The organism is Herbidospora sp. NBRC 101105 (assembly GCF_030269205.1).
Lineage (GTDB): Bacteria > Actinomycetota > Actinomycetes > Streptosporangiales > Streptosporangiaceae > Herbidospora > Herbidospora solisilvae.
Genome location: NZ_BSSX01000002.1, coordinates 883,089 through 940,759, shown reverse-complemented (window position 1 = coordinate 940,759; position 57,671 = coordinate 883,089). Strand labels below are relative to the sequence as shown.

The 57,671-nt window shown below is 71.0% G+C and carries 46 protein-coding genes (1 of these 46 only partly in view); 26 read left to right on the top strand and 20 right to left on the bottom strand.

The genetic code is table 11. The features are described from left to right. Both QSK34_RS13105 and QSK34_RS13100 read left to right on the top strand, forming a co-directional pair. Positions 1 to 1,262, top strand: partial view of a GMC family oxidoreductase gene (locus QSK34_RS13105; RefSeq protein ID WP_285583636.1) — the 3' portion only. 280 nt of this gene lie to the left of the window's left edge; only the last 1,262 of its 1,542 coding nucleotides appear in the window; its start codon lies off the left edge, out of view; its stop codon occupies positions 1,260 to 1,262. Between the two features lie 43 nt (positions 1,263 to 1,305). After that, complete coding sequence (locus tag QSK34_RS13100) at positions 1,306 to 2,562, top strand: cytochrome P450 (RefSeq protein WP_502875451.1); 1,257 nt, start codon at positions 1,306 to 1,308, stop codon at positions 2,560 to 2,562. On the opposite strand, the gene QSK34_RS13095 is transcribed toward QSK34_RS13100, so the two are convergent. Next, positions 2,559 to 4,379 (bottom strand): hypothetical protein, encoded by a 1,821-nt coding sequence (locus QSK34_RS13095; RefSeq protein WP_285583634.1) that lies wholly within the window; start codon positions 4,377 to 4,379, stop codon positions 2,559 to 2,561. The genes QSK34_RS13100 and QSK34_RS13095 overlap by 4 nt on opposite strands. A 666-nt stretch (positions 4,380 to 5,045) precedes the next feature. Here QSK34_RS13095 and leuS point away from each other — a divergent pair. The 3 genes from leuS (at position 5,046) to QSK34_RS13080 (ending at position 9,721) form a co-directional block, all read left to right on the top strand. Then, a complete protein-coding gene (gene leuS, locus QSK34_RS13090) occupies positions 5,046 to 7,499 on the top strand; it encodes a leucine--tRNA ligase (protein WP_285583632.1) in 2,454 nt (817 codons plus the stop codon). A gap of 128 nt (positions 7,500 to 7,627) precedes the next feature. Then, complete coding sequence (locus tag QSK34_RS13085) at positions 7,628 to 9,262, top strand: cellulase family glycosylhydrolase (protein WP_285583630.1); 1,635 nt, start codon at positions 7,628 to 7,630, stop codon at positions 9,260 to 9,262. Positions 9,263 to 9,385: 123 nt separating this feature from the next. After that, on the top strand, positions 9,386 to 9,721 hold the full coding sequence (locus QSK34_RS13080; RefSeq protein WP_285583628.1) for a hypothetical protein: 336 nt from the start codon (positions 9,386 to 9,388) through the stop codon (positions 9,719 to 9,721). Here QSK34_RS13080 and QSK34_RS13075 read toward each other — a convergent pair. The 3 genes from QSK34_RS13075 to lexA form a co-directional block, all read right to left on the bottom strand. After that, positions 9,688 to 10,266, bottom strand: coding sequence for a DUF6461 domain-containing protein (locus tag QSK34_RS13075; protein ID WP_285583625.1), 579 nt, complete (start codon positions 10,264 to 10,266; stop codon positions 9,688 to 9,690). The two genes, QSK34_RS13080 and QSK34_RS13075, sit on opposite strands and share 34 nt — an antisense overlap. Beyond that, a complete protein-coding gene (locus QSK34_RS13070) occupies positions 10,263 to 11,366 on the bottom strand; it encodes a MalY/PatB family protein (protein WP_285583624.1) in 1,104 nt (367 codons plus the stop codon). Before QSK34_RS13070 ends, QSK34_RS13075 begins: the two co-directional genes overlap by 4 nt. Before the next feature lie 122 nt (positions 11,367 to 11,488). Continuing rightward, on the bottom strand, positions 11,489 to 12,193 hold the full coding sequence (gene lexA / locus QSK34_RS13065; RefSeq protein ID WP_235966260.1) for a transcriptional repressor LexA: 705 nt from the start codon (positions 12,191 to 12,193) through the stop codon (positions 11,489 to 11,491). Positions 12,194 to 12,936: 743 nt separating this feature from the next. Between lexA and QSK34_RS13060 the strand changes: the two genes are divergently transcribed. The 3 genes from QSK34_RS13060 to QSK34_RS13050 all read left to right on the top strand — a co-directional run bounded on the left by QSK34_RS13060 (position 12,937) and on the right by QSK34_RS13050 (position 16,825). Next, positions 12,937 to 13,371, top strand: a complete 435-nt coding sequence (locus QSK34_RS13060; protein ID WP_285583621.1) for a LysM peptidoglycan-binding domain-containing protein — start codon at positions 12,937 to 12,939, stop codon at positions 13,369 to 13,371. A gap of 176 nt (positions 13,372 to 13,547) precedes the next feature. Further along, complete coding sequence (nrdR, locus tag QSK34_RS13055; protein ID WP_030454682.1) at positions 13,548 to 14,006, top strand: transcriptional regulator NrdR; 459 nt, start codon at positions 13,548 to 13,550, stop codon at positions 14,004 to 14,006. After that, the gene (locus QSK34_RS13050) at positions 14,003 to 16,825 is read left to right on the top strand and encodes a vitamin B12-dependent ribonucleotide reductase (RefSeq protein ID WP_285583617.1); all 2,823 of its coding nucleotides are present in this window, start codon (positions 14,003 to 14,005) and stop codon (positions 16,823 to 16,825) included. The genes nrdR and QSK34_RS13050 overlap by 4 nt, the downstream gene beginning before the upstream one ends. Positions 16,826 to 17,095: 270 nt before the next feature. Here QSK34_RS13050 and QSK34_RS13045 read toward each other — a convergent pair whose 3' ends face one another. The 3 genes from QSK34_RS13045 to QSK34_RS13035 all read right to left on the bottom strand — a co-directional run bounded on the left by QSK34_RS13045 (position 17,096) and on the right by QSK34_RS13035 (position 20,091). Further along, entirely contained in the window at positions 17,096 to 18,304 is a 1,209-nt protein-coding gene (locus tag QSK34_RS13045; protein WP_285583615.1) for a Shedu anti-phage system protein SduA domain-containing protein, read from the bottom strand. Between the two features lie 268 nt (positions 18,305 to 18,572). Then, on the bottom strand, positions 18,573 to 19,691 hold the full coding sequence (locus tag QSK34_RS13040; RefSeq protein ID WP_285583613.1) for a serine hydrolase domain-containing protein: 1,119 nt from the start codon (positions 19,689 to 19,691) through the stop codon (positions 18,573 to 18,575). Positions 19,692 to 19,713: 22 nt separating this feature from the next. Further along, on the bottom strand, positions 19,714 to 20,091 hold the full coding sequence (locus tag QSK34_RS13035; RefSeq protein ID WP_161478815.1) for a hypothetical protein: 378 nt from the start codon (positions 20,089 to 20,091) through the stop codon (positions 19,714 to 19,716). A 161-nt stretch (positions 20,092 to 20,252) separates the two neighbouring features. Here QSK34_RS13035 and QSK34_RS13030 point away from each other — a divergent pair, with 161 nt between their 5' ends. Beyond that, a complete protein-coding gene (locus QSK34_RS13030) occupies positions 20,253 to 20,879 on the top strand; it encodes an NADPH-dependent F420 reductase (protein ID WP_285583609.1) in 627 nt (208 codons plus the stop codon). A gap of 104 nt (positions 20,880 to 20,983) precedes the next feature. Beyond that, positions 20,984 to 21,760 carry an MBL fold metallo-hydrolase gene (locus tag QSK34_RS13025; protein WP_285583607.1) on the top strand — a complete coding sequence of 259 codons (777 nt, stop codon included), beginning with the start codon at positions 20,984 to 20,986 and terminating at the stop codon, positions 21,758 to 21,760. Here the strand turns inward: QSK34_RS13025 and QSK34_RS13020 are convergent. Further along, complete coding sequence (locus QSK34_RS13020; RefSeq protein ID WP_062334923.1) at positions 21,720 to 22,163, bottom strand: YbjN domain-containing protein; 444 nt, start codon at positions 22,161 to 22,163, stop codon at positions 21,720 to 21,722. The two genes, QSK34_RS13025 and QSK34_RS13020, sit on opposite strands and share 41 nt — an antisense overlap. 114 nt (positions 22,164 to 22,277) lie before the next feature. Between QSK34_RS13020 and QSK34_RS13015 the strand changes: the two genes are divergently transcribed. The 3 genes from QSK34_RS13015 (at position 22,278) to QSK34_RS13005 (ending at position 25,296) form a co-directional block, all read left to right on the top strand. Next, positions 22,278 to 23,042: an SDR family oxidoreductase gene (locus QSK34_RS13015; RefSeq protein ID WP_285583601.1), complete on the top strand. Its 765-nt coding sequence runs from the start codon at positions 22,278 to 22,280 to the stop codon at positions 23,040 to 23,042. A 74-nt stretch (positions 23,043 to 23,116) separates the two neighbouring features. Beyond that, positions 23,117 to 24,091, top strand: a complete 975-nt coding sequence (locus QSK34_RS13010) for an MBL fold metallo-hydrolase (protein WP_285583599.1) — start codon at positions 23,117 to 23,119, stop codon at positions 24,089 to 24,091. Beyond that, positions 24,076 to 25,296, top strand: a complete 1,221-nt coding sequence (locus QSK34_RS13005) for a CaiB/BaiF CoA transferase family protein (protein ID WP_285583595.1) — start codon at positions 24,076 to 24,078, stop codon at positions 25,294 to 25,296. Before QSK34_RS13010 ends, QSK34_RS13005 begins: the two co-directional genes overlap by 16 nt. A gap of 83 nt (positions 25,297 to 25,379) precedes the next feature. Here the strand turns inward: QSK34_RS13005 and QSK34_RS13000 are convergent, their stop codons facing one another. Both QSK34_RS13000 and QSK34_RS12995 read right to left on the bottom strand, forming a co-directional pair. Further along, a complete protein-coding gene (locus QSK34_RS13000) occupies positions 25,380 to 26,057 on the bottom strand; it encodes a GntR family transcriptional regulator (protein WP_285583593.1) in 678 nt (225 codons plus the stop codon). Further along, on the bottom strand, positions 26,057 to 26,815 hold the full coding sequence (locus tag QSK34_RS12995) for an alpha/beta fold hydrolase (protein ID WP_285583590.1): 759 nt from the start codon (positions 26,813 to 26,815) through the stop codon (positions 26,057 to 26,059). The genes QSK34_RS13000 and QSK34_RS12995 overlap by 1 nt, the downstream gene beginning before the upstream one ends. 61 nt (positions 26,816 to 26,876) lie before the next feature. Between QSK34_RS12995 and QSK34_RS12990 the strand changes: the two genes are divergently transcribed. From QSK34_RS12990 to QSK34_RS12965, 6 genes are all read left to right on the top strand, one after another. Beyond that, on the top strand, positions 26,877 to 27,692 hold the full coding sequence (locus QSK34_RS12990) for an ABC transporter ATP-binding protein (RefSeq protein ID WP_285583588.1): 816 nt from the start codon (positions 26,877 to 26,879) through the stop codon (positions 27,690 to 27,692). A 40-nt stretch (positions 27,693 to 27,732) separates the two neighbouring features. Further along, on the top strand, positions 27,733 to 28,746 hold the full coding sequence (locus QSK34_RS12985; RefSeq protein WP_285583586.1) for an ABC transporter substrate-binding protein: 1,014 nt from the start codon (positions 27,733 to 27,735) through the stop codon (positions 28,744 to 28,746). After that, positions 28,727 to 29,500: an ABC transporter permease gene (locus tag QSK34_RS12980; protein WP_285583584.1), complete on the top strand. Its 774-nt coding sequence runs from the start codon at positions 28,727 to 28,729 to the stop codon at positions 29,498 to 29,500. Before QSK34_RS12985 ends, QSK34_RS12980 begins: the two co-directional genes overlap by 20 nt. Before the next feature lie 91 nt (positions 29,501 to 29,591). Next, the gene (locus QSK34_RS12975; RefSeq protein ID WP_285583582.1) at positions 29,592 to 30,380 is read left to right on the top strand and encodes an ABC transporter permease; all 789 of its coding nucleotides are present in this window, start codon (positions 29,592 to 29,594) and stop codon (positions 30,378 to 30,380) included. An 11-nt stretch (positions 30,381 to 30,391) separates the two neighbouring features. Further along, on the top strand, positions 30,392 to 32,092 hold the full coding sequence (locus QSK34_RS12970; protein ID WP_285583580.1) for a CocE/NonD family hydrolase: 1,701 nt from the start codon (positions 30,392 to 30,394) through the stop codon (positions 32,090 to 32,092). Further along, a complete protein-coding gene (locus QSK34_RS12965; protein ID WP_285583578.1) occupies positions 32,092 to 32,850 on the top strand; it encodes an HpcH/HpaI aldolase/citrate lyase family protein in 759 nt (252 codons plus the stop codon). Before QSK34_RS12970 ends, QSK34_RS12965 begins: the two co-directional genes overlap by 1 nt. Before the next feature lie 102 nt (positions 32,851 to 32,952). Here QSK34_RS12965 and QSK34_RS12960 read toward each other — a convergent pair whose 3' ends face one another. Both QSK34_RS12960 and QSK34_RS12955 read right to left on the bottom strand, forming a co-directional pair. Then, positions 32,953 to 33,126: a hypothetical protein gene (locus tag QSK34_RS12960; protein WP_169806299.1), complete on the bottom strand. Its 174-nt coding sequence runs from the start codon at positions 33,124 to 33,126 to the stop codon at positions 32,953 to 32,955. Between the two features lie 53 nt (positions 33,127 to 33,179). Continuing rightward, on the bottom strand, positions 33,180 to 34,862 hold the full coding sequence (locus QSK34_RS12955) for a beta-galactosidase (protein WP_285583575.1): 1,683 nt from the start codon (positions 34,860 to 34,862) through the stop codon (positions 33,180 to 33,182). An 82-nt stretch (positions 34,863 to 34,944) separates the two neighbouring features. Between QSK34_RS12955 and QSK34_RS12950 the strand changes: the two genes are divergently transcribed. The 5 genes from QSK34_RS12950 (at position 34,945) to QSK34_RS12930 (ending at position 43,717) form a co-directional block, all read left to right on the top strand. Next, positions 34,945 to 37,224 carry a TIM-barrel domain-containing protein gene (locus QSK34_RS12950; RefSeq protein WP_285583573.1) on the top strand — a complete coding sequence of 760 codons (2,280 nt, stop codon included), beginning with the start codon at positions 34,945 to 34,947 and terminating at the stop codon, positions 37,222 to 37,224. Between the two features lie 101 nt (positions 37,225 to 37,325). Next, positions 37,326 to 38,819 carry a serine/threonine-protein kinase gene (locus QSK34_RS12945; RefSeq protein WP_285583571.1) on the top strand — a complete coding sequence of 498 codons (1,494 nt, stop codon included), beginning with the start codon at positions 37,326 to 37,328 and terminating at the stop codon, positions 38,817 to 38,819. Next, entirely contained in the window at positions 38,816 to 40,087 is a 1,272-nt protein-coding gene (locus QSK34_RS12940; RefSeq protein ID WP_285583569.1) for a serine/threonine-protein kinase, read from the top strand. Before QSK34_RS12945 ends, QSK34_RS12940 begins: the two co-directional genes overlap by 4 nt. A gap of 15 nt (positions 40,088 to 40,102) precedes the next feature. After that, positions 40,103 to 43,426 carry a hypothetical protein gene (locus tag QSK34_RS12935; protein WP_285583567.1) on the top strand — a complete coding sequence of 1,108 codons (3,324 nt, stop codon included), beginning with the start codon at positions 40,103 to 40,105 and terminating at the stop codon, positions 43,424 to 43,426. A gap of 51 nt (positions 43,427 to 43,477) precedes the next feature. Then, positions 43,478 to 43,717 (top strand): metallothionein, encoded by a 240-nt coding sequence (locus QSK34_RS12930; RefSeq protein ID WP_030454659.1) that lies wholly within the window; start codon positions 43,478 to 43,480, stop codon positions 43,715 to 43,717. A gap of 142 nt (positions 43,718 to 43,859) precedes the next feature. Here the strand turns inward: QSK34_RS12930 and QSK34_RS12925 are convergent, their stop codons facing one another. The 4 genes from QSK34_RS12925 to QSK34_RS12910 all read right to left on the bottom strand — a co-directional run bounded on the left by QSK34_RS12925 (position 43,860) and on the right by QSK34_RS12910 (position 49,764). Continuing rightward, a complete protein-coding gene (locus QSK34_RS12925) occupies positions 43,860 to 45,521 on the bottom strand; it encodes a serine/threonine protein kinase (RefSeq protein WP_285583564.1) in 1,662 nt (553 codons plus the stop codon). Between the two features lie 5 nt (positions 45,522 to 45,526). Further along, entirely contained in the window at positions 45,527 to 47,440 is a 1,914-nt protein-coding gene (locus tag QSK34_RS12920; RefSeq protein ID WP_285583562.1) for a protein kinase family protein, read from the bottom strand. After that, the gene (locus tag QSK34_RS12915; protein ID WP_285584005.1) at positions 47,440 to 49,344 is read right to left on the bottom strand and encodes a protein kinase domain-containing protein; all 1,905 of its coding nucleotides are present in this window, start codon (positions 49,342 to 49,344) and stop codon (positions 47,440 to 47,442) included. The genes QSK34_RS12920 and QSK34_RS12915 overlap by 1 nt, the downstream gene beginning before the upstream one ends. A gap of 72 nt (positions 49,345 to 49,416) precedes the next feature. After that, positions 49,417 to 49,764, bottom strand: coding sequence for a hypothetical protein (locus QSK34_RS12910; protein ID WP_030454655.1), 348 nt, complete (start codon positions 49,762 to 49,764; stop codon positions 49,417 to 49,419). A 159-nt stretch (positions 49,765 to 49,923) separates the two neighbouring features. Here QSK34_RS12910 and sthA point away from each other — a divergent pair, with 159 nt between their 5' ends. Continuing rightward, a complete protein-coding gene (sthA, locus tag QSK34_RS12905) occupies positions 49,924 to 51,327 on the top strand; it encodes a Si-specific NAD(P)(+) transhydrogenase (RefSeq protein WP_285583559.1) in 1,404 nt (467 codons plus the stop codon). An 8-nt stretch (positions 51,328 to 51,335) separates the two neighbouring features. On the opposite strand, the gene QSK34_RS12900 is transcribed toward sthA, so the two are convergent. From QSK34_RS12900 to QSK34_RS12885, 4 genes are read right to left on the bottom strand one after another with little or no spacing between them, the layout of a single operon-like run. Then, positions 51,336 to 52,685, bottom strand: a complete 1,350-nt coding sequence (locus QSK34_RS12900; RefSeq protein WP_285583558.1) for a glucose/sorbosone family PQQ-dependent dehydrogenase — start codon at positions 52,683 to 52,685, stop codon at positions 51,336 to 51,338. A 34-nt stretch (positions 52,686 to 52,719) separates the two neighbouring features. Then, positions 52,720 to 53,619 carry a carbohydrate ABC transporter permease gene (locus tag QSK34_RS12895; protein WP_285583556.1) on the bottom strand — a complete coding sequence of 300 codons (900 nt, stop codon included), beginning with the start codon at positions 53,617 to 53,619 and terminating at the stop codon, positions 52,720 to 52,722. Beyond that, a complete protein-coding gene (locus tag QSK34_RS12890; protein ID WP_285583540.1) occupies positions 53,616 to 54,602 on the bottom strand; it encodes an ABC transporter permease in 987 nt (328 codons plus the stop codon). The genes QSK34_RS12895 and QSK34_RS12890 overlap by 4 nt, the downstream gene beginning before the upstream one ends. After that, a complete protein-coding gene (locus QSK34_RS12885; RefSeq protein ID WP_285583538.1) occupies positions 54,589 to 56,235 on the bottom strand; it encodes a type 2 periplasmic-binding domain-containing protein in 1,647 nt (548 codons plus the stop codon). The genes QSK34_RS12890 and QSK34_RS12885 overlap by 14 nt, the downstream gene beginning before the upstream one ends. Positions 56,236 to 56,358: 123 nt before the next feature. On the opposite strand from QSK34_RS12885, the gene QSK34_RS12880 reads away from it, so the two are divergent. Next, positions 56,359 to 57,591 (top strand): ROK family transcriptional regulator, encoded by a 1,233-nt coding sequence (locus QSK34_RS12880; RefSeq protein ID WP_235966169.1) that lies wholly within the window; start codon positions 56,359 to 56,361, stop codon positions 57,589 to 57,591. The last annotated feature ends 80 nt before the right edge of the window (positions 57,592 to 57,671 follow it).

The window sequence follows — 57,671 nt, the reverse complement described above, 5'->3', positions numbered from 1 at the left end:
TGCGCGGCAACCCCCTCGACTACGACCAGTGGAACGTCCCGGGGTGGTCGTACGACGAGGTCGAACCCTACTTCCGCCGCGCCGAGCACCGCGTCGGCTCCAACGCCGGCGGCGTCTACGGCACCAGCGGCCCGATCCACGTCTCGGAACTGCGCTCGCCCAACGAGGCGACCGACGCGTTCCTGCGGGCGTGCGCGGAACTCGGCATGAAGCGCCTCGACGAGCTCAACGGCCCGTCGAACGAGGGCTACGGCCCGACCCCGGTCACCCAGGACCGCGGCCACCGCTGGAGCTGCGCCGACGCCTACCTCCGCCCGGCCATGTCGCGCCCCAACCTCACCGTGCTGACCGCCGCGCAGGTGCGCCGCGTCGTGGTCGAGAACGGCCGCGCGGTCGCGGTGGAACACGGCGACGGGGAGCGGGTCGTGGCCAGGAAGGAGGTCATCCTGGCGGCCGGCGCGATCGGCTCGCCCCACTTACTGATGCTGTCGGGCATCGGCGACCCCGGCGTGCTCGCGGCGAGCGGCATCCCGGTGGTGCACGCCTCGCCCGGCGTCGGCGCGAACCTCATGGACCACCTCGCCACCGGCGCCTACTTCCGCTGCCCGAAGCCCATCACGATGAGCGGCGCCGAGAGCGTGCCCAACCTGCTCAGCTACCTGGTCGGCCGCAAGGGCATGCTGACCTCGAACGTCGCCGAGGCGGTCGCGTTCATCCGGACCTCCGACGCCGAACCGGCCCCCGACGTCGAGCTCATCTTCGCGCCCGCCGTGTTCGTCGACCACGGCCGCACCCCGCCCGCCGGGCACGGCCTGACCGTCGCGGCGGTGCTGCTCCAGCCCGAGTCGCGGGGCCGGGTGACGCTCGACGGCCGCGATCCCGTCATCGACCCCGGCTACCTGACCGAACCCGCCGACCTGCGCAGGCTCGTCGACGGGCTCAAGGCCTGCCTGCGCGTCGGCGCCGCCGAGGCGTTGCGGCCCTACGTCGACGGGCCGATCGAGCCGTACACCGACCCGAAGACCGACGACGAGATGGCCCAATGGGTGCGCGACAGGTCCGAGACGCTCTACCACCCGGTCGGGACCTGCCGCATGGGCGCCGACGAGGAGTCGGTCGTCGACCCGGAGTTGCGGGTGCGCGGCGTCGAGGGGCTGCGGGTGGTCGACGCGTCGGTCATGCCGACGCTGAACCGGGGGCACACCCACGCCCCCGTTGTGATGATCGCCGAGCGCGCGGCGGAGTTGGTATGGCAGCATTGATACCGAATGTCGTTCTGGTTTTCCTCCCCCGGAGGCTCCACTCATGACGATGCCGCCGATCACCTCGGCCGCCGATGTCGACCTGTCGGACTGGGAGTTCTGGAAGCGGCCGATGGCCGACCGGGAACACTCCTTCCAGTTGCTCCGCGACCTCGACAAGCCCCCCTTCTACGCGGAACCCACGGTCTCCTTCGCCAGCCAGGGCCTCGGCTACCACGCGCTGGTGAAGCACGCGGACATCCTGGAGGCCAGCCGGACCCCCGAGGTCTTCTGCTCCGGCGACGGCGGCGCGACCAACATCGTCGACATGCCACCGGAGTTCGTCGAGTACTTCGGCTCGATGATCAGCATGGACGACCCCCGGCACGCCCGCCTGCGCCGGATCGTGTCCCGGGCCTTCACCCCGAAGATGATCAAGCAGTTCGAGGACGACGTCGCGGTCGCCGCCACGAAGATCGTCGACGACCTGCTGGAGAAGGGCCCGGGGTGCGACTTCGTCGAGGAGGTCGCGGCCCGCCTGCCCCTGAAGATCATCTGCGACATGATGGGCATCCCGGAGAAGGACTACCGGTTCGTCTTCGACCGCTCGAACATGATCCTCGGCGCGCAGGACCCCGAATACGTCAGCGACCCCGAGGCCATCGCCACCGCCCTGCTCACCGCCGGGCTGGAGCTGCAGCAGCTCGTCCAGGACCTGGCCGCCCACCGGGAGCGCAACCCCACGGGCGACCTCATCTCGGCGCTGGTCAACGCCAACATCGACGGTGAACGCCTCACGCTGCAGGAGCTCGGCTCGTTCTTCATCCTGCTCGTGGTGGCCGGCAACGAGACCACCAGAAACGCCATCTCGTACGGCCTGCGCCTGCTGACCGTCAACCCCGACCAGAAGGCGCGCTGGCTCACCGACGTCGACGGCCTCGCGCCCGGCGCGGTCGAGGAGATCGTCCGGCTGGCCAGCCCGGTCAACTACATGCGCCGCAAGGTCACCCGCGACCACGTCATGAACGGCAACGAGTACAAGAAGGGCGAGAAGGTCGTCCTCTACTACTGGTCGGCCAACCGCGACGCCGCCGTCTTCGACGACCCGCTGCGGTTCGACATCGGCCGCAACCCCAACCCCCACGTCGGGTTCGGCGGCCCCGGGCCCCACTTCTGCCTCGGGGCCCACCTGGCCCGGCGCGAGATCACCGTCATGTTCCGGGAGCTGCTCACCCGGGTGCCCGCCATCGAGGGCGGCTCACCCGAGCGGTTGTTCTCCAGCTTCATCAACGGGACGAAGCACATGACCTGCGAGTTCTAGGCCTTCTTGATCGACTTGAGGATCGTGTTGACGTCGGGCAGCAGGTCGTCGCGCAGGTCCGGCACCATCATGTAGACGATCGACGGGACCTCGGCGCCGGTGTTGACCGCGGCCACCACGACCAGGGTCCCGCCGCCGTCGTCGGTCACCTTGTAGGCGGCGGCCTGGCCCAGACCGCCGGGCAGCTTCTGCGCGCCGACCTTGGCGACCTTGTTGGGCCTGGGGAAGATCGTCTGGCGGGCCTTGAACACCACGCCGTTCAGCACCGGCCGCAGGTCGGTCGGCGACTTGTACTGCGAGGCCAGGTCGGCCGGAAGCTTGCCCGTCATGACGGTGGCGAACCACGGCTTGCCCTTGGAGGTGAGCCCGGCGCTGACGAACTGGCGGGTCGAGTAGCCGTAGGTCGACATGACCGTCTGGGTGTCGGCGTCGGTCTTCCACTGGCCGCCGAGCTGCGAGATCGAGATCCCGGCCGTCTCGTCGGTGAGGGTGCCCTTGACGGCCGACTTCTCGCCGTCGTACTCGGGGATGCCGCCCGACGCGGCGGCGGCGGCCGGCTTGGTGGCCGACGGCTTGGCCGAGGGGGCGGGCTGGGCCGTGGTCTCGGCGGCCGAGCTGAGCGGCCCGGCCAGGAACGCCCACAACAGCGCCACGATCAGCGCGACCAGCACCGAGCCGACGAGCGCGAACAGCCAGACCGGCTTGCCCTTCTCGTCGTCGTCATCGTCGGTCGTGTGCTGACCGTCGCCCCAAACGGTCTCCCACAGCTCCTGCTGCCGGGCCGCCGGGGGCGTCTTCGGGCCGCTGATCTGGCCCGCCGTGACGAACGGCTTGTAGGGGTCGTCGCCGGGGAGCTGCTGCACGAGGTGCTCGCCCGTGGTCGGACCGCCGTAGTTCTGCGGCGGCGCGGGCGGCATCGGCGCACCCATCGGCTGGGCCGGCTGCTGCAGTGTCTGCTGGGCCGTCTGCTGCGCCGTGTGCTGTGTTGCCTGTTGGGCCTGCGGGGGCGCGGGCTGGCCGGGCGGGCCCATCGTGACCGTGCGGTCGGTGGCGGGCGCGGCGGCCTGGGCCGGCTGGGCGGGCGGGAACGGCTGCTGGTCCATCGGCGGCGCGGGCACACGCGGGTCGAACGGGCCGCGCGGGGTGCCGAACGTGGTGGCCGGCTCCTGGTAGGAGAACGACTGCTGCGGGGAGGGCTCGACCGGCCGGGGCGGGAACGACGGGTTCCGCTCCTCGGCCCGGGGGAACACGTTGGGCGCCGAGGCCCAGGGCCCCTCCTCCGGCGGCAGCTCGGGGAAGCCGGGGCCCGTGTCGGTCCGCGCGGGCTGCCGGGCGGCCTGCGGCTCGGGGAAGCCCGGCGGGTTCATCGGAGGCGGGAACACCGGCCCGCTGCCGGCCCTGACGGGCGGGAACTCGGGGGCGGGGGACGCCGGGCGGGCCGGGGCGGGCGCGGCGCCGAAGGCGGGGTAGTCGTCGGCCGGGCCGAACGGGCTCACCGGAGGCGGCGGCGGGGGCGGCACCGGGAACGGCGGATGATCCTGGAACGGGGCCTGGGGGATCGGCGGGCTCTGCGGGCCGGTCTGGTGGTCGGGCCGCTCGTGCCGGGTGTCGTGCCGCGCGGCGACCGGGCTGGGCGGGAACGAGCCGCCGGGCGAAGGGGCCGGGGGGCCGCCGAAGGGCGCGGCCTCAGGCCGGCCGTGCGGCCCGGCGACCGGATTCGGCGGGTACGAGGCGGCGGGCGGCGGCACCTCGGGCCAGGCTGGCGGGACTTCCGGCCAGGCCGGGCCGCGCCGTGGATCGCTGTGCTCCGAGGGCATGGAACCTCCCGAGATCATGCCCGAATTAGACGTGCTTGGCATGATCTCATGCGGGCTGGGGGCCGGGGCGGCGAAACTGGAAAAGCCCCCTCTGAACGTCTCGCCCGTGGGGTCGGTCGGCGGATCCTGCATCGGAAGGTCCGCCTGCGGGAAGTCCGGGCCATGCCTCGGGTCGACAGGGTTCACGAGATGAGGGTAAACGAAAGGGACAACCGAGGTCACAATGGATCTATCACCATCGGATATCACCACTTTACTCTCGGTGTAAGATCCGCGCCTGCTCGTCGGCGGCCCTCATTCTCGCAGCGCGAGCCAGTGGCCGGACCCGGCCGCCCGCGCCTCGTCCGCTCAAGGCGGAGGCGGAAGCAGGATCCGGGGGCCGCTCTCCCGACCGCCCCCGTCTCGTTCACGGGCAAGAACCATGGTCCTCCTGCGGCAGCCCCCGTCGCGCTTGCGTTCTGCGCTACCCTTGCTCTATGCGTGCCGCGAACCTGCTTCTTACCGGGCCGCGTCGAACGAGCTGACAGCAGCCTCGACGCGGCCGCCCCTCGTGCTTCAGCCGAGGGGTTTTCTTATGGGCGAGACACGGACGGCCGAAGGTCGGCCGTGTCTCGCACCGTGAATCTGCCCATAAGAAGCAGGTGTCGATAAATCAGGAGATCAAACGTGGACGAGCAGGTATACGACCCCCAGGCGCTCCAGGCCAAGTGGCAGCCCCGCTGGGAGGAACTGAAGCCCTTCGCCGTCGTGGAGGACGACGCCGACCCGCGGCCGCGGCGCTACATGCTCGACATGTTCCCCTACCCGTCCGGTGACCTGCACATGGGCCACGCCGAGGTGTTCGCCATCGGCGACGTCGTGGCGCGCTACTGGTTCCTGAAGGGCTACAACGTCCTGCACCCGATCGGGTGGGACTCCTTCGGCCTGCCCGCCGAGAACGCGGCCATCAAGCGCAACGCCCACCCGGCCGAGTGGACCTACAGCAACATCGACACCCAGGCGGCCAGCTTCCAGCGCTACGCGATCTCCTTCGACTGGACCCGCCGCCTGCACACCAGCGACGCCGAGTACTACAAGTGGAACCAGTGGCTGTTCACGCGCTTCTTCGAGCGCGGCCTGGCCTACCGCAAGGGCGGCCTGGTCAACTGGTGCCCCAACGACCAGACGGTGCTGGCCAACGAGCAGGTCGTCGCGGGCAAGTGCGAGCGCTGCGGCGCCGACGTCATCCGCCGCGAGCTGACCCAGTGGTACTTCAAGATCACTGACTACGCCGACCGCCTGGTCGACGACATGGCCCGCCTGGAGGGCGGCTGGCCCGACCGCGTGCTGACCATGCAGCGCAACTGGATCGGCCGCAGCACCGGCGCCGACGTCGACTTCGAGATCGAGGGCCGCAAGGACCCGGTCACCGTCTACACCACCCGCCCCGACACCCTCTACGGCGCGACCTTCTTCGTCGTCGCCGCCGACGCCCCGCTGGCCGCCGAGATCGTCACCGAGGAGCGGCGCCCCGCCCTGGAGGCCTACCGCGCCGAGGTCGCCAAGCTGTCCGACATCGAGCGCATGTCGACCGAGAAGGAGAAGACCGGCGTCTTCCTGGGCGTGCACGCGATCAACCCGGTCAACGGCGAACGCATCCCGGTCTGGGCCGCCGACTACGTGCTGGCCGACTACGGCCACGGCGCGATCATGGCCGTCCCGGCCCACGACCAGCGTGACCTCGACTTCGCCATGAAGTTCGACCTGCCGGTGAAGGTCGTCGTGCACACCGGCATGGCCGACCCGGGCGAGACCGGCAAGGCGACCCCGGGCGAGGGCAAGCTGGTCAACTCCGGCCCGCTCGACGGCCTGAGCAAGGCCGAGGCGATCGAGAAGATCATCGAGATCCTGGCCGAGCGCGGCACCGGCAAGGCCACGGTCAACTACCGCCTGCGCGACTGGCTGCTGTCCCGCCAGCGGTTCTGGGGCACCCCGATCCCGATCATCCACTGCGGCGAGTGCGGCGAGGTCCCCGTCCCCGACAAGGACCTGCCGGTCGTGCTGCCCGACCTGCGCGGCGAGGCCCTGGCGCCCAAGGGCGTCTCGCCGCTGGCCTCGGCCACCGACTGGGTCAACGTGCCGTGCCCGTCGTGCGGCGGCCCCGCCAAGCGCGACACCGACACGATGGACACCTTCGTCGACAGCTCGTGGTACTTCCTGCGCTACCTCGACCCGAAGTACGACGACGGCCCCTTCGACCTGGCCAAGGCCGAGAAGTGGGGCCCCATCGACCAGTACGTCGGCGGCGTCGAGCACGCGGTGCTGCACCTGCTGTACAGCCGGTTCTTCACCAAGGTCCTCCACGACATGGGCATGATCAGCTGGGACGAGCCGTTCCTGCGGCTGCTGAACCAGGGCCAGGTCATCAACGGCGGCAAGGCCATGTCCAAGACGCTGGGCAACGGCGTCGACCTGGGCGTGCAGATCGACAACTTCGGCGTCGACGCGGTCCGGCTGACCATGGTGTTCGCCGGTCCGCCGGAAGACGACATCGACTGGGCCGACGTCTCGCCGGCCGCGTCGCTGAAGTTCCTGGCCCGCGCGCTGCGCGTGATGACCGACGCGTCCGCCGCCGGAACCGACTTCGCGGCCGGTGACCTGGAGCTGCGCAAGGTCGTCCACCGGACCGTCGACGAGGTCACCAAGCTGGTCGAGACCCACCGCTTCAACGTGGCGGTCGCCCGCCTGATGGAGCTGACCTCGGCCACGCGCAAGGCGATCGACTCGGGCCCCGGCGCCGCCGACCCCGCCGTGCGCGAGGCGGCCGAGGCGCTGGCCGTGATGTTGTCGATCGTGGCCCCGTACACGGCGGAGGAAGGCTGGGAGCGGCTGGGCCACCAGCCGTCGGTCGCCCGCGCCACGTGGCCGGTCGCCGACCCGGCGCTGCTGGTGCAGGACTCGGTCACCGCGGTCGTCCAGGTCGCCGGCAAGGTGCGCGACCGTCTGGAAGTTTCACCGGACATCTCGGACACCGATCTGGAGGCGCTGGCCCTGAACTCGGAGAAGGTCAAGGCCCACCTCGACGGCGCCCCCCGCAAGGTCATCGTGCGGGCGCCCAAGCTGGTCAACATCGTGCCGTAGGAGCAGCATTGGCGCCCGAGCCGATATCTCGAACATCGTCGGGCGTGCGGTCAGGGCATGCCTCGGCGGGGCATGCCTGAACCCGTTCCGGCTCGACGGCCAGGCGTGCCCCCGCTTTGGAGGCACTTTTGGCTAGATTCACCGCCTGGTTGGCGGGGACCGCGCTGATCGCCGGGTTACTCGTGGCGATCGGCACCCCCGCCAACGCGGCCGGCACGGGGACCGGCTACCTGCGGACCAACGGCAACAAGATCGTCGACAGCACCGGCGCGACGGTCCGCCTGACCGGCATCAACTGGTTCGGCATGGAGACCGACAACAAGACCTTCCACGGCCTGTGGGCCAGCGTGACGTGGAAGTCCCAGCTCGACCACATGGCCCAGCTCGGCTACAACACCCTGCGCATCCCGTTCTCGAACGACGCGCTCAAGCCCGGCGCGGTCGCGACCGGCATCAACGACTTTACCAACCCCGACCTCGTCGGCCTGTCTCCCCTGCAGATCCTCGACAAGGTCATCGAGTACGCCGGCTCGAAGGGCATGCGCGTCATCCTCGACCGCCACCGCCCGACCTCCGCCGGCCAGTCGGCCCTGTGGTACACCCCCACGGTCTCGGAGGCGACCTGGATCGCCGACTGGCGCATGCTGGCCCAGCGCTACGCCGGCAACACCACGGTCATCGGCGCCGACCTGCACAACGAACCCCACGCCGACGGCACCAACCCGAACGCCACCGGCGCCTGCTGGGGCTGCGGCGTCGAGACCCGCGACTGGCGGCTGGCCGCCGAACGCGCCGGCAACGCCATCCTGGCCGTCCAGCCGAACTGGCTGATCTTCGTCGAGGGCGTCTCGTGCCCCTCGGGCGGGCTCTCCAACGTGTGGGACAACGACCCCTCGAACGACGAGGACTGCGGATGGTGGGGCGGCAACCTCTCCAAGGCCGGACAGTTCCCGGTTCGGCTCAACGTGGCCAACCGGCTCGTGTACTCGCCGCATGAGTACGCGACGTCCGTCTACAACCAGGCCTGGTTCTCCGACCCGACCTACCCCGCGAACATGCCGGCCATCTGGGACCGGTACTGGGGCTACCTGTACAAGCAGAACATCGCGCCCATCATGATGGGCGAGTTCGGCACGACGATGACGTCGAACGTCGACCGCATCTGGCTGACCGAGCTGATGAAGTACACCGGGACGGGCGTGAACGGGATGTCGTTCACCTACTGGTCGTGGAACCCGAACTCGGGCGACACGGGCGGCATCGTGCTGGACGACTGGGTGACCGTGCAGACGGCCAAGCAGAACATCCTGAGCCCTTACCTGATCGCCCCGGTCCCACCGGGCACCAGCCCGTCACCGTCCCCCTCCCCGTCGGGCTCGCCCAGCCCGTCACCCTCGCCCTCCCCGTCTCCTTCGCCCTCGCCCTCGCCCTCTCCCAGCCCGTCGCCGTCACCTTCCCCGTCTCCGGGGGGCTGCGTGGCGACGTACCGGATCATCAACCAGTACCCGGGCGGGTTCCAGGGTGAGGTGACCGTGCGGCCCTCGTCGGCGGCGATCAGCCGGTGGACGGTGCGGTGGAACTGGGCCAACGGGCAGACGATCACCCAGTTGTGGGGTGGCCTGCACACCGTGTCCGGAACCCAGGTCACGGTGAACAACGAGTCGTGGAACGGCACGATCGCGGCCACCGGCTCGGCGACGTTCGGCTTCAACGGGACGTGGAACGGCAGCAACACGACGCCCTCCCCGATCACCTGCAGCTGACGCCCTGACGACGACCGGCCCGCTTTGGGGTGGGCCGGTCGTTTCCTCAATGGCCCGTCCGAATAGGCGGCGAGACGGTCGGTCCAGTACTTCATCCGCACATTGTGCGGGAAATCCTTTATTGTGATCGGCCGTGAGAAGCGCCTCAGTTATGCGAAGGACCGCCGTAACGACTACGGCGAGAACGACAAGTCATCGCGCAAGAACATTCGCCGCAACAAACGTTTCCCTCATCGCGCCAACCGGCGCCGTGAACACCAGATCCTGCACGCGGGCGTCGAAGAGGTCCTTTATCTCAAACGCCCCAAGCGCTGGCGGAAGTACCGGGACGCGCCGCTGGGCGAGATCGTTCAAGACCGCATCGAACGCCGGATGAGAATGGGCATCGTGCCCCGTGAGGTGGGGGATCCGCGGATCAGCCGTATTCAGTACGTGAGCGTGGGCCGGGATCCGCGGTAACACGGGTGTTCCTCGTTGAGCCATTCGGCGGTGAGGCGGAATCCGGTGATGCGCTCGGCCAGGGTCAGCGCGTGCGCCTTCCAGAGGTCGGAGTCCAGTTCCTCGTCCAGGAGGGGGACGTCCCCGATGACCTCGGCAGCGGTCAACTGCCCGCTGACCCGTGGTTCGTCCAGCCAGGTGACGGCTATCAGCGCCGCGCCGCCGGTCGCATAGCTGAAGGTGTGCGCGGACATGGAATGCAGCAGCAGGGAGAGCGCGGTTCCGCCTTTGGAAAGGGCCAGCAGCGTCTCCGACACCGAACCCTCGTCACCCCATGGCTCGACGCAGACAAGCCATGACCCGACGCGGTCGAGCAGGATCTCGCTGCACAGGGCGCCGCGTGTCTCGAAGTCATGAAAGGCCGAGGTGTAGGCGTCGTCGAACGTCAGCCGGCGTTCGGACCGGGGATCGCCGCCCAGGATCGTGAGGGCGTCGGCGTGTTCCCCCAGTCGTCCAGCGGCCACTTGATCTTCCAGCAGATCCAGGTAATGAGATAAGCCGGTCATGTGGGGAGCCGGTCGAGGAGTTCGTCCAGGATGGGGCCCGAGGTGCCGAAATTGAGCCTGATCCAGGTGTCCGGAGCGCCGTAGATCGTCCCCGGCGCGACCTTGACCCGGGCCTCGCGTTCCAGCACTGTCGCGGCGTCGGGGATGCCGGTGTCGATCCAGGCCAGGTAGGTCGCCTCCGGAACCCGATACGTCCACCCCGCCGGAAGCCGCTGCGCCAGGGTCTTCCGGTTGCGGTCGAGGACGGCGACGACCCCGTCGAGCCACGCGTCGCACTCCCGCCAGGCCGCCACCGTGGCCGCGACGCCGAGGACACTCGGCTGGCCGTAGAGGGCAGGCGGGCGGGTCGCCAGCGCCTCCCGGGCCCGCGCGGAACCGATGTGGGCGATGGCGCAGTGCAGCCCGCCCATGTTGAACGCCTTGCTGGCCGATGTGATCGTCACGGTCCGTTCGGGGCGGAGCAGGCCGAAGGGGAGGTGCTCGTTCGGCGCGAACACCAGGTCGGCGTGGATCTCGTCGGAGATCACCACCAGGTCGTGCCGGTCGGCGTAGTCGGCGATCTCCTCCAGCTCCGTACGCGTGAAGCACCGCCCAGTCGGATTGTGTGGATTGACCAAAAGCAGCACCCGCGCGCCCCGCGGATCGGCCGGAAGCTCGGCCCGCCAGGTCTCCCCGTCGGGCACCAGCGGAATCGGAACCGGGGGCCGGTTCATCGCCTCCAGCGTCATCAGGAAGGCGTTGTAGGTCGGCGTGTGGACGAGCACCCCTTCGCCCGGTTCGGTCAGCACGTCGAGCAGGGCCTGCAACGACTGGTTGAGATCGGTGAAGGGCCGCACGTGGACGGGGTCGGGGTGGAACCCGTAGCGGGCGGCCATGCGCTCGGCGAAGACCTCCGGCAACGGCAGGCCGGGCTGCTCCAGGGGCCAGTCGGGGTAGCCCATGTCGGTGCCGACCCGGTGCATGATCGCGTCACGGATGGGACCGGCCACGGGGAAGTCCATGTCGGCGACCCAGGCCGGGATCAGGTCGGGCGCGGCCTGCGCCCACTTGGTGCCGTCGCGCCTGCGGGCCTGCTCCACCGTCAACTGATCAAAGTCCACGCAAACAGCGTATGACGGGGCATCGCTGACCGCATCGGCGTTTACCGCCCCTAGACCGCCCATAGGGCACCGACAAGCGAAAGGCGCCTGCTCGTGGGGGAGCAGGCGCCTCAGAGGTGCGGTCAGAGCTTGCGGAGGACGGCCGTGACCTTGCCGAGGACGGTCGCCTCGTCGCCGGGGATCGGCTCGTAGTTGGGGTTGTGGGGGACCAGCCAGACGTGGCCGTCTTTACGCTTGAAGGTCTTCACGGTGGCCTCGCCGTCGATCATCGCGGCGACGATGTCGCCGTTGTCGGCGACCGGCTGCTGGCGGACGACCACCCAGTCGCCGTCGGCGATGGCGGCCTCGATCATCGAGTCGCCGGAGACCTGGAGGAGGAAGAGGGTGCCCTCGCCGACGAGCTGCTTGGGCAGGGCGAAGACGTCTTCGAGGTTCTGCTCGGCCAGAATCGGCCCACCTGCGGCGATGCGCCCGACCAGGGGAACATAGGCCGCCGTCGGACGGTTGAAGGCGGAGTCTTCCACGGCGGCGTCGGGATCGACCCAGAGAACCGGCTCGCCGGGCAGGCGCACCTCGAGGGCGCGCGGGCGATGGGGGTCGCGACGCAGGTAGCCCTTGCGCTGAAGGGCGGTGAGCTGGTGGGACACACTCGACGTGCTCGTGAGCTGCACCGCCTCACCGATCTCGCGCATCGACGGTGGGTAGCCCCGCTGCTGGACCGAGTCGCGGATCACCTCCAGGATCTTGCGCTGCCTGGGGGTGAGCCCGAGCGAGTCGCGGCGGCGAACCGCCAGATCGCTCACGCTCTCGTCGCGCTGGCCGGCCAGCCCGTCGTTGTTCACCTGCGCACCTCCCAATCCGTGTTCCTCACGTCGCACAGAGCGACGCTACCGCGATTCAAGATCAATATCAAACAGTTGTTCGATTGCCCTCGAAAACGTCGGTGGCGTGGTGTACAACATCGTACGGGAGTTCGATCGACATCGTGTTCGATTCGCGCGATCTTTCTTCCCTTCTTGCAGGGCAGTCGAGGAGGTTCACGATGAAGCCCACGCGGAAGGACACCCCTACGACTCCACCCCCACACTCGAACATCCGACCGCCGAAGGCCGTGGATCCACATCCGGCGGAGCACCCCCATATAAGGCGACGCCACCTCACCTTGGTCCCGCCCTTTCCGAGTCGAGACCCCCGAACCGAGTCCGGCTCTGACCGGGAATCCGCGGTGCGGGCAATTCCGCAGGCTCGGGCCGAGCGGGGTCCGGATTCCGCGGCTCAGGCCGCTCCACAGCCGATTCCGGAGTCTCCAGTCCGGCGGGGCCGGGATTCCATGGAACGGGTCGCTGCGATGACGCTTTCCCAGGCTCGGGATTCCATGGCTCGGGCCGCTTCGAAGCCGAGAAAGTCTCCGGTAAGGCCAGGTCGAGAATCGACGGCTCAAGTGGCCCCACAGCCGATTTCACGGGCTCGGGCCGGTATGGGGGAGTCGGAGGCCGGAGCTTATTCGAGGCGTCGTTCCCCTCGGCCGAACGGCGCCATTCCGGGCGCGGGAGCCGATCGTCTGGTCGCCGTGGAAACCGTTCTGTCCCGGCAAGGAAACCCGTCCAAAGGATCCCTGCCGGGGTCGCGACGCTGGGGTGACGCCGAGCGTCCCTCGCATGTCGCGGTCGAAGGCCGGCGTACCGAAAGAGAGAACCCCCCGCCCCTCCGGCTCACCCGGCGCGGGCGGATCGTCCTCGTCATACTCATCGCGATCGTGAGTTTGGCCGCGCTCTGGCTGGGCACACGGGCTGCCGTGACCGCGTCCACCACGCGTCCGGTCGAGGGGTTGCCCCGTGTGACGGTCCAGGAAGGCGACACTCTCTGGGAGATCGCCGTCTCGGCCGTGGGCGCCGGCGATCCGGGGGTCGTCGTTCGCGAGATCATGGATCTCAACGGTTTACCCGATCCCCTCATCCGGCCAGGCACGACGCTCTACCTCCCCCGCGACGTCCCAGGTCAGTAGGCCCCTGAGGGACGTGGGGTTTGAGTTGCGATCTAGGGGACTCACTTCTAGGGTTGGGGAACCACAACATCTAGTGGTCGTGGTCAACTGAGCGAACCATAGATTGTGTTTCCTTTGCCGCACCTCATCACATGTGGGGGCGTGCGCGAGCGTCTGGTCAGTGAGGAGGCGACGGCGTGCATTGCCCGTTCTGCCGTCATCCCGACACCCGGGTCGTCGACAGCCGGTCGACGGAAGACGGCGGGGCGATTCGCCGCCGGCGCACCTGTTCCGAATGCGGGAGACGGTTCACCACCCAGGAGACGGTCCTGCTGATGGTGAGCAAACGCAGCGGGGTGACCGAGGCGTTCTCCAGGGAGAAGGTCATCGCCGGGGTCCGGCGGGCCTGCCAGGGGCGGCCCGTCAGTGAGGACTCGCTCGCGCAGCTCGGGCAGAGGGTCGAGGAGAGCATCCGCGCGTCCGGTGTCGCCGAGATCCCGGCCCATGAGGTGGGCGTGGCGGTCCTCGGGCCGCTGCGCGACCTCGATGAGGTGGCTTATCTACGATTCGCCTCGGTCTACCGGGGGTTCGAGACCCTCGCCGACTTCGAGGCAGAGATCCAGCAACTCAAGGCACATGCCAAGGGGGAGTCATGACGGAGACGGTCAACGGCACATCCACGCGCGCACGGCGTGGGCGGGCCAAGGGGCTGAAGGTGAAGCGGATCTTCACCACCGAGGGCGTCCACCCCTACGACGCGGTGGAGTGGGAGCGCCGTGACGTCGTCATGACCAACTGGCGCGACGGCTCGGTCAACTTCGAGCAGCGCGGGGTCGAGTTCCCGGCGTCGTGGTCGGTCAACGCGGCCAACATCGTGACCACCAAGTACTTCCGCGGCGCGCTCGGCACGCCGCAGCGCGAGTGGAGCCTGAAGCAGCTCGTCGACCGGGTGACGGGGGTCTACACGCGGACCGGCGTCGAGAACGGCTACTTCGCCTCCGACGAAGACGCCGAGATCTTCGACCACGAGCTGAAGCACGCCCTGGTCCACCAGTTGTTCGCGTTCAACTCGCCCGTGTGGTTCAACGTCGGCACCCTGTCGCCGCAGCAGGTCAGCGCCTGCTTCATCCTGGCCGTCGACGACACCATGGAGTCGATCCTCGACTGGTACAAGGAAGAGGGCGTGATCTTCAAGGGCGGTTCGGGCTCGGGGGTGAACCTGTCCCGCATCCGCTCCTCCAAGGAGCTGCTGTCCTCGGGCGGCACGGCCAGCGGCCCCGTCTCGTTCATGCGGGGCGCCGACGCCTCGGCCGGGACCATCAAGTCGGGCGGCGCCACCCGCCGGGCGGCCAAGATGGTCGTGCTCGACGTCGACCACCCCGACATCGAGGAGTTCATCGAGACGAAGGCGCGTGAGGAGGACAAGATCCGCGCCCTCCGCGACGCCGGGTTCGACATGGACCTCGGCGGCAAGGACATCGTGTCGGTGCAGTACCAGAACGCCAACAACTCGGTCCGCGTCAGCGACGAGTTCATGCGCCAGGTCGAGACCGGCGGCAAGTTCGGCCTGCGCGCCCGCCTCACCCACGAGGTCATCGAGGAGATCGACGCGCGCGACCTCTTCCGCAAGATGGCCAAGGCGGCGTGGGAGTGCGCCGACCCGGGCGTGCAGTACGACGACACGATCAACGACTGGCACACCTGCCCCGAGACCGGCCGGATCACCGCGTCCAACCCCTGCTCGGAGTACGTCCACCTCGACAACTCCTCGTGCAACCTGGCGTCGATCAACCTGCTGAAGTTCCTCACCGACGACGACACGTTCGACATCGCCCGCTTCGTCAAGCTGACCGAGCTGATCATCACCGCGATGGACATCTCGATCACCTTCGCCGACTTCCCGACCGAGAAGATCGGCGAGACCACCCGCGCCTACCGCCAGCTCGGTATCGGCTACGCCAACCTGGGCGCCCTGCTGATGGCCACCGGCCACGCCTACGACTCCGACGGCGGCCGGGCGATCGCCGCGGCGATCACGTCGCTGATGACCGGGGTGTCCTACCGCCGCAGCGCGGAGCTGGCGGCCGTCGTGGGGGCCTACGACGGCTACGAGCGCAACGCCGAGCCGCACAAGCGGGTCATGCGCAAGCACGCCGCGGCCAACGACGCCGTCCGCACCATCGACGCGATGGACAAGGCGATCCACGCCGAGGCGACCAAGCAGTGGCAGGAGTGCCTGAAGCTGGGCGAGAAGAACGGCTGGCGCAACGCCCAGGCGTCGCTGCTCGCCCCGACCGGCACCATCGGCCTGATGATGGACTGCGACACCACCGGCATCGAGCCCGACCTGGCCCTGGTCAAGTTCAAGAAGCTCGTCGGCGGCGGCTCGATGCAGATCGTCAACCAGACCATCCCGCGGGCCCTGCGTCAGCTCGGCTACCAGGAGGAGCAGGTCGAGGCGATCGTCGAGTACATCGCGGCGAACTCCCACGTGGTCGGCGCCCCCGGCCTCAAGGAGGCCCACTACGAGGTGTTCGACTGCGCGATGGGCGAGCGGGCGATCGCGCCCATGGGCCACGTCCGGATGATGGCCGCGACCCAGCCGTTCCTGTCTGGCGCGATCTCCAAGACGGTCAACCTGCCCGAGTCGGCGACGATCGACGACATCGAGCAGGTCTACCTCGAGGGCTGGCGGCTCGGCCTGAAGGCCCTGGCCGTCTACCGCGACAACTGCAAGGTCGGCCAGCCGCTGTCGGCCGGCAACAACAAGAAGACCGAAGAGGCCGCGGTCGTCGCCGAGCCCGAGACCAAGGTCATCGAGGTCTCCCGCCCGACCCGCCGCCGCATGCCGAACAGCCGCCCGAGCATCACGACCCGCTTCACGGTCGGCGGCGCGAAGGGCTACATGACCGCCTCGTCCTACCCCGACGACGGTCTCGGCGAGGTCTTCCTGAAGATGTCCAAGCAGGGCTCGACCCTCGCGGGCGTCATGGACGCCTTCTCCGTGGCGATCTCCATCGGCCTCCAGTACGGCGTGCCGCTCGACACCTACGTGCAGAAGTTCGTCAACATGCGCTTCGAGCCGGCCGGCATGACCGACGACCCCGACGTCCGCATGGCCCAGTCGGTGATGGACTACATCTTCCGCCGCCTGGCCCTCGACCACCTGCCCTACGAGGACCGGGCCGCTCTGGGCATCTTCTCGGCCTCCGAGCGCGCCGCCCAGCAGCGCGGCGAAGACCCGGCCGCCCAGCTCGACACGGCCGCGCTGGCCCAGTCGGCCCCGATAGAGCCGCCGGTGACCAAGCCGGTCCCGGTCGCCGAGCCGGTCAGGGCCTCGCAGCAGGGCCACCTGGAAGGCCACCAGGGCTTCACGGCCGACGCGCCGCTGTGCATGACCTGCGGCACCAAGATGCGCCCGGCCGGTAGCTGCTACGTGTGCGAGGGCTGCGGCAGCACCAGCGGCTGCAGCTGACCCCCGATCCTGGGCCGACCCGACAGAGGGCCGGCCCAGGATTCTTCCGTTACGGCTCCCGCCCACCCCGGCACCGCCCGCCGCCCATGGTGAGCGCCGCATCCGGCGCTCACCGGCCGCGCGGGCGGCCCGCCGTCACGACGGTAGGCCGATCCAGTGTGCGTGCTGTTCGGCGAAGGCGAGTTCGAGGAAACGGCGGGCCCAGTTGCGCCTTTGGTCGGAGTTGTCGCGCCTTATGAGCAGGAGGCTGAGCTGGTCGGCGATGGCAGCTCAATGAGCGGCGGTTGACGGTTCCGTCAGATCGAGCGCTCGCTCCGCAGCGTCGAGCAGTTGCTTGTACGTGATGACCTCGATGCGAGCCAGATGAGAGTTGTAGACGCGAAGAGTCTCATTGACCTGGCTTTCCGTATATTCAGTCCTGAGGTGGGGGTGGCCGATGACGACGAGCGCCGTCGCCCGCCGCACGTCAACGCCATGGCCGAGGACGGCCTCGCGGTTCTCGTCGAGCAGCTTCAGGTAGTTCTGAACCTGCCCCACAGCTTCATGAACACCATCCGAGGGAATCGCAGACGTTCGATGCCTCTGGATCGCCTGGACGTTGGCACGTTTGAGTTCCACCAGGTGGAGTGCGCCGTCGGGGCGCAATAAAGGAATGTCGAGTTCCAGCCCGCAGGTCAGCCGCCGACGCAGAGACTGGCCGATGTATTCGCCGCCGAACAACCACCACGCACCGCTGAAAGCCTCCTGAATATCGCGCTCCAGGCTGGAGGGGTGCTCGACCACGCTTCGGATCTCGGCCAATCGTTGACGGCGGAGCCGATGCTGCATTCCGGCGAGGATCAGTGTGGCGTCGGCCCGGGCCAGGATGGCCAGCGACTCCGGCGGTAGATCCGAGGTCGGATGACTCGAATCGGTGACTGGCTCGTAGGTCGTGCGCCGCATCAGTGTTTCGGCCAGCCAGATGTGGTTCTCCTCTATGAGCCTGTGGACACGGTAGATGCCCGCTTCCCGGTCTTTCACCACCTTGATGGACGCCGCAGCCAGTCGTTCAAAGTGGACCCGCGCATCGGCGATGCCAGCATCGGGGCGGTCTCGCAGGAAATCCTCGAAAATCGACAGAAGATAATGGTGCGCGGTCGCCTGGGTGGCTGCGAACAGTTCGGTGTTCCGGTGCGGTGCTCCACTGAGCAGCCGGTATTTCTCGTTCACATCGGCGTTCAGTAGCCGGCCGGTGGCGTATCCCAGAGCGTCGTCGAGCCGTGCAGCGGATTCCAGTTCGCTGCCCGTCTCGGCCTGCCGAATGGCGAAGCGGATCAAGTCCAGCAACGCCTTCCCGCCGCGGTAGTTGTCACCCATGTGGTCGAGGACGTCGCCAACGGCTGACTTGACACTCTCGTTTTCAGCGAGCGAGTGGACGAGCCTCAGGAGCTGCGAGAGCGTCCAGTCCGAGCGCACCTTGTTTCTCGCTGGCAGCGCCACCGCCTCCTTGGTCGTTTCCTGGTGGGATCATCTGGCGATATCGCAGTCTGCCAAGCGTCACCGACACATTTGCCTGTTGCCTCCTCAGGTGGCCGGAGGTGGCGCACCCGGAACCACGCACCCGGAACCATGAGCGCGCCTCCTCGGTACTTGGAGTCAGCTTTACGGGCATCGGCCGCGGGGTTGAAGCCTTCTACCATGCAGGGGAGGTAACTCACCGCCCGAAATCGTGGGGAATCATCTGCCGAAATTGTGACCGGTACTTCCTTCAGCCGAGGGATTCCCGCACCGCCTCGACGAGGTTGGCGGCCCTTCTGTCGTCGGCGGCGTGCTTGCCGTGGTTCATCACATAGCCGAAGGCCAGCCCCCGGGAAGGGTCCGCGAACCCCAGCGAGCCCCCGTATCCCGGGAAGCCGAAGGCCGTCGGGTCATACCAGAAGTCGTCCGGGTTCGGCAGGCCGAAGCCCAGCCCCACCCTGACCGGCACCCGCAGCACCTTGTCGACCCCGCTGACCTGCTCGGTCGTCGCGAGAGCCAAGGTCTCGGCGCTGAGGATCCGGCCGTCGAGCAGCGCCGCGTAGAAGCCCGCGAGCCCTCGCGCGGTGCCGCAGCCGTTGGTCGAGGGGAACTCGGCCGCCAGTTCGACGGGGTCGTTGTGGTTCAGGAACGGGGTGACGGCCATCGAGGCCCGCATCGTCAGCGACGTCGGGTCGAAGTAGGGGCGCACCGCCTCGGGCAGGGTCGCCGGGTCGACCGACAGGTCGATCGCCGGGGAGACGATCCGGGCGGCGCGGTGGTGTTCCGACTCCGGCAGCCCGATCCAGAAGTCCAGCCCCAGCGGGGCGGTGATCTCCTCCCGCAGGTACGTCCCCAGCGTGCGCCCCGACACCCGGCGCACCACCTCGCCGACGAGCCAGCCGAAGGTGTGGGCGTGGTAGCCCGATTCGGTTCCGGGTTCCCACAACGGCCGCTGTGCCGCCAGGGCGGCGACCACCGGCTCCCAGGCCACGGCCTCGGCGGGGGTGACCGGTTTGTCCAGGGCGGCCAGGCCCGCCTGGTGGGTGAGCAGCCAACGTACCGGGATCTCGGGTTTGCCGAACTCCGGCCAGTAGTCGGCGACGGGGGCGTCCAGGTCGAGCAGGCCGCGGTCGACGAGGTGCAGGGCGCAGGCGGCGGTGATCGCCTTGGTGGTGGAGAAGACCACCTGGAGGGTGTCCTCGGTCCAGGGGCGTTCGGTCTGGGGGTCGGCCACGCCGTCCCAGAGGTCCACGACCTTCTTGCCGTCGACGTAGACGCAGACGGCCGCGCCGATCTCGTCGTGGTGCTCGAAGTTGTCGGCGAACGCGTCTTGGACGGGTTCGAATCCGGGTGCGGTGGTTCCGGGCATGCGTCATCGCCTTCTGGTGGGGTCAGCGGCGCCAGCTCTCGATGAGCCAGGCGCAGATCTCCGGCTCGGTCATCTCGGGGAACTCTTCGCCGAACGTCGCGAGGGCACGCAGCGCCTCGTCGCGGTCGAGGCCGCGCTCGGCGGCGGCCTTCAGGTAGTCCTGGCGGGCCGCCGGCGGGCGTCCGCCGCCGGCTCCTCGGCCGGGCAGGCCCTCGCGCCAGCGCACGATCTCGCCGAGACGGTCGGGACGCCAGCCGGGGGCGCCGTCGATCTCGGCGTCGGGTTCGGGGAAGGGGTGGGCGGAGCCTGCCGGGTAGCGGGCCCGCCATTTGTGCACCGCGTGCCGGCTCACCCCCAGCGCCTCGCCGATGCCGAGTACGCCGAGGTATCGCTCGGTCATGGTGCCTCAACTCGTCCGTCCGCCTCCTGGTGGGTCACTTCATACCATGACCGAACATGGTCTCTTGGAGAGACAACGTAGAGCCTCGCCCATAACGTCGTCAACGACGGAGACGAGGTTGCGTGTGGGAATGACGCCACCGGCGACCAGGTTTCCCCGGTATGGTCATCGGATTCATTGGCAGCGGGCACATCGGGTCGGCACTGGCCCGGCTGGCCGTCGACGCGGGGCACTCCGTCGTGATGAGCAACTCACGCGGGCCGGAGACCCTCGCCGACCTGGTGGAGTCGCTCGGCCCGGCGGCCTCCGCGTCGACCGCAGAGGGGGCGGCCGAGGCGGGGGACGTCGTGGTCGTCACGGTGCCGTTCCACGCCTACCGGCGGGTGCCGGTGGAGCCGCTCGCGGGGAAGATCGTGATCGACACGAACAACTACTACTTCGAGCGCGACGGGCGGTTCCCGCAGATCGACTCCGGCGAGAAGACGCCGTCGGGGCTGCTCCAGGAGCATCTGCCCACCTCGCGCGTGGTCAAGGGCTTCAACAACATCATGGCCGCCCACCTGCTGTCCGACGGCACCCCGCCGGGCACGCCGAACCGGCGGGCGCTGCCGATCGCGGGCGACGACCCCGAGGCGAAGCGGGTCGTCGCCGACCTGACCGACTCCTTCGGCTTCGACGTCGTGGACGTCGGCCCGCTGTCCGAAGGGTGGCGGCACGACCGGGACCGGCCCGCCTACGTCTCCCGCTTCAACGCCGAGGAACTGCGCGCGGCGCTCGCCCGCGCCTGAACCGCCGGACGGCTCCGGACCTCTGCGGTGTGATCCGGATTTTTCGGGGTGTCAACGGACCGAAATTCGGTCAGGCCGTGCTCCCGTGTGGTAACAACGGACCCATGATCGAAGTTGCGGACGGAGTCTGGATCCGCCGGCACACCGAGCTCGACCTCACCCTCGGGCTCGTCGTGGGGCAGACCGGCTGTCTCGTCGTCGACACCGGCATCGACGAGGCCTTCGGCCAGGCCTGGGCCGACGCGATCAGGGAGGTCACCGACCTGCCCTGGACGGTCGTGCTGACCCACGCCCACTTCGACCACGCCTTCGGCACGGCGGCCTTCGGGACCTGCTTCGCCACCGAGGGCTGCCGGGAGGCGCTGGTCGACACGGCCCAGAAGCAGATCGGGGAGTGGTCGGGTCAGTTCCCCGGCATCGCGACCTCCCCTGTCGTGCTGCCGCTGCGCGCGCCGTCCAGTGTCGACCTCGGCGGGAGAGAGGTCCTGCTCGGCCACCCCGGGCCCGGCCACACCGGCCACGACCTCACCGTCCACGTCCCGGACGTGGGGGTGCTGTTCGCGGGCGACCTCGTGGAGCAGGGGGCGCCGCCGCAGTTCGGCGACTCCTACCCGGGCGCGTGGCCCATGGCGCTGGAGAAGATGCTGGAGGCCGCGCCCGAGGTGATCGTGCCGGGCCACGGCGACCCGGTGACGCCCGACTTCGTGGAGCGGCAGCGAGCGGAGATCACCGAGATCGTCACGCTCTGTGAGCGCCTGCACCGTGGGGAGATCGACCTCGAAGGGGCGGTGGCACGATCGCCGTACCCGCAGAAGACCCTTGAGGAGGCGCTGGCCCGGACTATTCGGCGTCGTCCTCTTCGAAGGCCAGACGGTCGCTGAGCCAGCGGTGGAACTTGATCGCCGACCTCACCCAGTGGGCGACGATCGTCATCAGGTGTTCGTAGGTGACTCCGGCGCCGATGTAGAGCTGGGCGTCGCCGATCACGCGTATCACGCCGTTGTCGGGCGTGAAGGCGTAGACCTTGGGCCACATCGTGTCGGCGTTCCACTCGTTGAGCGCGGTGAGCAGCAGCGGCTTCTCGTCGACGGAGTAGTGGCGGTCGTAGAAGGTGCGGATCGTGAAGAGGTCGCCTTCTGACCCGAACAGGAAGAAGACCGTGAGCGCCTCGGTGGAGATCGCGAGGTCGCCGTCAGCGTCGAAGGTGAAGTCGATGTCGAGTTCGTTGAGGATCTCGATGATCAGTTCCTGGTCGGGCTGGACCACGGCCGGGGAATGGCTCACCCCCCCATCCTGACAGACCCGGGCCCCGGAATCATGAGCCTGTGGGGTGAGTTCGTTCAGCGCGTCGTGATGGGGTATGGATCCGGAAAACGCCTCAAAAGGTGGGAAACCATCATGGACGGTACGATTCTCGTCACCGGCGGCACCGGCATCCTGGGCCGTCAGGTCATCGCGGACCTCCGGCGGGCGGGCCGGGAGGTCCGGAATCTGGCCCGCAGCGCCGACGGGCCCTATCGGGGCGATCTGGTCACCGGGCAGGGGATCGCCGAGGCCGCCGACGGCGTGAGCACGGTCGTCCACCTGGCCAGCAAGCCGCCCGGCAAGACCGACGTCCAGGCGGCCCGCAACCTGTTGAAGGCGCTGGCGCCGGGCACCCACGTCGTCTACATCTCGATCGTCGGCGTCGACCGGCATCCCTACTCGTACTACCAGGTCAAACACGCCGTGGAGCAGCTCGTCGAGGCCTCCGGGCTGCCGTACACGATCCTGCGGACCACGCAGTTCCACGACTTCATGGCCTCGCTCTGCCGGACGCTGACCAGATCGCCGATCGTGCCGGTGCCGCTCGGGTGGGCGTCGCAGCCGATCGCGATCTCGGAGGTCTCCTCGCAGCTCGCCACGCTGGCGACGGGCGACCCGGCGGGCCGGGTGGCCGACATGGGCGGGCCGCAGGTGCTCAGCTTCCGGGAGATGGTCGAGCTCTACCTGGCGGCGGAGGACAAGCGGAAGCGGGTCGTCGAGGTGCTCGTGCCGGGCCGGGTCAGCAAGGCGTTCCGGTCGGGGTACCAGCTCACGCCCGAGCACGCCGTCGGGCGGATCACGTTCGAGGAGTTCCTGAGGGGCGGTGTGCCGGCCTCGTCTTACTTCAAGAAGGCATGACGAGACAAATGATGCATTATCCATATCGATCATGTAATGTTCCTTCCTAATTGTGCGATGGAAGGAGCCGCCGGATGTTCCAGGCCGATTCGGTCACGGTCACGGTCCTGGTCGAGAACTGGGTGGACATGCTGCTGCCCGACGTGGAGGACCACTGCGTCAGCCGGTACGGGCTGATCGAGCACTTCGACGGCAAGAGGGTGCCGCCGCAGGCCGAGAACGGGATCAGCATGCTCGTCGAGGCCACCCGAGGCCGGCACACCACCCGGGTGCTGTTCGACGTCGGCCTGACGGGCAGCGTGCTCGCGCACAACATGAAGGTCCTGGGGGTGGACGCGGGAGCGGTCGACCACCTGGTGATCAGCCACGGCCACCCCGACCACTTCGGGGGCGTGCACACCTTCCTCGGACTGGCCGGGCGCCGGATCCCGGTCGCCACCCACCACGACGCCGAACTGCCGCGCTACGCGGTCATGGGTGACGGCCGGGTCTCGCCGGTCTACAACACCGCCTTCACCTTCGGCCAGATCGAGGCGAGCGGCGGCGCGCCGGTGCTCAGCCGCGACCCCCTAGACCTCGGCTGGGGCGTCTGGACGACCGGTGAGATCCCCAGGAACGTGCCGTTCGAGGCGGCCGCTCCGCCGTTCAGGCGCGGCGAGCCGGGGCTCTACCAGGTCTCCGCCACCGGAGAGGTGCGCCGCGACGAGGTCATGGACGAGATGGGGCTGATCATCGACGTGAAGGACGAGGGCCTGGTCGTCCTGACCGGGTGCGCGCACGCCGGGGTGATCAACACGCTCCACCAGGCGAAGGCGATCGCGGGGGACAAGCCCATCAGGGCCGTCCTCGGCGGCTTCCACCTGGGGTTCCCGACCACGCCGGCGAAGAACGTGGAGCTCACCGCCGAGGCCTTCCGCGACCTCGACGTGAAGACGGTCGTGCCGATGCACTGCTCCGGGCTGCGCAGCCACGCCCACATGTCGGCGGAGCTGGCCGACCGCTACGTGCAGCCCGCCGTCGGCAGCGTGTTCACGTGGGGCACGCGGTGAGGGCCGACCTCTCGGGGGTGCGGGTCGTCGCGGTCGAGCAGGCGGTCGCGGTGCCGCTCTGCTCGCGGCACCTCGCCGACATGGGCGCCGACGTGATCAAGGTCGAGCGGCTCGCGGGCGACTTCGCCCGCGACTACGACGACTTCGTCGGCGGCATGTCGAGCCACTTCGTCTGGCTCAACCGGGGCAAACGCAGCGTCGCCCTCGACCTGAAGGCCCCGGAGGGCCGCCGGCTGCTGGGGGAACTGCTGCGCACGGCCGACGTGCTGGTCTGCAACCTGGCCCCGGGCGCCTTCGACCGCATCTTCACCGACGACGACCTGACGGCCCTCAACCCCCGCCTGATCAGGCTCTTCCTGTCCGGGTACGGCACCCGGGGCCCGTTCGCCCATCGCAAGGCCTACGACATGCTCATCCAGGGCGAGGCCGGGGTCGTGACCGCGACCGGGACACCCGCGCAGCCCGCCAAACCGGGTGTCTCGCTGGCCGACCTCAGCGGCGGGACCTACGCGTTGTCGGCCGTCACGGCGGCCCTCTACTCGCGGGAGAGGACCGGACGGGGGCAGCGCATCGACGTGGCCATGTTCGACGTGCTCCTCGAATGGATGAGCCCGCTGCTGCTGGCCCAGTCGCACGCCGGGACCGCCCCCCAGCCCGCCGGGCTGAGCCACGCCAGCATCGCCCCCTACGGCCCCTACGTGTCGGCCGACGGCGACCTGGTGCTGATCGCGGTGCAGAACGAGGGGCAGTGGCGGCGGCTCTGCGAGATCGTCGTGGGCGACGCCGCGCTGGCCGCCGATCCCGACTTCGCGCTCAACACCGACCGGCTGCGGAACCGGGACCGCCTTGAAGCGGTCATCGAGGCGGCCCTGCGGGCGCTGCCGACCCACGAGCTGACCGCCCGGCTCGACCGGGCCGACGTGCCCAACGCGCGCCTGAACCGGCTCCCCGACGTGCTGGCACATCCCCAGGCGCAGGCGACGGGCAGGTGGTCGTCGGCGCTGCTGCCGGACGGGACGAAGGCCACCGTGGTCACCTCGCCGTTCCACCCGGGCAGCGCCGATGAGGACCTCCGGGCCGTCCCCGACGTGGGGGAACACACCGGGGAGGTGCTCGCCGAGCTGGGGCTCTCGGAGCAGGAGGTGGATGCGCTGGCCGCGGCGGGAGTGGTCGGCCGGCCGGGACCGATCTCGAACCGGCCGTGAAGACGCGTGGCGACGGAGGCGAAAGCCGGACCGGCCGCTCCACCGTCGACGCCGGAACGGCCGTGAAGGCCGAGCCGGGAGCGTCAGTCGTTGTCGATCTCGAAGGGGTCGGGGACGTCGTGGCCGACGAGGTGCCTGGCCAGGGCGAGGAAGCTGTTGGTCAGGTGGACCTCGGTCGCGCGGGCGAGCGCGTCGGTGTCGCCCACGCGGGCCGCCTCCAGGATGAGGCGGTGCTCCCGGGCGGCCTCCTCGCCCCGGCTCTCGACCACCTGGAGCATGTCCCACGGAAACCGCCGCCAGAGCAGCGCGACCTCCTCGCTCAGGCCCTCGTTGCCGCAGCGGTCGTAGAAGAGGAAGTGGAACCGCCGGTTCTTCTCGTTGAGGGTCGTGCGGTCGCCCGCCGCCAGCGCGGCCTCCATCTCCTCGACCAGTTTCCGCGCCTGGTCGAGGTCTTTGGGCGACAACCGGCGCGAGGCGCGGCGCATGGCGTAGGGCTCGACCGCCATGCGCAGCAGGTAGACGGTCTTGACGCGGTCGTAGTCGGCGTCGGCGACCCGGACCCCGCGGTGGGGCTCGCTGATCAGCATGCCCTCGGCCTCCAGCAGGCGCAGCGCCTCGCGGACCGGGGTGATGCTCGTGTTGAACTGGGAGGCCAGCACGTCCTGCCGGATCCGGCTGCCCCGCGCGAGCTCGCCCGCGGAGATCATGCGGCGCAGTTCCGCGACGATGATGTCGCGCTTGGTGCGCGGACTGCCGGTCATCAGTGTTCCTCCTGCGCTTCGGTGGCGCGGTGAAAGGCATCGAGGACTTCGCGGAAGCCGCGAGGGTCGTCAACGTATGCGACGTGCCCGGCCAGGGGAAGAGTAACGTAATCCGCCCCGAGGGCGGCGGCCAGTGATCGCGCCGCCTCCTCGCCCACCCGCACGTCGTGCTCCCCCCGCAGCACCGTCGTTCGGGTCCGGGCCTCGGGAAGACGCCAGCTCAACGCCGCCGCCAGCGCACTCAGCAACCCTTCCGGGCGCATCGCCAGGAAGGCCTGCGCGAAGACCTCCTGGGAGGGGGTCGGCGCCGGGCCGTCCGCATGAGGCGCGGAATCGGTTCGGGCGGCGCCCAGGCGAGGAGTGGCCCCCATATAGAGCGTGGCCTTCATATAGGAGGCGGCGAACCCTTCGACGCCTTGCTCGGCCAAGAGCTTCGCGGTCGACGCCACGCGTTCCGGGCCGCCCGCTGCCGGGAAACCCGCCAGAACCAGTGACGCGACGCGTTCCGGTGCGGCCCGGAGGAGCTCCAGGGCCACGTAGGCGCCGAGCCCCGAACCGGCGACGTGGAATCGCGGGCCGGTTTCCAGGCAGGTCGCGACCGCTTTCGCGGTGTCGAACACCTCGTCCCGCCGCATACCGTGGCCGGGGAGGTCGGGGGCGGAAAACCGGCTCTGATCTGCGCCGATGACCTCGGCCCAGGTCTCCCCGGCCGCGCCGAGCGTGTGCAGGAGCAGTACAGGATGCCGGAAATCATGCATTATTAACTCTCATGACACATCACTCTTGTATGAAAGGCATCATTATGCAACAGTACGTCGCATGTCACTGCACGACCGGCGTAAAGCCCCCTCGCTGACCAGCCCCGGAAGGGGCGGCGCGGCCGTCACCATCGACGGCGTGACGATGCGGTTCGGGGACCGTGTCGCCGCCTCGAACATCCGGGTCGACGTCGCGCCCGGCGAGATCGTCTCCGTCGTCGGGCCCTCCGGCTGCGGCAAGACGACGCTGCTCCGTGCGGTGGCCGGGCTGCTCACCCCGTCCGAGGGGAGCGTGCAGGTCGACGGCGAGACCGTCGACGGCACCCCCGACGGGGTCGGGATGGTCTTCCAGCACTTCGGGCTGTTCCCGTGGAAGACCGTCGAGGCGAACGTCGCCTACCCGCTGCGGCTGCGCGGCCTCCCGAAAGAGGAGATCGCCGCCCGCACGCGGGAGCTGGTCGGAATGGTGGGCCTCTCCGGATTCGAGAAGTCCTACCCGCACCAGCTCTCCGGCGGCATGCAGCAGCGCACGGGCCTGGCCCGCGCGCTGGCCGTGCGGCCCCGGGTGCTCCTCATGGACGAGCCCTTCGGTGCCCTCGACGCGCAGACCGCCGAGGTGCTGCGCTTCGAGCTGCTCCGCATGTGGGAGGAGCACCCGATCACGATGTTGTTCGTCACGCACTCGATCGACGAGGCGGTGCTGTTCGGCGACCGGGTGGTCGTGCTGAAGGGCCGCCCCGGCAGGGTGCACGAGGTCATCGACGTCGCGCTGCCTCATCCGCGCGACCGTGCGGTGGCGAGGTCGGAGGAGTTCGCCGCCCTGCGCGAACGGGTCTGGTCTCTCGTCATGTCCCCCGACGCCGGTCAGGCGGGCTGAAAGCACAACGGTGCCCGCGGGCACCTGGGAAGGACGGCACATGTTGTCGATCAAGCGTCTGGGAGTGGCCGCGCTGGCCCTGGTCTCCCTCACCGGCCTCGCCGCCTGCGGCGGCGGCTCCTCCTCGGGCGACGGCAGCACGACCGCCCTGTCGGTCGGCGTCCCCGGCATCCCGCCGGTCTTCGTGAACCTGATGGCCTACGTCGCCGAGTCCAAGGGCTACTTCAAGGAGGGCGGCGTCGACGTCACCCTGCGGCCCCTGCCGACCGGCGCCGACGTCGGCCGCGCCATCCAGAGCAAGGAGCTCGACGGCGGCGTCATCGGCACCTCCGGCGCGGTCGCGCTGCGCGCCTCCGGCGGCAACGTGGTCGCCATCCTGGGCAACGAGAACCCGTCGTTCCTGATCGCCTCCTCCGATCCGAACGTCACCGACTGCGCCTCCCTCAAGGGCAAGACCATCGCCGTCGACGGCGCGGGCGCCCCCAAGGCCCTGTCGGTCAACCAGATGATCGGCTCCTGCGGCCTGACCCCGGCCGACGTCACCACGGTCAACGTGGGCGGCCCGCAGTCGGTCGACGCGATGATCGCCGGGCAGGTCGACACGGCCGTCCTGCACCCCGACGAACTGGCCGCGGTCAACGAGAAGGCCAAGGCCCACGAGGTGGTCGCGCTGGCCAAGGTCGACCCGACCTCCCACTACACGATGCTGGTCACCCGCGAGGACGAACTCGGCGAGGGCGGCAAGCGGCCCGCCTGGGTGAAGACCGTGGCCGCCCTGCACAAGGCGATCACGTACATCAACGACCCGGCCAACGCCGACGAGGTGTCGCGGATCGCCGCCACCATGACCAAGCGCACCCCCGAGATCTCCAAGGTCGCGCTCGGCCAGTTCGTCGGCATCAAGTTCTGGCCGGCCGACGCCGGACTGGCCCGCGACCGGGTCGACCACGCGGTCCAGGCGCAGGTGCAGGCCGGGAACGTGGCGGCCGACAAGGCGCCGAAGTACGACGACTTCGTCGACCTCACGGTGTTCGATGAAGCGCTCGGGAAGTGAGCCGCGGGCCCGTGGCCTCCTGGTCTCGCTGGCCGGCCTCGCGCTCGGGCTGATGGCCTGGCAGGTGGCCGGACAGCGGGATCCGGTCCTGCTGGCCACCCCGGTCCGCTCCTTCGAGGCGCTGGCCGGGATGGTCTCCGACGGGACGCTCCCGGCGGCGCTGCTCGACACGGGCCTGCTGTTCGTGGTCGGCCTGGCGGCGGCGATCGCCGGCGGGGTCGGCTACGGCCTGGTGCTGTCGCGGTCCAAGGCGCTGCGCGGGAGCACCGGCTGGCTGGTGTTCGCCTTCCAGTCGGTGCCGATCGTGGCGCTGGCCCCGCTGATCCTGGCGGCGTTCGGGTTCGGGTTCGGGGCCAAGACGCTGGTGGTGTTCCTGTCGGCGGTCTTCCCGATCCTGATCAACACGGCCGAGGGCGCCAAGCACGCCCCGAGGACCCTGCTGGAGGTCGCGCGGGTGCACCGCAGCGGCGAGTGGCCGCTGTGGCGGGACGTGCTCATCCCGCACACCCTGCCCTACGCGATGAGCGGGATCCGGCAGGGCATCGCGATGGCGTTCGTCGGGACGTTCATCGCCGAGTTCTTCCTCCAGGCGACGGGCATCGGCGGGCTGCTGCTGTCGGCCTCGGCGCGCTTCGACTCGGCGACCGTGCTCGGGCTGACCGTGCTGGTGTCGGTGATCGCGGCCCTGCTGATGGGGCTGGGGCGGCGGCTGGAGAGGGCGTTCGCGCCCTGGCGTGAGGGGAGCACGGAGTGAGCCACCTGGATTCACGCGCCGCACCGGTATCGGCCTGCCCGCGCCCGATTCAGATCACCGTTCAAGCCCGACGTTCCGGGGAGGCCGCGAAATGACCGCTTCGGCCTCGCGGGAGAAGTCCTTCGCGCCGCCCGGGGATCTCCTCGGCAAGATCGTCGCAGTCGTGGTCCTCTTGGGGGTGTGGCAGGTCGCCGGGGCGACGTTCCTGCCCGATTACCTTCCGACCCCCTTCGGGGTGGTCTCCGAGGTGATCCCCACCCTGACCTCCTCGGCGTTCCTCGGCGCACTGGGGGAGACCGTCGGCGCGGTGCTGCTCGGGCTCGTCCTGGGGTGTGTCCCGGGGACCGCCGCCGGGCTGCTCATCGGGCGGATCACCTGGTTGCGGCAGCTCAGCACCCCGTACATCAGCGGCCTGTACGCCATGCCCATGCTGGCGATCGTGCCGATGGCGACGATCTGGTTCGGTTACAACGACACCACCCGGGTGATCGTGATCGCGCTGTCGGCGTTCCTGCCCTGCGCGGTGTCCACCGCCGACGGGGCCCGCTCGCTGCCCGCCGCCCTGGGCGACGTCGCCCGGGTGCTCAACGTGCCCAGGGGCCGGTTCGTGCTCGACTTCGTGCTCCCCTCGGCGCTGCCGTTCGCGGTGGCCGGGGTGCACATCGCCGTCGGCCGGGCCCTGGTCGGGGCCGCCGCCGTGGAGTTCCTGGCCAACATCGACGGGCTGGGCACGTTCATCCTGACCAACGCGCGGTCGTTCGCCCAGAACCAGGCGTTCGTGGGCGTGGTCGTGCTGGCCCTCCTCGGCGTGCTCGCGCGCGCCGGAACCGAACGGCTGATCCGGCGCGTCGCGCCGTGGCAGCAGACCCACCAGGACTAGGAGCCCTGTCAATGATCGTCGAATGGGACGTGCCGATCGAGACCGACGACGGAGTCGTGCTGCGTGCGGACGTCTTCCGTCCCGACGCCCCGGGACGCTACCCGGTCGTGCTCACCTACGGCCCCTACGCGAAGGGCCTGTCGTTCCAGGAGGGCTACCCGAGCGCCTGGAACAAGATGGCCGCCGAGCACCCCGACGCGCTGGAGGGCTCGTCCAACGTCTACCAGGCGTGGGAGGTCGTCGACCCGGAGAAGTGGGTGCCCGACGGCTACGTCTGCGTACGGGTGGACTCGCGCGGCGCCGGCGCCTCGCCCGGCGTGATCGACTGCTTCTCGCCCCGGGAGACCCGCGACTACTACGAGTGCGTCGAGTGGGCCGGGACGCAGGAGTGGAGCAACGGCAGGGTCGGCCTGAACGGCATCTCCTACTTCGCCATGAACCAGTGGCACGTGGCCTCCCTCCAGCCGCCCCACCTGGCGGCGATCATCGTGTGGGAGGGCGCCGCCGACTGGTACCGCGACGCCACCCACCACGGCGGCATCCGGACCACGTTCTGGGACAAGTGGTACGGCATGCAGGTCACCACCGTCCAGCACGGGCTGGGCGAGAACGGCCCGCGCAACCCCGTGACCGGCGTCCCGGCCACCGGCGAGACGACCCTGTCGCCGGAGGAGCTGGCCGCCAACCGGGCCGACCTGGCCGGGAGCATCCGGGCCCATCCGCTCGACGACGCCTACCACCGGGAGCGGTCGCCCTCGTTCGACCGCGTGACGGTGCCCCTGCTGTCGGCGGGGAACTGGGGCGGCCAGGGCCTCCACCTGCGCGGGAACACCTACGGCTACCTGCGGGCGGCCTCCGAACACAAGTGGCTGGAGATGCACGGCGACACCCACTGGTCGCTCTTCTACGCCGACTACGGCGTCGACCTGCAGAAACGCTTCTTCGGGCACTTCCTCGCCGGGCAGGACACGGGGTGGGAGAAGCAGCCGCCCGTGCAGCTCCAGATCCGCCACGTGGACGCCACGTTCACGCCCCGGTTCGAGGAGGCCTGGCCGATCCCCCGTACCCGATGGACCCGGCACTTCCTCGACGCCGCCGACCTGTCGCTGGGGGAGCTCTCGGCCCCGGCGCAGGTCACCTACTCGGCGACCGGGCGCGGCGTGCGGTTCGAGCTGCCCGCGCTGACGGAGACGACCGAGATCACCGGCCCGCTGGCGGCGAAGTTGTTCGTGTCGTCGTCGACGTCGGACGCCGACCTGTTCCTGGTGGTCCGGGTCTTCGACCCGGCGGGGGAGGAGGTCGCCTTCCAGGGCGCGCTCGACCCGCACACCCCGGTCGCGCAGGGCTGGCTCCGGGCCTCCCACCGCGAGCTCGACCCCGGACTCTCGCAGCCGTGGTTGCCCGTGCACACCCACACGAACCCGGCCCCCCTCGTGCCGGGGGAGGTCTACGAACTCGACGTGGAGATCCTGCCGACCTGCCTGGTCGTGCCGGAGGGCTACCGGATCACGCTGGAGGTGCGCGGCCGCGACTACGAACACGACAAACCCGCCGGTCACCTGTCGAACCTCCGCAACCCGCTCAAGGGCTGCGGTCCCTTCCTGCACGACGACCCGGCCGACCGTCCCGCAGAGGTGTTCCACAACGAGGTGACCATCCACACGGGCGGCGAGACGGCCTCCTACCTGCTGCTTCCCGTGGTGCCCGGCTGATGCTCCGCGCGGCCCTGTTCGTCCCCGGCGACCGCCCCGACCGCTTCGCCAAAGCGGCCGCCGCCGGGGCCGACACGATCATCCTCGACCTGGAGGACGCGGTCGCCCCCGCGGCCAAACCGGCGGCGCGCGCGCACGTGCGGGCGTGGTTGTCGGACGGCGGTCCCGGCATGGTGCGGATCAACGCGCGCGGGACCGCGTGGCACGCCGACGACGTGGCCCTGGTGACGGAGTTCGGCTGCCCGGTGATGATCCCCAAGGCCGAGTCGGCCGCGGACGTCCTCGGGACGGCCTACCCCCTGATCGAGACCGCCGCGGGCCTGCTGAACGCCCGCGAGATCTGCGCCGCGCCGGGCGTGGTGCAACCGGCCTTCGGCGGCGTGGACCTGGCGGCCCAGCTGGGCGTCGCGCCGGACGACCGCATGGCGCTCTGGCATGCCCGTTCGTCCCTGGTCGTGGCGGCGGCAGCGGCCGGGACGGCGGCCCCCCTGGACGGGGTGACGACCGACCTGACCTCGGAGGAGACGCTGCGCGCGGACGCCGGGCACGCCGCCTCGCTGGGGTTCGGGGGGAAGTTGTGCGTCCACCCGAACCAGGTGGGGCTCGTGCTGGCGGCGTTCACGCCGTCGGAGGAGGACCTGGCCTGGGCCCGCGAGGTCATGGCGGCGTCGACGGGGGGAGTGGGGGTGCTCCGGGGCCAGATGATCGACAAACCGGTCGTCGACCGGGCCCGGCGTCTGCTGGGAACGCGCATGTGACGGGGTGGCGACCGTGTTCAGGCACGGCCGGCACCCCGTCACCGTTGTGCTGTCGCGCGGCGCGCCGATTGCCGCGCGGCCCTCACGGGGTGATACGGCCGTTCAGGCGACCGTGGTCGGGCCACCGGTGCGGGGAAATCTGATGATCTTGGCGTCGCGGTACGCCCGCAGGTCGATGACCGTTGAATCGCCCCTGCTGTCACGGTGAGACGCCCGCCTGCGCAGAGCCGACGTGATGTCCCTGACCTTCGCGAGCGATGGCACCACCTTGAGCATCGTTCTCCCCCGCCGTGATGGTTCCCTTACCTCTCACCATGTGTACCGGTTCGCTAGTAAGAACGGTGTAAAAGGCAGGTCAGGAGGCATTCATAGGCTTTGTCGGTCAATCGGGTGGACAAGTACCACGCGTTACCGAATCGGGTGATGGCGGGGCTTCCGTCCGGGTACGTCACGACGGCCTCGGCGCCCTCCAGGGCGATCTCCTCGCTCCAGAGGGAGGCCTCCGTGCCGTCCGAGAGGGTGAGCGGTTCGGCGAGGGGGCGCTGCTCCTTGATCGTGATGCCGAACGCGGGCAACCGGCCGCCGAGCCGCACCCGGAGGTGCTCGTCGGTGACGGCGGAGAAGAAGGACATCAGGACGGCGCCCCGGTGGGCGGCCAGGTTGGCCAGGGCCGCGTCGGTGACCGGCAGCAGGCTCGGGACGATGACCAGGCGATAGGGCGAGAGATCGTGTTCCGGGTGGACGAAGGCGACGTGGTGCCCGGCCCGGTGGAGCAGCCGGTGCGGCTGCTTGACCGCGTCGAGGTAGTCGAGGTCCCGGGAGGGCAGGCCCCGGTTCTGGAGTGCCCACCACGCCTCGTCGTCCCACACGACGGCGACCTCCGGCCGGGTTGCCGGGCGAGGCGGCAGGGCGGCGAGGGTCTCGCCCAGGGCGGTGATCTCCCGGAAGGTGCGGGTGTCCGGGCCCGCGTGGGGGACCATGCCGTGGTACCACTGCTCGGCACCGCCCCGGGAGGCGCGCCACTGGAAGAACATCGCGCCGATCGAGCCGCGTTCGACGTGGATCAGGGTGGTCCGGGCGAGGTCGCCCGGCGGGCGGGGGAGGGTGCGTCTCGGGGTGTACTCGACCGCCGCCGCCTGTTCCATCAGGATCCACGGCTTCCCGCCCGCCCACGACCGGGCCAGGTCGGCAGCGAAGGCCGACTCCTCGGCCAGGTCGCCCGTCGGGTAGTCGTCGACGGCCACCAGGTCGACCTCCCGGGCCCACCTCCAGTGGTCGACCGGCACCCACGAGCCGAAGGCGAAGTTCGTGGTGACCGGCCTGCCCGTCGGGCGCAGGAGGTCGCGCTGCTCGGTGAAGTGGGCGAGCATCTCGTCGGAGAGGAACCGGCGGAAGTCGAGCGCCTGCGACGGGTTCGGCAACCACTGGGTCGCCCGGGGCGGCTGGATCTCCTCCCAGTCGGAGTAGCCCTGCGACCAGAACGCCGTGGTCCAGCGCTCGTTCAGGGTGGCCAGGTCGCCGTGGCGGGCGCGCAGCCACCTGCGGAAGGCCCCGGCCACGTGGTCGCAGTGGCACCAGGTGCCGTACTCGTTGTGGACGTGCCACATCGCCAGCGCCGGGTGGCCGCCGTAGCGCTCGGCCAGCACCGACGCCAGTTCGCGGGAGGCGTCCCGGTACGCCGGCGCGCTCACGCAGTAGGTGTCCCGGCTGCCGTGGGTGAGCCGGGCGCCGTCGGCGGTGACCGTCAGCGTGTCGGGATGGAGCCGGCCGAACCAGGGGGGCGGCGAGGCGGTCGGCGTGGCGAGGTTCACCTGGATCCCGTTGTCGTGCAGCAGGTCGAGGACGCGGTCGAGCCAGCCGAACTCCCACCGGCCCGGCGCGGGCCGCAGGCTGCTCCACGAGAAGACGCCGAGCGTGACGAGGTTGACGCGGGCCCGCCGCATGAGGGCGACGTCGTCGTGCCAGACGTGTTCGGGCCACTGCTCGGGGTTGTAGTCGCCGCCGTAGTACATCGTCTCCCGCTCTCGTTGACGTTTGTTGGGATGGACGGCAAACTAATTATCATACCGGCCGCCATACCGTTGGAGTGCAGCGATGCCCTATCGCCCCCCGTTGATCGCGCGCGAGTACTTCGTCGCCGACCCGCCCGAGCTGCCCGTCCGGCAGCACGGTGAAGGCGGGATCGCGACGCTGGCGCGGGCCGAGGTGGTGGCCGCCGACGGGTGTGGCGTCACCCTGAAGGGGGTGACCTCGACCGACGAGTCGCTCGTCGTCCAGGTGAGCGCGGCGGGCGAGGGGATGATCCGGGTCAAGCTCAGCGAGCAGGCCGACGCCCGCACGCGGTCGGCGCGGGCCCTGCGGCTGACCCGGCCGGTGCGGTGGTCGGCCCGGGTGTCCGTCGACGACGAGACCGTCGTGGTGGACGCGGGGGCCGTACGGGCGGAGATCCGCCTGAACCCCTGGAACCTGCGCTTCACCGACCCCACCGGGCGGGTGCTCACCGAACAGGACCCCGGCCGCCCCGACATCTCCGGCCGGCTCCGCACGCTGCCCTTCGGCCGCTCCCAGAGCGACGGGGTCACCGTCGCCTACCACGAGACGTTCCTCGCCCCGGCCGACGAGGCGTTCGGCGGCTTCGGGGAGTCGTTCACGCCGCTCGACAAACGCGGGCAACGGCCGCTGATGTGGAACTTCGACGCGTTCGGGGCCGAATCGCAGCGGGCGTACAAGAACGTGCCCTTCTACCTGTCCAGCCGGGGATACGGGATCGTCGTCGACAGCGGCATGCCGGTCGAGTTCGACATGTGCCAGTCGACCCACAGCGACGTGCAGATCGTGGTGCCCGACGACCTGATCGACTACTACGTGCTCGGCGGGCCCGAGCCCGCCGACGTGCTGCGGCGGCTGCGCGCGCTGACCGGGCCGGCGGTGCTGCCGCCCAAGTGGGCCTTCGGGGCGTGGATCTCCTCGGGGTTCTTCCGCGACAGCCAGGAGCGGGTGCTGGCGCGGGCGCGGAAGATCCGGGAGCGCGGCATCCCGTGTGACGTGCTGCACCTCGACACGTTCTGGCAGATCGACGGGCACTGGTCGGACCTGCGGTGGGACCGGCAGGCCTTCCCCGATCCGGAGGGCATGCTGGCGGAGCTCGCGGAGCAGGGCTTCAAGGTCTGCCTGTGGATGAACCCGTACATCTCCCACCTGAGCCCGGCCTTCGAGGAGGCGGCGAGCAGCGGCTACCTGCTGCTCACCCGCGACGGCGAGCCCTACGTGGCCGACGCCTGGCACGGCTCCTACCCGGCCTGCGGCATCGTCGACTTCACCAACCCGGCCGCCCGCACCTGGTTCCGCGGGCTGCTCAAGGGGCTGCTGGAGCAGGGCGTGCAGGTGTTCAAGACCGACTTCGCCGAAGGGGTGCCCGCCAGGGCGGTCGCCTACAACGGGATGACCGGGACCGAACTGCACAACGTCTACTCGCTGCTGTTCAACGACCTGGTCGCCGAGGTGACCCGCGAGGTCGCCGGGCACGGCCTGGTCTGGGCGCGGTCGTCCTACCTGGGCGGGCAGCGCCATCCGGCGCAGTGGAGCGGCGACGTCGACGCGACCTACCCGGCGATGGGCAGCACCATCCGGGGCGGCCTGTCCCACGGCCTGTCCGGCATCCCCTTCTGGAGCCACGACGCCGGGGGTTTCACCGGCACGCCCACGCCCGATCTCTTCGTCCGATGGGCGCAGTTCGGCGCGTTGTCGCCGCTGGTGCGCTTCCACGGCACCACCAGCCGCGAGCCGTGGGAGTTCCCCGAGCACGCCGAACGCGGCGCGGTCGAGGCGCTGCGGCTGCGCTACCGGCTGATGCCCTACCTCTACTCGACGGCCGTCGAGGCGGCCGAGACCGGGCTGCCGATCATGCGCGCCCTGTGCGTCGACCGGCCCGGCGACCCGGTGAGCTGGCAGGCCGACCTCCAGTACCTCCTGGGCCCCGACCTCCTCGTCGCCCCGATGACCTCGGCCGACGGTACCCGCGACGTCTACCTCCCGGCCGGGACCTGGGTCGACCACTGGACCGGCGAGCACCACGCGGGCGGGCGCTACGTCCGGGTCTCCCCGCCGCTCGACCGCATCCCGCTCTACGGACGCCTCGGCGCCCTGATCCCCACCACGACCCCCGGCCCGACCGTGACCGAGACGCCGGAGATCTCCCTTCTCGTGTACGGCCTCCCCGACGGCGAGAGCCGGACCGTGGTGCGCGACGACGACGGGGAGACGGTCGTGACGGCCGTGCACGAGGAGGGCCGGCTGGTCGTGCGGGCGGCCGGGCCGAAGACCGTCGCCGGGGTGGAGATCGTGGGCGGCGCGGCGGAGATCGTCATCGAATAGGGTCCGGCGGGCATCCTGATATGCCAGGATGTGGCTGCCATGCGGGACCGGGGTTGACGAATGGTCAAATCGGGCCGGTTGGGTTTCGCTATTCTCCCGGTATGGCCGAATCGATCGGGGAACGACTGGCCTCCCGGTACCTCCTGCTCCGTCCCCTCGGCTCCGGTGGCATGGGCACCGTCTGGCTCGCCCGTGACGAGATGCTCGACCGCGAGGTCGCCGTCAAGGAACTGCGGGTTCCCGACGGGATGGGGGAGCGGGAGCGGGCGGAGCTCGTCACCCGGGTGATGCGCGAGGCCGAGGTGACCGCACGGTTGCGGCACCCGGCCGTCGTCAGCGTGCACGACGTCCTGGTCGAGGACGGCCGTCCCTGGATCGTCATGGAGCGCCTCAACGGGCGCCCGCTCTCCGCCGAGATCTCCGCCCACGGCGGGCTCCAGCCGGGCGCGGTGGCCGAGATCGGCGCCCGCATGGTCGACGCGCTGTCGGCCGCGCACGCCCACGGCGTGCAGCACCGCGACGTCAAGCCCGGCAACGTGTTCCTCACCGTCGACGGACGGGTGGTGCTGACCGACTTCGGCATCGCCCGGCAGGCCGACACGACCAACCTGACCGGCGACGGGATGCTGATCGGCTCCCCGGGCTTCATCGCGCCCGAACGGCTCGAAGGCCACTCCGGCGGGCCGGCCTCCGACCTGTGGTCGCTCGGGGCGACCCTGTACACCGCGCTGGAGGGCGTGCCGCCGTACCGGGGAAGCCACGTGCAGGTCATCCAGGCGACGCTGACCGCGCCGGTGCCCGCGCCGAGGGTCGGCGGGCCGCTGGGCACCCTGATCACCTGGCTGATGGCGCGCGATCCGGCCGACCGGCCCGACGCCGCGACCGCCGGGCGGCTGTTCCAGGAGATCGTCCGGGGCGGGAATCCCCAGATCGCGCCGGCCGGCCGGAAGAGGAACGGCCTGTGGGTCGCGGTGGCGGCCGGGGCCGCCGCCGTCGTCGCGGCGGCCGTGGTGCTCATCGCGCCGTGGGAGTCCGGCGGCGCGGGCACCCCGGCGGCGCGGCGCCCGCCCGCGCCGGTGTTCGCGCAGGACGTCGACTTATGCGGGGTCGTCTCCGCCGATCAGGTCAAGGCGCTGCTCGGCCAGAACGCCCGGCCGACGGAGATCGAGGGCGGCTGCCAGTGGACGGTCGAGGGCACCGGCCTGCGCCTCGAACCCACCACCGACTCCGACACCCCCGACTGGTGGGACCTGGACCTCGACGCGGCCCGCTCCCTCTACGGCGGCATCAAGCGCCACGTCGCCAACCAGCCGCGTGACTCCTCCCTCATCTGGTACGAGATCGGCACCAAGCGCCGCATCCCCACCGTCATCTCGGCGATCCGCCCGCTCACCGGCGTCGGCGAGGAGGCGTTCACCTGGGACGTCACCTCCGACGAGGGCCGCATCATCGCCGTCGACGTCTACTTCCGCGTCGGCGACTTCGTCGGCCGCGTCGAGTACGCCGACCTGGGCGACCGCACCGCCGACCAGATCCGCTCGGGCGCCGAGACCGCCGCCCGCGCCGCGGCCGACACGCTGTGGGGTCACGCGTGACCCTGCTCGCCGGCCGCTACCGGCTCGCCGAACCCCTCGGGAAGGGCGGCGCGGGCACCGTCTGGCGTGCCCACGACGAGCTGCTGCGGCGCGAGGTCGCGGTCAAGCAGATGCGCACGCCCAGCGACCTCGGGCCCGGTGAGCTGGCCGAATACACCTCCCGGGCGATCGGGGAGGCACGGGCGGCCGGGCGGCTCAACCACCCGTCGATCGTCAAGATCCACGACGTGGTGCCCCATGAGGGCGCGCCCTGGATCGTGATGGACCTCGTGCCGGGCACCTCCCTCGACAAGCTGCTGCCGCTGCCGAGCGCCCGGGTCGCCGAGATCGGCCTGTCGATCCTCGACGCCCTCGAACTCGCGCACGCCCACGGCATCCTGCACCGGGACGTGAAACCGGCCAACGTGCTGGTCGGCGACGACGGCCGGGCCATGCTGGCCGACTTCGGCATCGCCGCCCCCTTCGGGGCCGACCCGGCCGACAGTTCGGGGTCGCCGGCGTACATGGCCCCCGAACGGTTCCGCGGCCTGCCCGCCGGGCCGCCGTCGGACCTGTGGTCGCTCGGCGCGACCCTCTACGCGGCCGTGGAGGGCCGGGGCCCCTTCCACCGCAACCTGCCCGCCGCCGTCGTGGCCGCCGTCGTCATGCACGACCCGCCCCCGATGACGCAGGCGACCCCCGCCCTGGCCCGCGCGGTCGGCGCGCTGCTCGCCAAGGACCCCGCCCACCGCCCTCCGGCCGCGACCACCCGCCACCTGCTGCGGGACGCCGTCGCGGCGGTGCCCCCGCGCTCGCGCCGGACCGGCCGCTGGGCGATCGGCGCCGCCCTCACGCTCGCCCTCGGCGTCGGCGGCGGCTGGGCCGCCTCCCGGTTCGCGGCCGGCCCGGACGACGTCCCGGCCCGCTTCACCGCCGCCCCCGACGCCTGCACGTCCCTGACCACCGCGCAGATCACCCGCCTGCTCGGCGTCCAGGCCAACGCCGAACCCACACCCGACGGCGGCTGCCGCTGGATCAACCGCTCCGGCGGCGCCGAGGTCGTCGTGGGCTACCGCCTGACGACCGGGGCCGCCCCCGCCCGCCCCGACGGCGCCGAGAACCTCACCGGCGTCGCCGACGAGGCGTACGTGGCGCCCGCCGACGGCGGCGCCACCGTCTGGTTCCGGAGAAGCAACCTGTCCGCCCAGGTCACCTACAAGTCGCCCGGCGACGACACCAGGGAGCGCGCCCGCCAGGCCGCCCAGCTGGTCGCGGCCGGAATCGGCTGACCAAGGAGTCCCCCCATGCCCGAAGACCCCCAGAAGCCCCGGAACCACCTGCGTGCGGTCCCCCCGCCCCCGGAGGACACGCCCCCAGCGGACCCGCCGGGCGAGGCCTTCGGTTCTCCTGTACGGGATTCGCGCCCCCACGCCTACGACGAGGACGACCCGGCCACGGGCGAGATCCCCAAGACGACCGGCACGAGCCTGCCGTTCGTCCGCCGGACCGGCGAATCGGGCATCCCCATGATCGGCGACCCGACGAGAGTCGCGTCCCGGCCCGACGGCCCCACCCCGCCCGCCGACCCGGAACCCCCGGCCGGGCAGGCTCCTCCGGCCGCCCGGAACTCCGGCCCGGACGAGTCCGACCCGTTCGGCGCGATGCTCCGTGACCTGGACAAGCAGCCCCCTGCCGAGCCCGCGCCGGGAGCCGACGGCGCGGCGGCCGACCCGTCGAAGACCGGCGACCCCACGGGCGTGGACCCCGCGACCACGCGGCTGCGCGAGAGCGCCTCCGAACTGCCGCGGCGGATCCCCAAATCGTCGACCAGGCAGTCGGCCACCCCGTCGTCGCCTCCCTCCGACCGGCCGGGCTGGTTCGACACCCCGTCCAGCCAGCCCCGCAAGCCGCCGACCCCCGAAGGGCCCGGCCAGCTCCGCCCGCCGGCCCTGTTCGGCGCGCCCACCTCGGAGGGCCCGCCCGAGGGCCGCTCCGACTTCCGCGACTTCACCCGCCCGGACGCCCCCGGACGCGGCGGCGGCCCGGTGCCCCACACCCCCTCCGACCGGCACGCCCCCGGCGCGAACGGCGTCTCCCCGATTGCCGACGGCCCCGCCCGGCGCCCGGACCAGGGCCCCGGCCAGGGGTTCGACGCCTTCGGCGCGCACCGCCCCCCGCAGCCCCCGGCCAACCCGGGCCCGGCGTGGCCCGCGGCCGGCCCCGAGTGGCCCGGCATGCCGGAGCCGCCCGCCTTCGGCGGTCCGGGCCCCCAGCGCTTAGGCGCGGAGCCCTTCGGCGGCGGACAGTGGCCCGGTGCCGAGCCCCCGGCCGCTCCGCAGCGGCCCGGCCCTGACCCGAAGAGCGGCCCACAGTGGCCTGGCGCGGAGTCGTCGACCGGCCCGCAGTGGCCTGGCGTGGAGTCCACGTCGGGTCCGCAGCGGCTCGGTGCGGAGTCTCCGTCGGGTCCGCAGTGGCCGGGTTCCGAGCGGCCGAGCGGCCCGCAGTGGCCCGGGGCGGAGTCGTCGACCGGCCCGCAGTGGCCTGGCGTGGAATCCACGTCGGGTCCGCAGCGGCTCGGCGCGGAGCCCTCAAGTGGCCCGCAGTGGCCGGGTGTGGAGTCGTCAGGCCCGCAGCGGTTCGGTGCCGAGCCCGGCGGCGGCGCGCAGCGGCCCGGGCCTGACCCCCAGGGCGGCCCCCAGTGGCCGGGCATGGAGTCGTCGACCGGTCCCCAGTGGCCGGGCGTGGAGTCGCCGTCGGGTCCCGCGGGGCCCGGTCCGGAGACGCCGGGCGGCCCGCAGTGGCCGGGTGCCGAGTCCAGGAGCGACGCCCCGTGGCCGGAGGCGGCCCCCACCGCCAAGTGGCCCGGGACGGAAGGGCAGCCGCCCGAGTCCCGGCAGGAGTCCTCGGGCCTGACGGCTCCGGGTTCGGCCTGGTCCACCCCGTCCGAGGGCACCGCGTGGCCCCCGAACACCCCCGAACCCCCGGGCCCGCACGGTCACGTCCCCCGGGGCAGTGAGCGGTGGCGCGGGCCCGCCGACGCGAACCAGCCTCCGCAGGGTCCCTGGAACCCGCAGGCCGCCCAGCCCCAGGAAGGGCCGGAGGGCACGGCGGTGCTGTTCCAGCCGCACGCCAACGGCGCCCCGAGCGGGGGCGGCGACCCCTGGCAGGCGCAGAGCGGCTGGCAGCAGAACTCCGGCCCGTGGCAGGGCACCACTCAGCCGGGCTGGGCGCAGCCTCCCGGCCCGCCGACCAGGAACAAGTGGCTGTGGCCGCTGATCGCGGCCGTGGTGGTCCTGGTCGTGGCGGGCGGCACGTTCGTGTTCTTCCAGACGACCGGAGGAGAGGAGACCCCGCAGACGGCGCCGCCGCCGAAGGCGGGGGCGTCTCCCGAGGCGTCGGGCGCCGCGCCCCCGGCGGCGGGCGACGACCCGAAGGGCACCGACTTCGACGTCTGCGCGATGCTCGACCCCGAGCAGACCGAGCGGCTGGTCCCGGCCGCCAAGATCGACATGCGGATGTCCGACGAGCGCGACTCCACCCTGGTCAGCTACGTCCGGTGGACGTGCGAGTGGACCAACCGCAACATCTCGTTCGGCGAGTACAACCGCCAGCGGCAGATCACCGTCAACGTGGCGCGTTACGAGGCGATCGGCGACACCACCGCCGACAAGGCGGCCACGATCCAGTTCGACGGCGAGAAGCGCCAGTACGACTACACCGCCTCGGTCTCCAACGACGAGCGCTACTACTCCAAGCCCCAGGTGTTCACCGGCATCGGCGAGGCCGCCGTCGCCCAGTATCAGTGGACCCGCGAGGACGACTACCGCTACGCCTTCGGCACCGGCATGGGCCGGGTCGGCAACATCACCTTCGACGTCAAGTACGAGGCCAGCCAGCAGCACAAGGAAGCCGACGTCCTCACGAACGACACCAAGCAGTCGATCACCGAGGAGAACGCGATCCGCGAGGTCAAGGCGCTGCTGACCCAGCTCGCCCAGTCGGCCGAGGCCTGGTACGCCAAGAAGCCGCTGCCGTTCGCCGGCAAGGCCCGGCCGACCCCCACCCCGACGCCGAGCCCGTCGCCGGTCAAGATCGCCCTGCCGCCGAACTGCGTGACGATGAACCCGGTGGCCGCCAAGCTGGTCCCGAAGACCGAGGGCCTGGCGCAGCAGCTCACGGAGGGCAAGGCGAAGCTGACCGAGTGTCAGTGGTGGAACGACGCCATGCCGGTCGAGGGCGGCAAGGTCCGCTGGCGGAACCTGCGGATCGGCATCCGGGAGTTCCCGAACGCCGAGATGGCCCGGTTCTACCTGGTCGACGAGCGCGGCAAGAGCCGCGGCACGGCCGGTTCCAAGATCGGCGGCATCCAGTGGAGCAAGATCCAGAAGATCCCGGGCCTGGGTACCGACAACTACGGCCAGGCGATCAGGCAGCAGACCGAGACCGCCTACAGCGGCGCGTACGAGGTCAAGGTCATGCAGGACAAGTTCGTCGTGACGGTCCTGTTCGGCGGCGCCGACCGCCCGGCCGGGACCGAGATCAACAACACCGGCGCGGTGCTCATGCCGCTGCCGGAGGCCGCCGCCGGGGCCAAGGAGATGGCGGCCGGTCTGCTCGGCACGCTGTGAGCCGGGTTCCCCCTGGGTAGGTATGCGCTAACGACCTATCCGGGGGGAATCATGGCCGCTTGCGAAGTATGCGGAAACGACTACGACATGACGTTCGAGGTGCACGCCCAGGGCGCCGTCCACACCTTCGACAGCTTCGAGTGCGCGATCACCAGGATGGCGCCGATCTGCGAACACTGCGGCTGCCGCATCATCGGCCACGGCGTGGAGGCCGACCGCAGGTGGTTCTGCGGCGCCCACTGCGCCCGCTCGATGGGCGCGTCGGAGATCGTCGACCGCGTGATGGCCTGAGCGCACGCTCCCGGGCGATCGGCCGGACGCCCGGCTCGATCGCCCGGGGCGGTGCGGGGCCTTCCCCCGCGGCGACCTTGCACCGGGCTGATGGCTCAGAACCCGAGCGATCAGCCGGAACACGGGCTGATCGCTCGGGTCCCTACGAGTAGTGGACGATCAACTCCTGGTCGGAGCCGAGGTCCGCGAGGGTGCGTCGGGTGGTCCCGCCGGTCGCGTCCACCGCGAGCACCTTCCGCCCGTCCCGCACGATCAGGGTGTCCTCGTTGAACCACCCGATCACCTCGCCGGACGGTCGCAGCGGTCCGGGCCCGCAGATCCCGTGGGAGCAGGCCCCGGCGTACCGACGCCCGGAGGGCGAGAACACGAGGGTGTCCATGCCGTCGTAGGCCCGCACCCGGCCGCCGTCGAGGCCGTAGACGACCCCGCCCGACGTGACCGCGCCAGGCGCGAACGCGAAATCCGTCTCCGCCGCGCGGACCGCCACGTGCACCGAGCGCCGTGCCCCCACGTCGACCAGCACGAACCCGGCCCGTTCGGTTCCGGAGAACACCGTCAGCAACAACCGCCCGCCGTCCGCCGACCACACCGGCGAGCGCACCGCGAGCGGCGGCTCCACGGTCGGCACGGTGAACGTCGCCCCGTCCCGCGTGAAGGTCACCACGTTCCCGTCGGCGGTCCGTAGCGGCGCCCAGTCGACCTCCGCCAGGGTCTGCCCGTCGGGCGACACGACCGGATGCCGTTGCCGTCCGGTCGGGACGAAGGAGTCACGCACCCGCACATACGACCGGATGCTCAGGATCGATGTGCTGACGCTGAAGGACGTGAGCCGCACCGGGTCGGAGGCGTGCTCGTGCACGGTCCCCGGCAACTCGGGCACCCGCAGTGAGGTGAAGGCCGCCGACGGCGGACCCGACGACCGGGGAGGTTCCGGCCGCGAGGCCCACACCGCCACCCCGGCGGCCGCGGCGGCCACGGCCAGCGCCGCCCCCGCGACCAGGACCCGCCGCCCGGTCCGGCGGGAGGCCGCCGGACCCCGGCCGAGCAGCCGTAACAGCACCTCGGAGGAGGCCGGCCGGGCACGGGGGTCCTTGACCAGGCAGGCCGCGACCACCTCCCGCAGATCCCCGGTCAGGGGCCCCAGATCGGGCTCCCCGCGCAGCAGCCGGTTCAGCACCGCGGGCACCGAATCGGCCCCGAACGGCGGTTTCCCGGACGCCGCGAACACCACGGTCGCCGCCCATGCGAACACGTCGGCCGGGGGTCCGGGCGGCGACTCCCCGAGTTGCTCCGGGGCCATATAGGTGGGAGTTCCAACCGCTCCGGTGCCGGTCGTCTCGGCGTCCACGGCCCGCGCGATGCCGAAGTCGATCACCCGGGGCCCGTCCCGGCCGAGGATCACGTTGGCCGGCTTGAAGTCGAGGTGCACCACCCCGGCCCGGTGGATCGCCGCCAGCGCCGTGATCGTGCCCACGGCCACCGACCGCAGCGTCCCCCCGCCCAGCGGCCCGCGCTCCCTGACCAGGGCCTGGAGCGTGGGCCCTTCGACGTATTCGGCGGCGATGTACGGCACGCCGTCCGCCACCCCGAACCCGAGCACCCGCGCCGCGCAGAACGACGCCACCTCCGGCAGCACCTCGGCCTCCCGGAGGAACCGTTCGGCCGCCCCGTCCTCCGGCACCGCGTGCAGCACCTTCAGGGCCACCTGCCCGCCGTCGGGCCCGGTGGCGAGGTAGACGGTGCCCTGCCCGCCGGCCCCCAGAGTCCGCAGGATCGTGTAGCCGCCCAGCCGGCCGCCCTCCACGGGGGTCAGCTCCGCAGGAAGAACAACTGCACGAGGGGGTCGTCGCCGGGCAGGTCGAGCTCGACCAGGGTCCGGGTCGTCTCGCCGGAGAAGTCGATCACGTCGGCGCGGTACTCGCCCTTCTTCTCCCGGGAGAACAGCAGGTGGGTCGCGTCGAACCAGCCGATCACGCCGTCGCCCTCGGCCGAGGGCACGCCGCCCCGCCGCGCGCCGGTGGTGGTGTCCCAGACGCAGAAGACGTGCCGTTTCTCGCACTGGGTCGTCACGAACGACTGGCCGTCGGGAGAGAACCAGGCCGGTCCGGCCGGGAGCCCGACCCAGTGGAAGCTGCGCAGGGCACGCCCGGTGAGGTCGTGGAACCGCACCCCGAACCGGCCCTCGGGGGTCAGGTAGGCCGTGGCGACCTCCCGCCCGTCGGGCGTCCACCGGAACGCGGGCAGCGCGCCGAGCCGCGCCTCCGGGTCGGTGGCCAGGAAGGCCTCCCGGTCGGCGTCGTTGGCGGTCTCCACGACGGTCGCCGCCCGGGTGGCCGGGTCGACGACCACGAACCCGAAGGGCACGATGTCGTCCGGCCCGCCATCGGTGATCCACAACGACAGCAGCAGCCGGGTCCCGTCGGGCGACCAGGCCGGATGGTGCGCGCTGAGCGGCGCGGCGATGGTCGGCACGGTGAACCGGCGACCGCTGCCCCGGTCGGTGAACTCGACGTCGAGCCGCTCCCTGCTCGCCACGAACAACTCGTCGATCGTCGCCGTCCAGCGGCCGTCGGGCGAGACGACCGAGACGTGGTTGTCGCCGCCGGTCCGCTCGAAGCCCGCGCCGTCGCGGCTGCGCGCGAAGGCCGCCGTCGCGTCGGCCGAGACACTGGCCCGGTAGGAGGCCAGCCGCAGCGGGTCGCCGGGCCGCTCGTCCAGCACCCCGCCCGCGAGCGGCAGCGGCGACGGCCCCGGCGAGGGGAACGCCACCGGTCGCGGCATCGGAGCGGGGCTCGGCGCCGCCTTCCGCGCCTGCGGGGCCGGGGCGGGCGCGAGCAGGTACCCTCCCGCGCCGGACACCAGCGCCAGCGCCAGCCCGCCCGCCGCGAGGGCGACCGCGCCGCCTCTGCTCCTCTTCTCGGGGGGTGTACGGCTCACGCCCGCCCGAGGCGCCACGACCACCCGCGGCGCGGCGGCCGGCAGCACCGTGTCGAGCGCCCCCGCGTGACCCAGCAGCCGGAGCAGCGTCTCCTCGGCCCCCGGCCGGGCCCCGGGCTCGTCGGCCAGGCAGTCGGCCAGGAGGTCCCGCAGCACCCCGGAGAGCGGCCCGAGGTCCGCCGCCCCGTAGGAGACGCGCGTCGGGTTCTCCCCGAACGGCGGGCGCGCGGTGGCGGCGTACACGATCACGGCCGCCCAGGCGAACACGTCGGCGGCGGCGCTCGGCGGTTCGTCGGGGTCCTGCCAGAGCTCCCGCGACTCCTCGGCCCGCCAGGCGGGCGTGACCGGCCGTTCGGCCCCGATCAGGCGGGGCCCGTCAGGCCCGAGCAGCACCCGTCCGGGCGTGATGGCGTCGTGGGTGAGCCCGGCCCGGTGGAGGGAGGCCAGGGCGGTCGCCGTGGCGACGGCGAGCCGGTGCAGCGCGGGCCCGGCCAGCGCGCCCCGCTCGGCGACCTCCTCGGCCAGGCTCGGCCCCGGCACGTACTCGGACACGATGTAGTCGCGGCCGGTGTCCAGTATGTGCGGTGTGCCGACGGCCGCGGCCTCCCAGACGCGGGCCAGCGCCTCGCGTCCGGGGGCGTCGAGCGGCCGGGCCAGCCTGCGCGCGGCCACCTGCCCGCCGCCGGGGGCGGTGGCCAGGTAGACGTCGCCGCCCAGGCGGCCCACCAGGGCGTAGGGGCCGAGCGAGGCCGGGTCGTGCGGGGTGAGCGGCTCGACGGGAGGCATCAGTTCCCCGTGTAGTAGAGGAGCAGGTCGGTCGTGTCGTCCTCGGGCGGGATCTCGGCCAGCACCCGCTGCGGCCGTCCGCGCAGGTCCATGGCCACGATCCGGTGCGGATCCCCGCGTGGGTCGGCGACGATCAGGTGGGCGTCGTCGTACCAGCCGTAGAGCAGGCCGTCGGGGTAGAACAGCGCGATCGACGCCTGCCGCACCCCCGTGGCGGTGTCCCACACGCAGTACGTGCCGCCGCTCGGGCAGAACGTCACGAACGTCTTCCCGGACGGCGAGAACATGCGCCGTCCGTAGGTCTCGCCCACCCAGTGGTAGGCCTTGGCCAGGTCGCCGGTCAGGTCGCGGAACCTGACCCCGTGCTCGGTCGCGGTCCGGTAGCCGACGACGACCCCCGAACCGTCGGGCGTCCAGGCGAAGTGCCCTTCGCCGCCGGTCGTCTCGTCGTCGGTGTCGACGGTGGCGACCGCCCGGGTGGCGACGTCGACGACGACGAACCCGGCCGGGCGGCCCTCGTCGCCGGAGGTCATCGTGAGCATCAGCTTCGTGCCGTCGCGCGACCAGGTCGGGCGTGTGTAGGGGACCCCCGGCGTGACGGTGAACGGCTCCCCGGCCCCGGTGAACGTGATGCTCTCGGGGCCGACCGCGGCGAGCCACGTCCCGCCGGGGGAGCGGGCCGGTTCGACGTTCTTCCCGGGCAGCCGGGTGAAGGCGCCGCCCTCGGCGCGGACCCAGGTGCCGGCGCCCTTGCGGTAGCCGGTGAGCCGGACGGGGTCGGCCGGGTTCTCCTTCAGCGTGATGGCGGGACCGGGCGCGGTGACCTCGCCGGCGGCGGGGGGCGGGGGAGCGGGCTCGTCGGCGGCGGCCAGCGTGCTGACGGAGGTCGACGGGGTGCCGGTGGCGTCGGCGGGGGTGGTGGCCGCGACGGTTTCGCCGCCCCCGAGCGTGTAGCCGCCCAGGCCCGCGACCAGCACGATCGCGACGGCGGCGGCGATGAGCGCGCCCCGGTGCGGGCCGCGGCGGGCCGGGGGAGCCGGGACGGCGGGCTCGGTCTCCCGCTCCTCCGGTTCCGGCCGGTTCACCACGTCGAGGGCGGCCCGGTCGACGGTGAGCTGCGCCTCGCCGATCAGCCGTTCGAGCGCCTCCCGCGCGGTGGGCCGCTGCCCGGGATCCTTCGCCAGGCAGGCCGCGACGACCCCGGCGAGACCTTCGGGCACCCCGTCGAGGTCCGGGTCGTCGTGCAGGACGGCGTTCATGGTGGCGGCGGGGGAGTCCCGCTCGAAGACGTGCCGCCCGGTGACGGCGAACACCATGACGGCCGCCCAGGCGAACAGGTCGCCGGGCGGCGCGGGCGGGTGCACCTCCGGTCGCAACGCCTCGGGCGGCAGGTAGGCGAGCGTGCCGACGGGCCGCGTCTCGCCGGGGTCGCCGGTCTCGGGTGCCGGGGAAGGGACGCCCGAGGTCAGCAGCGCGTCGAGGTCGAGGAGGGCCAGCCGAGGGCCGGCGCCGGTCAGGATGACCGACCAGGGCGTGAACGATCCGTGGGCCACGCCGTCGCGGTGCAGCCCGGCGAGGCCGGTCATCGCGGCGATGGCCAGGCGCTGGGCGTCCCGTTCGGGCAGGGCCTTCTGTAAGTGGGCGCCGTCGACCTTCTCGACGACGACGTAGGGCTCGCCGCCGGAGGTTCCGGCGTCCAGCAGGGAGAGCCAGGGGTAGCCGCCCGCGCGCTGGAGCTGGTCGATCCGTTCCAGGAACGCGTCGGGGTCGGGCAGGCGGGTGTGGAACAGCGTCAGCAGGGCGCCGTCGCCCGTCTCGAAGGAGGCCGACCGGTCACCCGGCGGGTACGCGCCGGTGAGGGTGTGGCCGCCGAGCCGGCGGGGATCGCGGAGCGGCTGTGGCACTGCCAAGTGGATCCTCCGATTACGCGTCGGTGGATCATTATGGCGACCAGCCTACTGTCGATTCCCGAAATATCAGGATTCGAAAGCGACCAATCGGACAATGACCCACCCGTCCCCGTCAGCCATCGGCGGGAACGTCGTGCCGGGCACCGCGGTGAAGACGTGCGGCATCTGCTCGCGGGTCACCGTACCGAACATGTCGCCCGGCAGGGTCATGCCCAGGGCGTCGGCCCGCTTGGCGGCCGAGTAGAAGCTGCCGCCGTTGTCGAGTTCGGCCGCGATCGAGGCGGCGCCCCAGGCGTCGGCCAGCCGGATGAAGGCGACCTTGGCCCGCTCGGGCCGTTGGGATTGGGCGATGAGGTAGTCCTCGATCTCCCAGATGAGCAGTTCGCCGAGGTACTGAGGGGTGTCCTTCCACATGGGGCCCGATCGTGGCGGAGCCCGCTTGATGTCTGCTTGTCTCCCGATTGCACCGGTCTAGTGGCCGCCGCGTTGCCGCCGTCGCACAAGCCGGCCAATTGTCCGGTGAAGCCGGTCAAGGTCTTCTCGTCGCTGGTCGCAGCGACCACACTGCTAGGTGTGAGCGACTTTGATGTACTCGTCCTGGGATCCGGGCCGGGTGGGCAGAAGGCCGCCATCGCGGCCGCCAAGCTGGAGCGCCGCGTAGCGATCGTCGAGCGGCGCAACATGATCGGCGGGGTGTGCATCAACACCGGCACGATCCCCTCCAAGACCATGCGCGAGGCCGTGCTCTACCTGACCGGACTCAGCCAGCGCGAGATGTACGGCCGCAACTACCGCGTCAAGGAGGAGATCGGCATCTCCGACCTGACCGCGCGCACCCAGCACGTCGTGGGCCGCGAGGTCGAGGTGGTGCACAACCAGCTCTCCCGCAACCGCGTCACCGTGCTGACCGGCTCGGGCCAGTTCCTCGACCCCCACACCATCGCCGTGATCGACGAGCACGGCCGCGAGACCAAGGTCACCGCCGACAAGATCATCATCGCCACCGGCACCCGCCCGGCGCGCCCCGACAGCGTCGAGTTCGACGGCTCCACGATCATCGACTCCGACGGCATCCTCCAGCTCGCCCAGGTGCCCGACTCCATGGTCGTGGTCGGGGCGGGCGTCATCGGCATCGAGTACGCCTCCATGTTCGCCGCCCTCGGCACCAAGGTCACCGTGGTCGAGCGCCGCGACCGCATGCTGGAGTTCTGCGACCTGGAGGTCATCGAGGCGCTCAAATACCACCTGCGCGACCTGGCCGTCACGTTTCGCTTCGGCGAGACCGTCGCCGCCGTCGAACGCCACGAGCGCGGCGCCCTCACGATCCTCGAAAGCGGCAAGAAGATCCCGGCCGCCACGGTCATGTACTCGGCCGGCCGCCAGGGCATGACCGAGTCGCTCGCGCTGCACACCGCCGGCCTGGAGGCCGACCCGAGGGGCCGCATCACCGTCGACGAGTACTACCGCACGACCGTCCCGCACATCTACGCCGTCGGCGACGTCATCGGCTTCCCGGCGCTGGCCGCCACGTCGATGGAGCAGGGCCGCCTGGCCGCCTACCACGCGTGCGACGAACCGGCCGCCGCGATGAACGGCCTGCAGCCGATCGGCATCTACACGATCCCCGAGATCAGCTTCGTCGGCGCGACCGAAGACGAGCTGACCGACGCCCACATCCCGTTCGAGACCGGCCTGTCCCGCTACCGCGAGCTGGCCCGCGGCCAGATCATCGGCGACACCTACGGCATGCTCAAGCTGCTGGTCTCGCCCGACGACCGCAGGCTCCTGGGCGTGCACGTCTTCGGCACCCAGGCGACCGAACTGGTGCACATCGGCCAGGCCGTCATGGGCTGCGGCGGCACCATCGACTACCTGGTCGACGCCGTCTTCAACTACCCGACCCTGGCCGAGTGCTACAAGGTCGCCGCCCTCGACGCCATGAACAAGCTGAGGAGGGTCCAGCGCTTCAGCCACTGAGCGGGCGATCAGAGCGCGTACGACAGGATCGCGCCGGGGTTCTCCAGCGCGCGGGTGGGCGTGCCGGCGGCGTCCCGGGTGAAGCCCGCGCCGTCGGTGGCGATGTAGAGCGTCTTCCCGGCGGCGTCCACGGCGGTGTCGCGGTAGCGGTTGACGGTGTCGGCGATCCTCGTCGCCGCGCCGGCCTTCTCGCCGCCGGAGGTGAGCGGGATGCGGTAGACGGCCCCGTCCTTGAGCGAGGTCGCCAGGAGCGTGCCGCCGGGGCCGGGTTCCAGGCTCGACAGGGCCAGTGTCGGCCAGCAGACGAACGCCGCCGAGGGGTCGCACCGGGTGTCGGCGCGGAAGTCGAAGTCGTCCGCCACGGTGTCGAAGGTGACGAGCGGCGGCGTGAACGCCGGGTCGTCCCAGTCGGTCTCCTCGGCGGTCGGGACGTCCGGCGGGATCTCGTAGTCGTCGAACGTCTCGGCCGCGCAGCCGTTCTCCGCCTCGGCCCACCGGGCATAGACGTACGCCTTGCCGTCGCGGTGGCCGGCCACGTGGGGCCAGCCGTAGTTCCCTCCCGGACGCACCAGGTTGACCTCGTCGTCGGTCTTGGGGCCCTGGTCGGTGCCGTACAGGAGACCCGAGGGGCTGAAGGCCAGCCCCTGGGCGTTGCGGAAGCCCGTCGCGTAGACGTGGCTGCGGACGCCGCCGAACTCCGGGTTGTCGCCGGGGACGGAGCCGTCGAGGTCGAGCCGCAGCACCTTGCCCTGGTAGGCGCTCCAGTCGCCGGCGCGCACCTGCGCCGCGGTGGGGAGCGTCTGCGCCTCGATGGGCTCGCAGTAGCGGCCGAACTGGTTGTTCCCCTGGTCGCCGATCGTGTAGTAGAGCCTGCCGTCGGGACCGAAGCGCAGCTTGCCCGACTGGTGGTCGACGCTGGAGACCAGGCCGGTGATGACGTCGGACGGATCGGTCAGCACCTGCCGCGACGGGTCGTAGGTGTACCGCACGATCTTGGTGCGGCGGCCGTCGCCGGCGTCGTAGGTGTGGGCGAGGTAGACCCAGTCGCGGCCCTTGCCGCCCAGCAGGTCGGGGTGGAGCGCCATGCCGAGCAGGCCGTCCTGGCCGCCCGTGGTGTGCCGGGCGTCGTCGACGGTGAGCGCCACGGCCTTGCGCCCGTTCGCCGGGTCGACGCGGGTGACCCGCGCGCCCGACTTCTCGGTGACCCACAGGAAGCCGTCGGGGCCCCACAGGATCTCGTACGGGTCGTCGAGCCCGGTGGCGACGACCCGCACCCCGCCCGGCGCCGGTTCTCCGGGGGAGGCGCACGCGGCGCCCAGCACGAGCAGGCAGGCCGCCGCCGCCGATAAGCCCTTCATGCGGCCTTATGTGAGCACAGGGCAGGACGACGCGCTACCCCTTGACCGCCCCGATGATGACGCCCTTCGTGAAGTGCCGCTGGACGAACGGATAGATCAGCAGGACCGGCACCAGCGCCACCACGATGATGGCCATCTTGATGGCCAGGTTCGGCGGCAGGGCGTATCCGGCGGCCGTGTCGACGGCCCGCTGGTTCGGCACCAGGTTCATGCCCTGCTGCACGTACTGCCGCAGGATGAGCTGGAGCGGCCATTTGGTGTTGTCGTTGATGTAGAGGACGGCGTTGAAGAAGGCGTTCCAGTAGCCGACCGCGTAGAACAGCCCGATGACGGCCGTCACGCCCTTCGACATCGGCAACACGATCCGCCACAGGATCCGGAAGTCGGAGGCCCCGTCGATCCGCGCGCCGTCGAGCACCTCACCGGGGATGTTCATGAAGAACGCCCGCATGACGACCAGGTTGAACGCCGACACGGCGGTGGGCAGGATCAGCGACCAGTAGCTGTCGATCAGCCCGAGCTCCCGCACGATCAGATAGCTGGGGATCATGCCCGGCGTGAACAGGAACGTCAGCAGGAACAGGAACAGCAGCGGCCGGTGCAGCACCGACCCGGGCCGCGACAACCCGTACGCCGCGAGGATCGTCAGCCCCAGGCTCAGCGCGGTCCCGACGACCGTCACCCCGGTCGAGACCAGCACCGCCCGGGTCACCACGCCGCCTCCGAACAGCTCGCGGTAGGCGTCGAGCGACAACTCCCCGGGCAGGGTCACCAGGCCGCCGGCCTCGGTGACGGCCCGCGCGGTCGACAGGCTGGTCAGCACCACGACGTAGAGCGGATAGACCATGGCCAGCACGATCAGCGTCAGCACGACGGTCTTCAGCGTCAGCCCGAAGACGGTCGGCCGTTCCTGCCAGACGGGACGGGTAGTCATGATCGTTTGTAGATTCCCTGCTCGCCGAACCGGTGGGCGACCTTGTTGGCCACCACGATGAGGATGAGCCCGACCAGGCCCTTGAACAGCCCCGCCGCCGCGCCGTAGCTCCACGCGCCGGTCATCAGGGTGCGCCAGTAGACGAACGTGTCGAGCACCTCCGCCGCCTCCGCGCCCACGGCGTCGCGCTGGAGGAAGAACTGCTCGAAGCCGACGTTCAGCGCGTCGCCCAGCCGCAGGATCAGCAGCAGCAGGATGACCGGGCGCAGACCGGGCAGCGTGATGTGCCACAGGCGGCGCCACCGGGAGGCGCCGTCGACCGCCGCGGCCTCGTACAGGCTGGTGTTGATGGCGGCGAGGGCGGCCAGGAAGATGATCGTGCCCCAGCCGGCGTCCTTCCAGACCGACTGCGCGGTGACCAGCACGATGAACGCGTCGGGGTCGGTCATGATGTGCCACGGCTCGTGCCCGGCCTGGCGGAGGGTCTGGGCGATCAGGCCCGCGCCGCCGAGGATCTGCTGGAACAACGCCACGACCAGCACCCACGAGAAGAAGTGCGGCATGTAGACGACGCCCTGGATGAACAGCCGCAGCCGCCGCGACATGACGCTGTCGAGCAGGACGGCCAGCGCGATCGGGATCGGGAAGTAGAACACGAGCTGGAAGGCCGTGATGGTCACCGTGTTGCGCAGCGCGGTCCAGAACTCCGGGTCCGACAGCAGCCACTGGAAGTTGTAGAGGCCGACCCACGGGCTGCCGGTGATGCCGTCGTAGGGGGAGTAGTCCTGGAAGGCGATGACGTTGCCGAGCGTCGGGACGTAGTGGAACACCACGAGCAGCCCGACGGCCGGGATCGTCATGGCCAGCAGTTGCCAGTCGCGCCGGAGCCGCGCCCGTAACGGCGGCCTCCCGGGTTTCGGCGGCCTCGTGCCGGCGGATGAGGTCAGGGCATCCGCCGGCGGAGACTTCCTAAGCACGGCCATTCTCGGTGAGGACCTTCATGTAGAACTCGCGGCCCGCGTCGCCGCCGCCCGCCTTCCACTCGGTGATCGCCTGCTGGAGGGTGTCCAGCCCGCGGCGGCCCCGGATGATGTCGACGACCTTGTCCTCGAACGGCTTGGCGGCCGCGGTGAAGTCGCCGGGCTCCTCGACGCGGATGCCGTCGAACGGGTCCTGGTGCCGCACGGTCGCCGCCTCGTTCCACCAGGTGGTGGCGGTCCGCACGTAGTCGGGATGGGCCTGCGACTCGAAGATGGGGTCGACCCGGCCGCCGAGCCACACGTAGCTGCCCACGATCTCCTTGGGGCCGAGCTCGGTGACCTGCGGGGCGCCCTTGTCGTCGCGGGTGAAGTGCACGCCCTCGACGCCGTTGTTGAACAGCAGCTGCTCCTGGCTGCCGAACGGCGCGGAGAGGTAGTCGAAGATCGCGAGCAGCTCCTCGATCTTCTCCTTCGGGGTGCCCTTCTTGACGAACGTGTACGACGGGTCCTGGTTCATCCGGTATTCGGGCTTGCCCCCGTCGGCCCCGAAGACGGGCAGGGGCTCCATCCAGAAGTCGGGCTTCTCCTTGCCGATCTGGATGAGCGTCTCGGCCCAGAACGAGAAGCCGTCGCTCTTCACCAGGATCTGGCCCGACTTGAAGAGCTCCTTGTCGTCGGCCGCCGACTTCGCCGACAGCACGTTGGGGTGCACGAGCCCGGCGTCCACCGCCTTGCGCATCCACTCGACGGCGGCGGCGTACTCGGGGGTCTCGTAGCGGTGGACGAGGGAGCCGCCCTCCTTGCGCCACTTGCGGGGCGCGCGGTAGATCTCCTCGACCATCGGGAAGATGTCGCTGAACGCCCAGCGGTCCTTGGACGCGTCGGTGACGGCCTTGCCCATCGCGAGCAGGTCGTCGGCGTTCTTGGGGGCGCCCTGGCCCAGCTTCTCCCACAGGTCCTTGCGGTGGAAGAGCACCCAGCCGAACTGCGGGGCCGGCCAGGCGGGCACCGCTTTGAGCTTGCCGCCGAAGACGGAGTACTGCCAGGCCGTGGTCGGGATGGCCGACAGGTTCGGATACTTCGCCGAGACGTCGCCCGCCAGGTAGGGGGTGAGGTCCTCGAACAGGCCGTCGACCGCGCGCGCGTAGTCGGGCACCGCGGCGAGGGCCCAGCCGGGCAGGGTGGTCACGTCGGCGACGTCGCCGCCGGCCAGCAGGGTGGGCAGCTTGTCGTTGATGGTCAGGCCGTCGAGGTAGTTGAACTCGATGGTCGCCCCGAGGTCCTTGTTGACGGCGTCGTAGTAGGAGTTCTGGCCGAGCGGCGACGGCAGCGGGCTCCAGGTCGGCACCATCGCCTTGTAGCTGCCGCCCTTGCCGGGCACGGCGGTGACCAGGTCGACCAGCTTCTCGCTCGGCGGATAGGTCAGGTATCCGTCGCGTCCGAAGCCGGGGATCGTGCCCGGGATGTCGGGGGTCAGCACCGTGCGGGGCACGTACTTGGGCACCAGCGCGGCGAGTTTGTCCATCGCGGCGGCGGTGGCCTTGGCGCCGGGTTTCGGACCCGGCGGGGCGGAGCAGGCGGCGAGCACGGTCAGCCCGGCGAGACCGAGGAATCCCCGTCTCGTGGTGGTTCTCACAGAGCGCCCCCTTCCTGGTAGAGTTAGTTCGTCTAACGACCAAACAAACTAGTCCAGAAGGCAGGGCACCACAAGTGGCGCCGCCTATGCGGCATGATGAGGCCGACACGGAACGGGGCTCAATTGATCACCAATACTCAGGGAAGCGCTCCGGGCACCGGCCCCCAGCCGGCCGACTTCACCGACGTGCGGGCCACCAACCTGGCGGTCGTGTTGCGGTTCGTCCGCGAGAACGCCCCCTGCTCGCGCGCCGACATCGCCGCCTCGACCGGCCTCAACAAGGCGACGGTGTCCAGCCTGGTGGCCGACCTGATCGACCGGCGGCTGCTGCGTGAGACGGGGCTGACCGAGAACCGGGTGGGCCGCCCGGCCACGATGCTCGTGCTCGACGGCTCCCCCTACGCCGCCGTCGGCATCGAGGTGAACGTCGACTACCTGACGGCCGTCGCGGTCGACCTCAAGGGCGAGGCGCTCCTGTCGTGGCGGCGTGCGTTCCCGGGCGGCTCGGCCTCCTCGGGCCAGGCGGTCGCCGGGATCGCCGGCGTCGCCCGCCGTGTGGTCACCCGGATGACCAAGGAGGCCCGGCAGGTGCTCGGCCTCACCGTCGCGGTCCCCGGCCTCGTCGACCTCAACGGTTCGGTGCGCCTGGCGCCGAACATGGGCTGGCGCGACGTCGACCTGGCGGGCGACCTCGCCAAGGCGCTGCGCGACCCGGGCTTCCCGGTCCTGGCCGACAACGACGCGAACCTGGGCGCGCTGGCGGAGCTGCGGTTCGGGCCCCATGTGGGCGTACGCGATCTCGTCTATCTGACCGGCGAGATCGGCGTCGGCGCCGGCCTCGTGCTCGACGGGCGGCTGCGGCGCGGGGGCGCCGGGTTCAGCGGCGAGATCGGGCACATCGAGATCGTGCCCGGCGGCCCGCCCTGTCACTGCGGGCGGCGGGGCTGCCTGGAGGTGGTGGCCGGGCTGGGCGCGCTGCTCGACCGCACGGTCCCGGGCGGGGTGTCCCCGGCGGAGCTCGAGCCCGAGATCGACGAGGTGGTGCAGCGGGCCGAGGCGGGCGACCCCGTCGTGCTCGACCTGCTCGACACCCTCGCCGGGAACCTGGGCCGGGGCGTCGGGATCGTGGCGAACCTGCTGAACCCCGAGGTCGTCGTGCTGGGCGGCTACTACGTGAAGCTCGCCCCGTGGATCCTGGCGCGGGCCGAACAGGAGATGCTCGGCCGTTCCCTCGCCCCCGCGGGCGGCGGCTGCCGGCTGGTCGTGTCGGGCCTGGGTTACGGCGCGGCCGCCCTCGGCGCGGCGGCCCGCGTCCTCGACTCGGTCGACTCCGGCCGGCTGCCCGCGCCCGCCTGACCGGGCCCCGGCGGCCGAACCGATACACGGCCGAGCGGTCGCCGACACGGTCGTGCGGCGGGCCGGACGTCTCCGGTGTC

Bases quoted from the DNA above. Each gene is read 5' to 3' on its own strand.
- QSK34_RS12945 (WP_285583571.1), top strand. From the start codon at position 37,326: ATGGCCGAATCGATCGGGGAACGACTGGCCTCCCGGTACCTCCTGCTC.
- QSK34_RS12890 (WP_285583540.1), bottom strand. From the start codon at position 54,602: ATGGCCGTGCTTAGGAAGTCTCCGCCGGCGGATGCCCTGACCTCATCC.
- QSK34_RS12955 (WP_285583575.1), bottom strand. From the start codon at position 34,862: ATGTACTACGGCGGCGACTACAACCCCGAGCAGTGGCCCGAACACGTC.
- QSK34_RS12910 (WP_030454655.1), bottom strand. From the start codon at position 49,764: ATGTGGAAGGACACCCCTCAGTACCTCGGCGAACTGCTCATCTGGGAG.
- QSK34_RS12965 (WP_285583578.1), top strand. From the start codon at position 32,092: ATGCTCCGCGCGGCCCTGTTCGTCCCCGGCGACCGCCCCGACCGCTTC.
- QSK34_RS12895 (WP_285583556.1), bottom strand. From the start codon at position 53,619: ATGACTACCCGTCCCGTCTGGCAGGAACGGCCGACCGTCTTCGGGCTG.
- QSK34_RS12920 (WP_285583562.1), bottom strand. From the start codon at position 47,440: ATGCCTCCCGTCGAGCCGCTCACCCCGCACGACCCGGCCTCGCTCGGC.
- QSK34_RS12975 (WP_285583582.1), top strand. From the start codon at position 29,592: ATGACCGCTTCGGCCTCGCGGGAGAAGTCCTTCGCGCCGCCCGGGGAT.
- QSK34_RS13000 (WP_285583593.1), bottom strand. From the start codon at position 26,057: ATGACCGGCAGTCCGCGCACCAAGCGCGACATCATCGTCGCGGAACTG.
- QSK34_RS12985 (WP_285583586.1), top strand. From the start codon at position 27,733: ATGTTGTCGATCAAGCGTCTGGGAGTGGCCGCGCTGGCCCTGGTCTCC.
- QSK34_RS12900 (WP_285583558.1), bottom strand. From the start codon at position 52,685: ATGAAGGGCTTATCGGCGGCGGCGGCCTGCCTGCTCGTGCTGGGCGCC.
- QSK34_RS12995 (WP_285583590.1), bottom strand. From the start codon at position 26,815: ATGCATGATTTCCGGCATCCTGTACTGCTCCTGCACACGCTCGGCGCG.
- QSK34_RS13075 (WP_285583625.1), bottom strand. From the start codon at position 10,266: ATGACCGGCTTATCTCATTACCTGGATCTGCTGGAAGATCAAGTGGCC.
- QSK34_RS13030 (WP_285583609.1), top strand. From the start codon at position 20,253: ATGGTCATCGGATTCATTGGCAGCGGGCACATCGGGTCGGCACTGGCC.
- QSK34_RS13010 (WP_285583599.1), top strand. From the start codon at position 23,117: ATGTTCCAGGCCGATTCGGTCACGGTCACGGTCCTGGTCGAGAACTGG.
- QSK34_RS13015 (WP_285583601.1), top strand. From the start codon at position 22,278: ATGGACGGTACGATTCTCGTCACCGGCGGCACCGGCATCCTGGGCCGT.
- QSK34_RS12935 (WP_285583567.1), top strand. From the start codon at position 40,103: ATGCCCGAAGACCCCCAGAAGCCCCGGAACCACCTGCGTGCGGTCCCC.
- QSK34_RS12950 (WP_285583573.1), top strand. From the start codon at position 34,945: ATGCCCTATCGCCCCCCGTTGATCGCGCGCGAGTACTTCGTCGCCGAC.
- QSK34_RS13100 (WP_502875451.1), top strand. From the start codon at position 1,306: ATGACGATGCCGCCGATCACCTCGGCCGCCGATGTCGACCTGTCGGAC.
- QSK34_RS12960 (WP_169806299.1), bottom strand. From the start codon at position 33,126: ATGCTCAAGGTGGTGCCATCGCTCGCGAAGGTCAGGGACATCACGTCG.
- QSK34_RS13050 (WP_285583617.1), top strand. From the start codon at position 14,003: ATGACGGAGACGGTCAACGGCACATCCACGCGCGCACGGCGTGGGCGG.
- QSK34_RS12990 (WP_285583588.1), top strand. From the start codon at position 26,877: ATGTCACTGCACGACCGGCGTAAAGCCCCCTCGCTGACCAGCCCCGGA.
- QSK34_RS13040 (WP_285583613.1), bottom strand. From the start codon at position 19,691: ATGCCCGGAACCACCGCACCCGGATTCGAACCCGTCCAAGACGCGTTC.
- QSK34_RS13025 (WP_285583607.1), top strand. From the start codon at position 20,984: ATGATCGAAGTTGCGGACGGAGTCTGGATCCGCCGGCACACCGAGCTC.
- QSK34_RS12930 (WP_030454659.1), top strand. From the start codon at position 43,478: ATGGCCGCTTGCGAAGTATGCGGAAACGACTACGACATGACGTTCGAG.
- QSK34_RS12970 (WP_285583580.1), top strand. From the start codon at position 30,392: ATGATCGTCGAATGGGACGTGCCGATCGAGACCGACGACGGAGTCGTG.
- QSK34_RS12980 (WP_285583584.1), top strand. From the start codon at position 28,727: ATGAAGCGCTCGGGAAGTGAGCCGCGGGCCCGTGGCCTCCTGGTCTCG.
- QSK34_RS13035 (WP_161478815.1), bottom strand. From the start codon at position 20,091: ATGACCGAGCGATACCTCGGCGTACTCGGCATCGGCGAGGCGCTGGGG.
- QSK34_RS13095 (WP_285583634.1), bottom strand. From the start codon at position 4,379: ATGCCCTCGGAGCACAGCGATCCACGGCGCGGCCCGGCCTGGCCGGAA.